Here is a 56995-nt window from a genome sequence, read left to right as displayed (position 1 = left end):
GTCCAGTATTCTGCATGAGACTTTTGATTCCAATCATGAAAGTCACTAAGATGGTTTTTATAGTGCTCCTGGAGCTGTTTTCCATCTAACTGGAAGAAAAGACCTAATAGATGAGCACTAATGGGATAATTATCCAAATATCCCCTTTAAAAAAAGCCCGAACTCTGTAGTCATTCGAGCCCCTTCACGCACCAAGTTCCAATCTCTAGTAATGATTTTCCCATCAGCTAGAACTGTCCAACGTCGGCGTTTAATATGAAGTGTAACTTTCTGAGTGCGAATAGGAAAATCCTTAATTTCAGCGGATGGCATAAAACCTTTTGATTCTAATTTAGCATTTTCATAACCTGAAGGGGCTATGTTCTTTTCATCGAGATAAATATGAAGTTCGTTGTCTTTTGAGACAACATCCATGATATCAAAATATTCTAATAGCCCTTCGGGCATCAATAAAGTCAGAAGTTTACGTTCGGCGTCTTGCAAAGTATATCTATTTAAAACGCTAAACTAACAATAATTAAATTTACCCCCCAAGAATTCCGTATGATCCAATGTTATTGGCTGGAGGCCAAAAAATTCAAAAGTACAAAAATGGAAAAAGCCTCATCTTTCGATGAGGCTTTTATTCCGTACCTAGGGCGGGAATCGAACCCGCACTCCCTTAACGGGAACAGGATTTTAAGTCCTGCGTGTCTACCAGTTCCACCACCTAGGCAACTGAGCGAAAGACGAGATTCGAACTCGCGACCCCAACCTTGGCAAGGTTGTGCTCTACCAACTGAGCTACTTTCGCTTGACGTGCTGCAAATATAGAGAGAAAATTCAATGTCTAAAATTATTTTTTGTTTTTTTTAGCTGTTTAACGCTAAATACCTATGAATGTGGTTTATATTTTTTTCCTAATTTGATAAATCCTGACTTTTGCACCTAATTGGTCTAATAATTGCTTATTTTTGTCGACAGTCAATAGTTGTTTATGAAGCATTTTTTTTCTCATTTCGTTTTCGTTTGTTTTTTTACACTAGTTTTTAGTAGTGCGAAAGGAGATACCTATCCCGAAGTAATATTTGATAATAGCCTTGTAAAAGGGGTATATGCGAAGAGTAAAGTACAATACGAAGGGAAGTCATGGGTCGAAAATCTCAATAAACATTTATTGGTTTCGGATACCTTGTTTTTTACACCCGGAAACTCCCTGTCTTTACGTTATCGTTCGGCGGCAGCCGGAAACTGGCGTGTAGATTTACGCTATAGCCGTCAAAAGGTAAATTATGAGGTCGATAACTCTGATTTTCTTATTATGAAAATCTATGTTCAATCTGAAAACACAAAAGAAGGTAATCTGCCGAAACTAGCTATTACACAGCGCTCCTCGCAGACGAACCTTGTCGATTTAACTCCTTTTATTGAAGATTTCGATTACAATACTTGGCTGAATGTACGTATTCCAATAGCTAGTTTTGAGGGTTTACGCTTTAAAGAAGCGATTACAGCCATTAGTTTTTTCCAAAACGAAGCTGACGGAAATAGTCACCATATATTTATCGATCAAGTAGAGTTTCTACCAAAAAACAGTTCTACGGTTAAGTTGACATCACCAGCCATACTTTCTGCTATAAAGGCTTACGATAAGCAGGTACACTTACAATGGCAACTACCATTGACACCTTCTATCCGCTACATCAAAATTTATCGTTCGGAAGATAACAAGACATTTGCGCCTGTAGCCATCCGTCCTATATTTATGCAGAGCTGCTTAGATTATGTAGAAAATTCCAATAAGACATACTATTATAAAATTGCTTGGGTAGATTATAATTATGTCGAGTCACCATTCTCGACCGTAAAGTCGGTGACCACCTCAAAGCTAGGAGAGGATAATTTGTTAGATCTAGTACAGACGGCTCATATCAATTATTTCGTCGAGAACTATGATATAAACAGTGGGATGTATATGCCTTTTCGTATGAAAGATAAGGCGCTCGTATCTGTTAAGGAAAGTGGAAATGCCGTATTAAGTTTGATAATTGGCGTAGAGAAAGGCTATGTAGCCTACAATATGGCTTTAAACCGTATTTCGCGCATCGTCTATTTTATGCTGAAAGCACAGAATCGTGATGGCTTTTTCCCGGCCTACTTTGATGGGCGTACAGGATTGCCAGAATATCGTAATGAGGAGGCTCATTATGATGTGCAGGCTACAGCATCGCTGGTCGAGGCACTTTTAGTGGCTCGTCAGTATTTTACTAAAAATACAGACCTTGAGGTTGACTTGCGCAACCGTATTAATAAGCTGTGGGAGGCCGTGAAATGGGATCAAGCACTGGCTGCCGGTAGCTCCGATGTTTTGCTAGAAAAGCTTTCGGGTAGTAATGCGGTCAATGCGTATAGCTCACTTGGAGGTATAAATGAATCCTTAAACACCTATTTTTTGGCTATGAGTGCGCCAAAATTTAAAATTCCGAAATCGGCCTACGCACATGGTGTGAAAGAGATGAAAGTGGACCGTAGTGAAGTGCAGGATTTATTTCAAGACTCAAATTTTTACATCTCCGGTATCGTACAGATACCAGCCTTTTTGTTGCGTAGCGATACGGTAAATGAAGTGGCTATGCGTAGTACAATTTTTAGAGACACCGTGATGTACGGTGAGGAGCTTCCTTTTGGAGAACAAAAGGGGAGTCTTTTAGATATGTATAAGCCATTTTTCACGATTAATCCTAGCTTGCTTCAAGATCCAGAGATAGATTATGAATCTACGATACGTAAATATATTCAAGTGCGTAAGCGTCGTGATAATGAAATTGGTGTCGGTTCTACCAATGCCGATATATGGGGCTTTTATCAGCTTAAAGATAGCGTCGGTAATTACCGTGTTAACCCCGCGATTGGGCCAGCCTCAATTTTTGTGCTCCCTACAGAAGGACGTAGATCGCTTTTTGCGCTCTATGAAAACTATGGAGACGATTTTTTTACAGAGTATGGTTTCCGTGCTTGGTTAGACCTTCGTGATAATGATGTTTCGGATGAGTATTTCGCTACTAATCAGGCTGCATTGGCCATTTCGATAGAAAACGCCCGTACTGGGCTTATCTGGAAGCTGTATGCATCGATACCAGAAATTCAGCAATTACGTGCTGAATTGTTTGAGGATAAACATAAAAACAAATAGAACATTCCATAAACAATGGAAATATGTATCTTTACGTATTCAACTAATTTAGTATTAATGAAACATAGCCGTATTTTTATATTATTTATAGCCGCTACATTGGGATTCACTTCCTGTAAGCAAAAGGCCATTATGGTTAACCCTGGCGCTGTTGTCACAAAAGACGGTACAGATGATGGATTAAAAAATGTAAAAAAGGAATTTGAAGATGCTTCACGCACAGAAGATGGTATTAAGTTCACTTTGTCTTCTGATTTACTTTTTCCAACCAATTCTTCTTACTTAACAGACAAAGCTAAAGTAGAGCTTACAAAATTGTCTAAAATTTTAAATAATGATGTAAGTAAGAAAATTCGTGTCGATGGACATACAGATGCTACAGGTGAAGCTGGCTACAACCAATGGTTATCTGACAAACGTGCTGCATCAGTAAAGAAATTCTTAGAAGACTCCGGTGTTACGGGATCTAGAATTTCCATCAAAGGTCTTGGACAAACCAAACCTGTGGCGGATAACAAAACACCTGAAGGACGTCAGAAAAATAGACGTGTAGAGGTTACTGTATTAAACTAACGTAAATTTATATACAAGTAAAAAGCGTCTTACATTTTGGTGTAAGACGCTTTTTTATGTTCAGTTCGTGCTTAATAACTCGTTTAATAGTTACAAGCTTCCTCATCAAAGGGCTCAATATGAATAAATACATTACCGATGCTTGGCAGGTTCTGTATAAGATAATCTTTCAGGGCATGCGCGATATCATGACCTTCACGAACAGTCAGCTGTGCATCAACAATAGCGTGTAAATCAATTTGAAAATGCATACCTATTTTACGGATATAGCATTTCTCAATAGCCATTACTCCATCTACATTTAAAGACTTCGTGCGTACAGCCTCTTCCAAATCGTCATAGCGGTGTTCATCCATAATTTCAGCAAGTGCCGGACGGAAGATACCGTAACAGTTGTAAAGGATAAGGCCCGATGCAAATAGGGCAGCCCAATCATCGGCACTCTCATAACCCTCACCACCAAAAAGTGCGATACCAATACCGATAAAAGCAGCTACAGAGGTAATGGCGTCGGAGCGGTGGTGCCACGCATCAGCCCTAAGCGACGTGCTATTTAACAGCTTACTTTTCTTCATGATGATACGGAAAGATATCTCTTTCCATACGATGATGGCTAGTAAGATGATAAGCGTCCATGGTTTTGGTAGTTCATGCGGCGTCTGGATATTTTTTATACTCTCTGTCGCAATAACAAAAGCCGATATAACTAATAAAATCACGACAATAAACGTAATCAAAGGCTCAATACGACCGTGACCATAAGGGTGAGTTGAATCCGCTGGCCTTTTGGCATATTTAAGGCCGAATACAACAAGCATGGACGAGAAAATATCTGCTGTAGATTCTATGGCATCCGCAATCAGTGCGTATGAATTTCCGAATATGCCTGCCAACCATTTTATAAGCGCCAACAGGAAGTTGGTGAAGATGCTATAGTAGGTCGTTTTAATGGCCGAATCCTCTTTTGACATATCTTTTTTTTACAAATATAGGGCTTTCCTTGTGCTTACAAAACTGTTACGCATGAAAACCTCGTGCATTTAATTTTTAAGGCGATGCACTTGCTGTTCTTCGAAAAATTAAACTATTGTATGCAATTGTAGTCTAAGCTATTTAACAATAAAATAGGAAGGTTATGAAAATAGTTTCTTTTCAACGTGCTCTCATCCTGTTTGAGCTGTTTCGTAAACAAAAGATAACAACGAACGATCTGAATAATGCTGGGCAGAAAGCTTCACATCTAAAAAGTAGTAAGGATGATTTCTTGCTACTGGTGCAGATGGGCAAAGATACCTTGGCAGGACGCTACAAAATGAATAAGTGGAATATGTCTATCATTGCAGCCACAATCTTATATGTGGTGTCGCCAATAGATGCGATTCCTGATTTAGTTCCGGTGTTGGGATGGTTGGACGACGTTACGATTGTGGGATACGCAATATCCAAACTGACGGCAGAAATGAAGCGCTATAAAAGCGAGATGAAAACAACACCTGCATTCGTTACCACGAAGTAGGCATAAACAAACACCTAAGAAACTAGTTTCTTAGGTGTTTTAGTTTAACAATTACTTAAGGATATTCTTGTTATAGAATCTCCTTGCTCAGTAGAGCTTCTTCCGCTGGAGCTTCATCAAGGTAGCGCTCTAGGCTATCATCGAGCTCATTCATCCAACGCGTATGGTGCTTCTCCGCTTTTGTTTTATCCATAACCGAAGTATACACCTTATCCCGATAGGTCAAAATATTCTCTTCCTTATCTTTAAGCCAGCTTTTAAACATCGTAGCGACCTTCTCAAGGTTGAAAGAAGGGTAGTCCGTGTGGTCTATCAGCTCTTGAATATAATCAGTTTGGAAGTCAATATGCTCATCGCCGGTGACTGTTGACGCTTCATAGTCCATCCATTTTTTAATATCGCTCTTTCTAGCTTCAGCGTCAGGCAGGTCGATACGACCTAACATATAGTCGCGTGCAAACCAAGCTTGTGCATCAAACATGTTAAAGGTATAGTATTGATCCTGCATCCCTAAAAATAGGAGACGCTCATTGTCTTGCGCAATTACTCCTTTATATAAACCGTCGGGGTACAGACAATTTTTTGTCTTTACACGTAGATTGTCGGGAAGGAACGGGAATTTATGCTGATAACCTGTACATAAGATAACCGCATCAAAAAAGTCTGATGTTCCATCAATAAAGAAAGCTTTATTTCCCTCAAAATGTGTAACTAGTGGTTTCTCCGTAATTCCCTGAGGCCATTTCATACCAATTGGGTTTGATCTATAGGATAGCGTTATCGACTGACTACCATGTTTGTAGCATTGGATTCCAATATCTTCGGCAGAATAGCTGCTGCCCACTAATAACAAGCGCTGATCTTTAAACTGATCGGCTCCACGGAAGTCATGTGCATGCATCACCGCTCCTGGGAAATTGTCTATACCATTGAAATATGGCATATTAGGGGTCGAGAAGTGCCCCGTGGCAACAACTAAATAATCGAAAATCTCTTCAAAAGTCTCGTTTTTCGCAAGGTTATCGAACACAACACGAAACTGTTTCGTCTCCTCATTGTAGTCTACCCAGCGGGCTACCGTATTAAATTGGATATAATCGCGTGCATTACTTTGCTTAATACGTCCTTCAATATAGTCGAATAAAACTTCACGCGGCGGATAAGAAGAGATTGGTTGACCAAAGTGCTCACTAAATGTGTAATCCGCAAACTCTAAGCATTCCTTAGGCCCGTTTGACCATAGGTATTTATACATACTTCCATGAAGAGGCTCTCCATACTGGCCCACACCAGTACGCCAGGTGTAATTCCACATACCTCCCCAGTTATCTTGTTTTTCATAGCATTTGATTTCTGGAATAGGGTTTCCCTTTTTTTGTTCTGATTCAAACGCACGTAACATAGCTAATCCACTCGGACCAGCTCCAATAATTCCAACTTTGACTGCTGTCATACATAAATTTTATGCCTGTACTAATCTGCAGGCGTTAACAAACAATTATATCGAATCGTTAATATGATTCATGGGATGTTCCAAAGAACACCATAGGAAGGAAATACATAGCTGTATTCCCCAAAAGACGACTTTCTAAGAAGCCTATTTGAATGGAAACAAATAGCCGCGGGTGCTATTTGTTATTATGATTTGATAAGGCTATCATAAGCCTTATTTTTTTCCTAATCACTCATAATACGAAAAAAAAGGGACTTTACCAAATTACGGAGGGGGCTTGGCTGCTCCTTCAGCAAGATAGGGGGGCTTCTGTTAATTTTTTGTTTTTCTTAAATTTTCCTTGTTTTTTCACGTTTATTTCGTCAGTTTTTTGTCTTAGAAAGGGTCGTTCGTCTGTCCTGTGTCATGATAAGTGTCTTAAACAGCTTTTGGCATTATTTTGTATTGTCGCTAAGTGTTTAATAATCAACGCTGATTTTTAGCATAAATATGGCTGAAAATGGCGAATTGTTAAAAAAAGTTAAATGTATTTGATTTTCTATGGCTAGCTGTAAATTTGAGCGCAAATGAAAAGGACACTTATACTTGGTTTAATGATGATCTGGACAGTTTTCTGTTCGGTATTGACCTTGTCTGCAAGTCCAAATAGCTATGTGCCTTCCTTAACACAGGATCATGTTAGCCCAAAATTCAAACCTTTCAAGATTCGTCGTGACGAACAACACTCCAAAGGTCTTGTTGATCATGTTAACTTAATTGAAGGAACAGATGACGGTGATCATGTTTCGGTTGTGCAGCGTGTAATTAATGCAGCGCCGTATTTCATTGCCTTGGCTTATGCCACATTTATCTTTATTTTCTTCTTCTTTATTCGGAGGAAGCTTCCTTTTTGCCATTTTCTTGCGTCCTATGCCCAACATAGGTACTTGAAGCTTGGTGTTCTTTTGATTTAATACTCTCCATTTTATGCTATACAGTGTTGTGCAGTTTGTGCTGTGCGAACGTGACTGTTGTAGTTTTCTTTTTGCCTTACACAATCGAGTGTAATGGCTTGTTAATCAGCTAATATTACTTATTTATTATTTCAATTTATGAAAACTAATGCACTTATCCTTTTAAGTTCAATGGTATTGACGGTAGCTTGTACACAAAAACATGTGGAAGAAGCAAAAGAAGAGAAATTCACCGTTACAAACCCATTACAGGTTGACACCAGCTTAACCAAGGAGTATGTTTCTCAAATTAAATCTCAAAAAAATATTGAGATTCGAGCACAAGAAAAAGGTTATCTACAGAATATTTATGTTGATGAAGGTCAGCAGGTTAAAGCGGGGCAGTTGTTGTTTCGTATCATGCCTCAGTTGTACCAAGGAGAGTTTGATAAAGCGCGTGCAGAGGCCGATATGGCGAGCATAGAGCTACAAAATGCAGAAACATTAGCCGCTAAAAATATCGTAGCAAATAATGAAGTTAAAATGGCCAAAGCTAAGTTTGAGCAAGCTAAAGCAGAAATGTCTATTGCCAAAACACACTTGTCATTCACAGAGATACGTGCTCCATTTGATGGAGTGATTGACCGTCTTCCGCTACGTTTGGGAAGTTTAATTGATGAAGGAGCCTTGCTTACGAGCCTTTCTGATAATAAACAGATGCAAGTATATTTTAATGTGTCGGAGCCTGAATATCTTGATTATCAAACGAATAAAGCCGGTAGAGCGGAAGATAATATTCAGCTTCTTCTAGCTAATAATAAAGTTTTGCCTTACCCAGGAAAAGTAGAGTTGATTCAGAGTGAGTTTGATAATGAGACAGGTAACATAGCGTTTCGTGCAAAATTCCCTAATCCGGATGGTCTTTTGAAAAATGGACAGACAGGTAAAGTACAAATGAAAGTACCGATGCACAATGCATTAATTATTCCACAAAAATCTACCTACGAGTTGCAAGACCGTACGTATGTATTTGTAGTAGATAAGAATGGAGTTGTTAAATCACGTTTGATTACAATAGCTGGTTCTTTACCTGATCTATATATTATAGGTTCCGGTTTAAGTGCAAATGACACCTTTCTCGTAGAGGGCGTACAGAAAGTGAAAGATGATGACAAAGTTAAAAGTGAGCTTGTTAGTCCACGGGCGGTTGTAGACAATTTACGTCTTAAAGCAGAATAATTAAATTCTAAATCAGAAAAGAAGATGTTTAGTAAATTCATTCATAGACCCGTATTGGCTATTGTAATTTCATTAGTCATACTATTTTTGGGAGGGATTGCGATTTTTTCGTTGCCTGTTACCCAATTTCCATCTATTTCACCGCCTAAAGTTAATATTACAGCAGAATATCCTGGTGCCAATGGAGAGTTGATGATCAAGTCGGTTATCATCCCGCTAGAGCGTGCATTAAATGGTGTTCCCGGTATGAAATATATGGCTTCCGATGCTGGTAATGATGGTGAAGCATCTATCCAAGTCGTCTTTAACTTGGGTACCGATCCTAACCAGGCATCGTTGAACGTACAAAACCGTGTGGCATCCGTAGTGAACAAGCTCCCGCCTATTGTTGTGCGTGAGGGGGTAAAGGTGACTCGCGAGGAATCCAACATGTTGATGTACATCAATATGTATGCTGAAGACACCACTTTAGATGGTAACTTCTTGTATAATTTTACCGACTTAAATGTGTTGTCCGAATTGAAAAGGGTAGACGGTGTTGGTATGGCGACAATCTTGGGTAACCGCGAGTATGCGATGCGTATCTGGTTGAAACCTGACCGCATGCAAGCCTATAAAATATCGGCTGAAGAAGTAATGAAAGCGCTATCTGAGCAGAGTTTAGAGGCTTCTCCAGGTAAAACGGGTGAAGCATCAGGTCAGCGCTCACAAGCTTTTCAATATGTATTAAAATACGGAGGTCGTTTTACAACCGAAGAGGGATATGCTAATATTGTGGTTCGTGCGAATCCAAATGGTGAATTGTTACGTTTGAAAGATGTGGCTGACATTAAGTTTGGTAGTGCGCTATACGATTTGTACTCTACTATAGATAATAAACCTTCTGCAGCGATTACACTTAAGCAGTCTTACGGTAGTAATGCCCAACAGGTAATTAAGGATGTGAAAACGAAAATGAAGGAGTTAGAACCTTATTTTCCAAAAGGCGTGAAGTACCAAATTTCGTATGACGTATCTAAATTTTTAGATGCTTCAATGGAAAAGGTAATACATACCTTAGTTGAGGCTTTTATCTTGGTAGGTATTGTAGTATTCTTATTCCTTGGTGACTGGCGTTCGACGTTAGTACCTACGTTAGCAGTCCCTGTATCCTTGATTGGAACGTTTGTATTCATGCAGATGTTTGGCATCACGATAAACTTAATTACGCTCTTTGCGTTGGTGTTGGCCATCGGTATTGTCGTCGATGATGCCATCGTCGTGGTCGAGGCGGTCCATGCCAAGATGGAGGAAGAACATTTGTCGCCGTTCAAGGCTACAATGAAAGCCATCCATGAGATCGCCGGTGCTATTATCGCCATTACCTTCTTGATGGCTTCAGTATTTATTCCTGTTGCCTTTATGTCTGGACCAGTAGGGGTATTTTATCGTCAGTTTTCCATCACGATGGCTACGGCGATTATCCTTTCCGGTATTGTTGCCTTGACATTGACACCTGCTTTATGTGCTATTTTACTGCGCAATAATCATGGTCAGGCACGTAAGAAATCATTGATTGACCGTTTTATCGGTAAGTTCAATCAGTTCTTTGAGGGGCAGTTGAATATGTACCAAAAGGTGTTGGCTAAAGTCGTTAATAAGCGTGCTTTAACGTTTATCCTTATCGCTATTTTTAGTGCTGGAGCTTTCTTCTTAAACAATAGTCTTCCAGGCGGTTTTATTCCGAATGAAGATCAAGGAATGATTTACGCGATTATTCAAACGCCGGCAGGTTCTTCCTTAGAGCGTACTAATAAAGTAGCTAGTACATTGCAACGAATGGCTGAAGACATGGATGGTATAGAGTCTGTTTCTTCAATTGCTGGCTACGAGATCTTGACGGAAGGTACTTCTGCCAATACAGGAACCTGTTTGATCAGCTTAAAAGAATGGTCTGAACGTAAGCATAGCGCACAAGAGATTATTGAACAACTTGAAGCGAAGGCAAAAGAGATTCCTGGTGCCGAGATTGAATTCTTCCAGCCACCAGCAGTTCCTGGTTATGGTGCGGCAGGTGGTTTTGAGCTACGCTTGCTTGATAAAGAGGGGAATAACGACTTTCAAAAGATGGAGAAAGTAACTAAAGATTTTGTGAAGGCCTTAAATAAAAGACCTGAGCTATCTTCCGTATTTACTTTTTATAGCGCTAGTTTTCCGCAGTACATGTTAAATATTGATAATGATATTGCACAGCAGAAAGGAGTTACGATTGATAATGCTATGAATACATTGTCTACGTTGATTGGTAGTAATTACGAAACTAACTTCATCAAGTTCGGTCGTCAGTATAAGGTAATGGTTCAGGCCTTGCCGCAGTACCGTGCACTCCCTGAAGATATCTTGAAGCTCTATGTGAAGAATGATAAAGATGAGATGGTTCCATTCTCAGCCTTTATGCACATGGATAAGGTATATGGTCTTTCCGAGATTACACGTCATAATATGTTCAACGCATCAGAGATTTCCGGTTCGGCAGCGCCAGGCTATAGTTCTGGTGAAGCGATTAAAGCCATTACGGAAGTTGCGGCAAGCACCTTGCCACGTGGCTATGGTATCGACTGGGCTGGTATCTCGAAAGATGAGGTGGGCCGTGGTAACCAAGCGATGTACATCTTTTTAATCTGTTTGGCCTTCGTTTACCTTGTGCTAGCCGCGCAGTATGAGAGTTTCGTTATTCCGCTAGCGGTTATCTTATCGCTTCCAGTAGGTATTTTTGGTGCTTTCTTGCTGCTGAAATTATTCGGATTGGAAAATAATATCTATGCGCAGATATCACTCGTCATGCTTATTGGTCTGCTTGGTAAGAATGCCGTTTTGATTGTCGAGTTTGCCGTACAAAAAAGACAACAAGGCGCTACGCTTATCGAGGCAGCCATGGAAGGTGCTCGCGTTCGTTTCCGTCCAATTTTGATGACATCCTTTGCCTTTATTGCAGGTTTGATTCCCCTTGTTTTTGCAACAGGCCCTGGTGCCTTGGGTAACCGTACGATTGGTACCGCAGCAGCAGGAGGGATGATCTTCGGTACCGTTATCGGGGTGTTATTGATTCCTGGTTTATACTATATTTTCGGGAAAATGGCCGACGGCAAAAAGTTGATTAAGGATGAAGAAGAGAATCCGTTAACAGAAGAAATTGATCATAATGACTAAGCTAAGAAATAAACAATGGTTGTTCTCGACAGCTGTAATCCTGTCGTTAGCAAGCTGTAAAGTGCCCGCTATTCAAGAGCACAAAGCAGATATACCGCTACCTAAAGCTTATGAAGGAGCGGCAGCAGACAGTACCTCTTGGGCTAATATCCCATGGCGTACCTTTTTTGAAGATCCTAATTTGCGGGTGCTGATTGATTCAGCCCTGCAAAATAATAAAGAGCTGAAAATTACTTTGCAAGAGATAGAGATCGCAAAGAATGATGTAGCCTACCGTAAGAGTTTTCTTTCGCCGAAAGTAGGCTTGAAAGTGGGGTCTGGCGTTGAAAAAGTTGGTCGGTACACAAGTCAAGGGGCCGGTGATGCCTCTACGGAGATTGAACCTGGACGGAAGATGCCTGATCCACTAGGTGATTTTGGCGTATCTGCTGTCAGCAATTGGGAAGTGGATATATGGCGTAAGCTTCATAATGCGCAGGATGCTGCTGTATCACGCTACTTATCTAGTGTGGAAGGTAAAAATTTCGTATTCAGCAATCTTATTGCAGAAATAGCTTCTTCGTACTACGAGTTGGTTTGTGTGGATAATCAGCTAGATATTGTACGCACGAATATTGCCTTGCAAGAACAAGCCTTAGAGGTGGTGAAAGCACAACGAGAGGTGGGCCGTGTTAATGAGTTAGCCGTGAAGAAGTTTACGGCAGAGCTTTACAAAACACAAGGCATCGAGTACAAGTTGCAACAACAGGTGACAGAGGCGGAGAACCGCATCAATTTCTTGTTGGGACGTTACCCGCAAAAGATTGTACGTACACATACGGCTTTGGCAGCAGCGGTACCTACGTCGGTACAGGTAGGTTTGCCAGCACAGTTATTGCACAATAGACCCGATATTAAACAAGCGGAATTGGATCTGCAAGCTGCGAGTCTCGATGTGAAAGTGGCGCGTGCCGAGTTTTACCCATCGCTGGATATTTCTGCATCTATCGGTTTACAGGCTTTTAAACCTTCTTACTTGATTAAAGCACCGGAGTCGATGTTATACTCTTTGGCAGGTGATCTTTTTGCCCCACTAATTAATAAAGGAGCTATTCAGGCAGAGTTTAAAACAGCCAATGCGCATCAGCTGCAAGCTTTGTATAATTACGAGCAAACCGTATTGAATGCTTATTTGGAGGTGACGAACCAACTATCGAACATGTCCAATTTAGATAAGGAAACCCATAAACAAAATAGTCAGGTGGAGGTGCTCAACAGCTCAATCGATATTTCTAAAGAATTGTTCGCTAATAATAAAGCGGAATACTTAGAGGTATTGACAACGCAACGTGATGTGTTGGAAGCGAAGCTGGATCTTCTCGATATGAAGAAAGAGCAGTTTGAAACTATGATTAAAATCTATAAAGCCTTGGGTGGCGGATGGAAATAAGTTGAACGGACTTCTTTGCATTTTAAACCTCGTTATCGAAAGATAACGAGGTTTTTTTATTATCTTACTTATAGTTTATCTTCATTTTCCATCTGCTGCAGGAACGAAGCAACGAAATCATCGTCGTTCAATTCTGGATAGTCAGCATGCACACGGTCTATTTCGGCTTGCTGTCCTGGAGATAATACTTCTTTGGGATTTAAGCACCAAATGCCTTTTAGCAGGCCTTGCTTGCGTAATACTTCATGGATTCCAGGAATGCAACCGTGAAAATGGTTCGCCGGATCAAAGAAGGCCGCATTACTGTCGGTAACATGCACACCTTTTGCTAAAAGGCTATTCAATGTTTCCACAGCAGGATTTTTACGGTATGCTTTGATTTCATCCATTAATGCTACCGCTTTGGCTGTCCAAACGGCCCAATGTCCTAATAAACCGCCTTTGAAAGTTACCGTTACAGGAGTACCATCTACCGTGAAGTTATAGTCTGTTAGCAAGTCTGCTAAGATATTGTCATCATTGCCGGTATACATGGCAATCTGGTCACGGCGGCTAGAATTGGCAACGGCGCGCATAACATCTAGTGTTTGGTAGCGATTGAAAGAAGCACATTTAATGGCTTCAACATTATCAATCTCTACAAAGGCTTGCCAAAAAGAATAACTGAAGATACGGCCTCCAACGGATGGCTGTAGGTAAAAACCAAAGACAGGCATCACCGCTGCTACCGCGCGGACGCGTGCTAATATTGCCTCCTCCGTCCAGTTTTGCAGGCCACCCATACTGAGTAGGCCGATATCATAACCTAGTGAAGAGGCTAATTCAGCTTCTTTTACAGCTTGTTCTGTAGGGCCACAGATACCCGCAATTTTAAGAAATCTATTGCCTAGCTTTGCTTTATCAATTTCTTCGGCCGCAATGCGTAATACCGGCTCCAGTAAGTTGTATTGTGGCTCCCGAATTTCAAATTGCGTCGAGTGGACCGCTACAGCAATACCTCCAGCACCACTTTGTATGTAGTAGTTGGTTAGTAGGCGCTGGCGTTGCTCATCGAGCTGTCTGTCTTCCGTGAGGGCAAGTGGATGTGCTGGCAGAACAAGGCCTTCCTGTAGTCTCTCTTTTAGTTCAGGGTGTAGTCTTTTCATTAGAATTTTCCTCCTCTCTCTTGAAAGTGTGTCGCTTTACCAAACTCTTCGCCCTCATTAAGTAACCAGGTCGCCGTAATGTCAATGACCTCACGAATGGTAACGCGTGGATAGCCGAATAGGCGGTGGCTCTCACTAGCGTTGTTCAGCAAAGCTGTACCTTGTGCTTCATGGATAAACTGTGGCTCTTTATTAAAAAGTTTGCCAAATTGTTGCGCTACCCAGCGAGTAGATAATGTTTCAGGTCCTGTGACATTGAGCATCTTAGCGGGGCTTTCGCAATGTAGCAAAGCACGTATAGCCCATTCGTTTGCATCGCCCTGCCAAATGACATTCACGTTTTCGGTACGCAGGTCTATTGCTTTTCCCGCTAAGACGGATTTAGCAACTTCTAAAATCACACCATATCTAAAATCTACCGCATAATTGAGGCGATAAATCAAGGTTGGTGTTTCGTTTTTCTTAGCAAAATATTGGAAAATACGCTCTCTGCCTAAGCACGACTGTGCGTATTCACCAATAGGCTCTGGAGTGCTGTCTTCACATACGCCTGCTTCATTTATTTTAACAAAAGGAAGCACATTTCCCGAAGAAAAAGCGACAATATTGGCGTCTTTAAACTTCTCGGCTACTCTTCCCGGCAAATAGGTGTTCATGGCCCAGGTGAAATCCTCGTTTCCTGTAGTCCCGAATTTATGGCCGGCTAAAAATATAATATTTTGTACTTGTGGTAAGGCTTGTAGGTCAGTATCATTCAGCAAATCACAAGGAATCGTAATGATCCCCAAATCTTCTAACTCTTGACGTTTCTTAGCATCCGAGAAGCGTGAAGCGCCATAAACTTTCTTCTCAATACCTGCCGCCCTGATGGCATCAACGGCTAATTTACCCATGCTAGGGCCCATTTTGCCGCCAATGCCAAGTAGCATGATATCGCCGTCTATTTTTTGTATATCTTCAATTAAAGTAGCTGATGGTTTTGTCAGCGATTGTTCAAATTCAAGTAAGTTTATCATAATCTATGCTTATAAAAAAAGTTGTTTAAAGTTTACGATAGCCAAGAAGATAACCAGTAAAAGACCTAGTATTCCAGCTATTTTTTGAAAAGTATTGTTTTTCTGTGGCCCCATAAATTCTTCGCTATTCGCAACAATAAACAAGGCAATACCAATAAAGGGAACCAAAAATATCGTTACACTTTGCGCTAAGACAATAAGTTGTAGGGGCATCTTGCCAAAAATTAAGGCGATGATAGCACCAAAGACCATGACAGCCGAGATGAACCATTTTACGTGCTTGCTATCAAGCTTGCTCGAATAGCCTAAGGAGTCGCCCAGCATGGCGCCACCAACCGTAGCATTACCAATTAAAGAAGAGAAAGATGCACCAAACAATCCGATGAAAAAGAGGGTAGTAGCCGACGAACCGAATAGGGGTTCTAGTGCTTTTCCCATATCTGATGCGGAGTTTACATGTATTCCTTTAGGGTGCAAGATTGCCGCGCCACAGATCAGTACGATGGCACTCATTAATCCTAATAAGAAAATACCAATGGTACTACTAAATTGCGCATTGTCTTGGTTTTCCCGAGTTTGGTTGAGTGATTTGCGTTTCTCTTGTACAAGGTACGCTTGGTAGAAAGCGCCTACCAGCGAAAAGCAAGAGGCAATGAAGGCAACGACAAGTCCGGTTGATGCCTCAGGAATCGATGGAATTAAGCCTTGAGCAATGCCTGCCAAATCGGGCTTCGCTAGAAAGGAGGTTGTCACAAAACAGACAAGCATCAGGATAATTAAAGCGAGCATGATGCGTTCAAGCATCTTGTAAAATTGACGGAAGAATAAAAGAGCAATACCCGCAATATTGAATAGTATGATCCAGAGCTTACCACTTGTTCCCGTAGCTTCCGCCAAAGCAATGCCTACACCTGTGGAATTTCCTGCCTGGAAGGATGTTGCCACCAAGAAGATGCCTATTCCGATAATAATGCTAGCGGTCTTTCCTAGTTTCTTGCGAATCAGCGTTAGTAAAGAGTCGTCACTAGCATAACCGATACGCGCACTCATATTGGTGAAGATGAGCATAAAGAATATAGCGACTACAATCACCCACAGTAAGCTGTACGAAAATTCAGCACCCATTTTTGTGGTGATAGTCATCTTGCTGGGGCCAAACACGAGAGCCGCCGTAATAATTCCGGGACCAAGTACCGAAATCAGTTTTAGAAAATAATTTTTCTTCATAATATGGAGTAAGAAAGGTTAGCGCTTTTGTTTGATTTGATTGGCTGTGATTGATGTGCCGCTACCAAACTGCTTGCTGATGTAGCTAAGGAGGCTGCTGAGCTCTTCATCTTTCATAAAAGCAAAGCTCGGCATCATTGTTCCATAGTTTACCCCATCAATGGCCTGCTTGCCATCAAGGCCTTTAAGCACAATGGTTAGGAGGCTATTGCTGTCTTTTACCCTTGCTGAGCCTTTTAACGGTGGGAAGGAGTTTTTCACACCAAGACCATCTTCTTTATGGCAAGAAGCACAGTAGTTTTTGTATAAAACAGCACCATCAACTTTTGCCGGGGTTGCCGGCTTATCTTCCGTTAATAAGTTGTCCTTTAAGGCTTTTTTAACAGGACGTAGGCGTATTATTCGATCGTCCGTAGGTTTCGGGAATCCCGGTTGTGGGTTCCAGTCACGATTGCTTGTTGTTAAGAAAATATCGCCATTGGGCGCTACGCACACTGCTCTAATTCTACCATAACGATTGGTGAGAAACACTTTTTCTGAAAGAATGCTTTTACGGTCGTCTGCCAAATGTAGAATGCGTAAACTTTGGTTCTTTAAGGTGCCTAATAATAAACTGTTTTTCCATTCTGGGATGATATCATGGTCGTAAAATGCTAACCCTGATGGTGCAATTGGTGGCCCCCAAGTGCGCAAAGGTGCTGTGAAGGCCGTTGTTGAACCTTTTTTCTCAGCTTCTGTGCGTGTGTCATAGCTGCCTTCAAATAATGGCCACCCATAGTTGTGTATGGGTAAAATATGGTTTACTTCGTCTTCAATGGCATCGCCATGTTCGGAGGTGAAAATATTTCCACGCTCATCGATAGTTAGTCCTTGCATATTGCGAAAACCCCAGGCATATACATAAGAGTTTGGAATAGGGTTGTCTTGCGGAATGCTGCCATCTAAGTTTATGCGTAATATCTTTCCGTTTAAGCTGGTTGAATCTTGAGCTGTAGGAAAGTCGTAGGCATCGCCCGTCGCCCAATAGATGATATCTTTTTGGGTAAGGTGTAAGCGTGTGCCATTATGTGCGGTATTTCCTCTGATTTCCAAAAGTTGTGTTGGATGGATTAAAGTGTCCGTAGCGTATTCATAACGAACTAATTTGGAGCTTATAACGCTATCTTTCTTTGTCGTGTAGTTTAGGATGACGTAGGGATGCTCAGCATCTGTTTTTTGTACGGCAATTCCTAGCAATCCTGTAGACCGTTTTTGAAATACATCCGTAAGATGGAGAAGCTGTTTAACCTTTCCGGTTTTTAAATCTAATTGTTTTACGGTACCCGCAATCTCAGTGAAGATAAGCTTGTCTTTGTGATAGGCGAGCTCCCAAGGTACCTGCAGGCTATCTGCTACGGTCGCTATTTCCAATGTTGTGCTATCCAACTGAAGGTAGTCATCCACGCTTTTGCTGTAGTCTCCTGCATTTTTACAAGCTTGCCCCATTGCCAATGCCGCTAAGGCATAGATAAACAGTTGGTTTTTCATACATACATATTAGGTTTCGGATTTGAGGTCCAAATTGTTAATCCAAATATAAGTAGAAAATAATTTGGTATACAAAAAATATTGAAAAAAGTATTCAAAATAAATTTCACTGTTTTGGGTTATCTGCTTGTCTATAACTTCACTAGGCTTTTAAGGAAAGAAAAAAAATATGTTAAATTATTTTGATTGTTTACATAATCATTTTATAATTGTATACAATAATCAATATATACCCTTCTGGATGCTTATGATACATCTAGAAAATAACGTGCTACTAAATTATGAATGTCTATGAACGTAAACAAAGATTTGTGTGGTCATTTATTCCTTAATGAAGGTTTTATCTGGCATCTGGCAGGATTGTAATAATATAATATTCCACTTTAAACCAAAAATTAATGAAATCTAATCTGAACAGGATTCGAGACATTGTCTTTTGCAACAAGGTACTATACTTAGTTCCGGTGTTGCAATTAGCGAGCATGAGTATTTCCAAAGGGGAGTCTTATCGTGTCGCTAATGCATCTGTGCTATTCGAAAAAGGGGCAGGGGGGCCTTTGCGTGTGCAGACAATGATGCTCAACAAACAAGAGCTTTTGCGGGGAAAAGTTCTTGATGCTCAAGGGCGCCCACTATCGGGGGCTGAGGTCAGCAATTTAAAAAACAAAGCAGTAGTCACCACGGGTGCAAATGGGGAGTTTGCCATCCAAGCTGCGGCTACTGATGTGTTGCGTATTCGATTAATCGGTTTTGAAAGCCGCGAGCTTCCAGCTTCCTTAGCGCAGTCTATCACGCTGAAAGAAAGCCTTACCGATTTGGATGAGGTGGTGGTAGTTGGTTATGGTACGCAAAAGAAGTCGGCCATAACTGGCGCTGTATCTACAATTAAGCTTGATGAAACGACCGCAGCGCGTGGTCTATCCAATGTGTCGCAGGCGCTATCGGGTATGATGCCCGGCCTAGAGGTTAGTCAGAAGTCGGGTATGGCGGGTAATAATGCGGCCGATGTGATGATTCGCGGCTTGGGGAGCTCGAATAATGCAGGACCTTTGATTGTCGTGGATGGTATGCCTGATGTGAATATGAATCGGGTAAATGTGAATGATATTGAGAGTGTTACGGTGTTGAAAGATGCCTCTTCAGCAGCGGTTTATGGGTCGCGTGGTGCTAATGGTGTTATTTTGATAACAACGAAGTCAGGGAAACGTAATTCGAAAGCATCGATTTCAGCAAGTGGTACATGGAGTTTAGTGAAGCCTACGAGCAATTTTGATTTCGTAAATAACTATGCGCGCGCCATGACGGCTACACAACGTGCCGAATCGGTCAATGTTATGCCTGGTTCGTTTAACTTCCGTAATGCGACCATTGATAAATGGTTGGCCATGAGTATGATTGACCCGCGCTTGTATCCAAGTACCGATTGGTGGGATGTGGTACTGCGTGATGGACAATCTGCCAACTATAATGTTTCTGCAACGGGAGGTAGTGAGAATAGCAATTATTACCTTTCTGCAGGGATGCTTGATGAAAAAGGTATTCAGATAGGTAATGATTTTAAGCGCTATAATGCGGCATTTAACTTTGATACCAATATCAATAAGAAGATTTCTACTGGATTACGTTTTTCTGGAAACTGGTCTAAGTATAAGTATAACTACGAGGATGGAATGACGGCTAACTCAACGAGTGGGTTAGATCTGTTTACTTCGCCGGCAGGTATTCTTCCTTATGATCCATTGACGGGTTGGTATGGAGGGGCGATGGCCTATAATGAAAGCGTACAGGCTAATAATATTTATGCTGACTATATGGTGCGTAACCTTAATAACATGGAGCAGAAACAAGCTCTTGTTAATGGTTATGTAGATTGGAAGCCCTTAAAAGGACTTTCTGCGCGTGCTGATTACACCATCAATTATGATACGCGTTTCCAATGGAAAGCGGATATGCCTACCGAGCTTTATAACATACAGACGGAAATGGTGACAAGAACCTTGGTTTCTAAAAATGAAGGTATCTATAATACGGATCGTGAGAATTATAAAACGCAGCTGAACTTCCGTTTGTCTTATGATACCAAATTTGGTGAAGATCATAGCTTTTCTGCTTTAGCGGTATATAGTGAAGAGTATTGGAAAAATAGAATTTTAACGGGAAGCCGATTGGATAGGCTGCATCCAAATCTACACGAAATCGATGCCGCATCCAAGGATGTGCAAACATCGGGAGGTTCATCATCAGCCGAAGGCTTGCGTTCTTATATTGGCCGTTTAAACTATAGCGCCTTTAACCGCTATATCGTGGAAGGAAGTTTTCGTGTCGACGGTTCATCTAAGTTCTTGCCAGGTGATCAGTATGGTTTCTTTCCATCAGGATCCGTAGGTTGGGTGATTTCGGAAGAGCCATTCTTTCAAAACTTAAAAGCTAAAACGGCCCTGAGTAATGCTAAAATTCGTGCTTCTTATGGTTCCTTAGGGAATAACTCTGGTGTTGGTCCTTATGAGCAACAAGAGATGTTGACGTCCAACCCTTATTATTTAGGGGCAAATGTTGTTCCTGGTCTGATTAATAGACGTCTGGTTAACTACGATTTGACTTGGGAGAAAACCACTGTTTTTAATTTAGGTTTGGACTTAGCTTTCTTTAATAATCGATTGACGACAGAATTAGAGTATTATAGACGATTAACGACGGGTTTAAATCGACCTTCTGACGTTTCTATGCACCTGACCGGATTGTTTACAGCTCCACGGAGAAATATCGGAGAGATGGAAAACAGAGGGGTAGAAGCAAATATTACGTGGAATGATAAGGCTGGCGATGTACGCTATCTTTTGAACTTCAATATTGGCTATAACAAGAATAAACTCTTGTCATGGAATGAACAGTTGCAGCGTGGCTCTCTTTTCATAGATATGCCTTACAATTTTGTCTATGCGTTTGAGGCTATAGGTATTGCACAAACGTGGGAAGATGTATACAAAGCTACGCCGCAAGGGGCTGCTCCAGGTGATATCTTATTGAAAGATGTGAATGGAGATGGCAAGATTGATGCCAATGACCGCGTCGCCTATCCTGCCTATCAGTTGGGACGTCCGAAAGTTAACTTTGGTTTCCGCGGCAATGTGGCGTGGAAAGGATTTGACCTTTCCTTTCTATTACAAGGAGCAACAGGACGCAAAGAGTTTTGGATGAACAGGTCGAATACACCTTCTTTAGGGACGGCAAATCAGGCGGTGACGGTAGATCAATGGGAGAATAGCTGGAACCTAGATAATCGTAATGCTTTATATCCTCGTTTATTACCTAGCACCTTGATGGGTAATAGTACGAATTCCTATTTAAGCACCTACTGGTTGCAAAATATGTCATACCTGCGTGTAAAGAATCTGCAATTGGGATATACCTTTCATAAAGATTTGTTGAAAGAATTGGGTATAGGTAAGTTACGTGTTTATGGCTCTATGGATAATGTAGCTGTTTTTACCAAGTTTAAAGGGCTTGATCCGGAGAAAAGTAGCTATAGTAATGATGCTTATCCTATCACGAAGAGCTTTGTGTTTGGTTTGAATGTTGAATTTTAAGAAGAGTTTTATGAAAAATACTACATATATAAAGGGGCTTTTTCTTGGGCTTTTTGGGTTGACCATGCTCGTGTCGGGCTGTCGTAAAGACCTCTTGAAGCAGGATCCTACTTCTGCGCCTAGTCCAAATACTTTTTGGGTAAGTGAAGATGATGCCAAGTCTGCTTTAATGGCTAATTATGCCAATTTTAGACCTTGTTTTGATCGCGATTATCACTTTGATGGTCATGGTGAGTTTTTGAAGATGTGGAATGTCGGTGCAGCACCGATTTCGATGACTGTAAATAGCCCGAGTAATTATGGTGGCGGTGCGTCAGCATTGTACCGTGCCCTTTACGGGTCTGTTTTTTCTTCTAATTTCGTGATTGTTAATGTGCGTGATCGTTTGCTTCCTAAGGCGAAAACAACGGCGGCACGCGCCAATTTAGAGGCTATCATTGCCGAAGCACGCTTGCTACGCGGTATCGCTTACTTCCGTCTGATCTCTTTATGGGGTGATGTTCCTTATTTTAATCAGGCTTCACCAGCAGTGATTGAGGCCGATACCGTTTCGCGAATGTCTATAGCACGGGTTAAGGATTCTATTATGGCTGATTTTACCTATGCGATAGAGAAGCTACCAAAAAAAGGAGAGATTATTGGTCGTGCAGGGCAGCCAGCAGCGTTGGCATTCCGTGGTAAGCTACAGTTATTCTGGGGGAGCTGGAAGAAAAATGGATGGCCAGAGCTGGATGGTTTTACACAGTCGACTTCTGAAGCGAAAGTAGCATTCGAAGGGGCCGCAGCCGATTTTAAACGCGCTATCAACGATTATGGCATGAAGTTATTCCGCAACGGCGACCCTGGTTCTTGGGGTGAAATGGGGGATGCCAATGTGTTGCCAAATTATTACTACATGTTTATTCCGACCACGGGCAATTTAAGTCAAGATGAAGAAATGGTGATGGTGTTGACGCACGGTGGTGTCGGTACAGGTCAAAGTGAAGAATATGTTCGCGTATGGACTGGGCCACTGGTGGCGTATGGTCAGAATCAGGCTATTCCTCGTTATGAAATGGCCGATCGTTACCAGTCGACAATCACGGGTGATTTCTTGCCAAAAATGGTGCAGATGGATCCCGGAAAAGTGCCTACAGCACGTACGGCTGCAAATTCAAGCGTCAATCCGGAGTCGTACCGTAACCGCGATTACCGTATGAAGGGAACTATGATGTGGGAATATGAGAAAATCATGGGTATGACGGCGACGGATGCGACGGGCTTCCTTGTGTTTTTATATAAAAATTGGGGTAATAAAGTTACGGTTGGCGGAAGTGTGTACACGACCTTCACAGATAACACGACAAATCTATCCGGATTACAGGCGCGTAAATTTGTCCGCAATTATGCGGGGGTGTCACGCAGTGACGGTAACTACAATTGGCCATTAATGCGCTTGGCAGATATTTATTTGATGTATGCTGAAGCAAGCAATGAGGCTTACGGCCCGCAGTTGGATGCGATAGATTTGGTCAATAAAATACGCCGTCGTGGTAACCTTCCGGCTTTGAAAGCAGATAAAACAGCGAGTAAAGATGCTTTCTTTGACGCAATCGAGCAGGAGCGTATCGTAGAGCTTTTTGGCGAAGGTCAGCGCCCGTTCGATTTACGTAGATGGCGCAAGCTGGAGACTGTCTTTGGTAAGGTGTATGGTGATGGTTTGTGGTTTAAAGATACTTTTGGCAATAACTGGGAGCGTTTCTTCTTTAATGAACCGGAGCTAACGTATCAGCGTTGTTATATCTATCAGATTCCGGAGACGGAAAGAAACAGAAATCCAAATTTGACACAAAACACGCCGTGGAAATAGTTTGATAGCCTTTATAATTTGAAAAAAATGAAAAATATAAAAATAGTAAGCTTATTTCTTATTGCGACGGTTTTACTGGTCGTAGGCTGTAAGGATAATTATCCGATGGATGATGATGGCTTGTTGATTACGAATCGTGCCGAATGCTACGTCAGTAATTTCGAGCTTTTAGGAGCCGATTTTCAAACGGTACGCACAAAGGCTGCTCTTATTGATACGGTAGCACAACGTATTGATGTCGAGGTGATGTTTGGGACCGATCTAAAGAATTTGTTTCCTCAATTTAGCTTGGTAAATGATGCTGTTTTGGACCCTAAGATTGTGGGGAGAGAAGATTTTTCTAACCTAACAACGCCGAGAACATGGACTGTTGTGTCGGGCAATCGGAAGGTGAGAAAAACGTATACTGTTTATTTAACCGTTAAAAAATAAAGTCATGAAGAACATCAAAAAATACCCTTGGACAAAAGCTCTTTTTGTGCTGCTGGTTACTTTGACCGTGGCCTCATGTAAGGATAAAGTATATGAAATTCCGGGTGCCAAATCGGGCTTGCAAACAGATGTACTGAAGCGATCCTTAGGTCCCAATGTGGTAGGAACAGCTATCGAGTTTGTCTTTGCTGCCGCAATTTTACCGGAAGAAGGTCGTATAGCTGAACTTTCCGTAGAAGCGTCTATACCTGGTGCTGCTAAAACCTATTTGGAGCACCGCACTTTTGAGCCTTCTGGTAGTGGTGAGGTGGCTACGGTGGTAGGGACGCCAGCCGTCAATGAAGTTAATAGAACGACCGTAACGCTGACGCGTGATACCGCTGCTGTAGCACTTCGTTATTACTACTTTATTCCAGAAGAAGCGCGTGGCAAAACGGTGAAATTCACCTTTCATGCGAAGACGAAAGATGGTAAAACAGCCTCTTATGAGATGGGACCATATGAAGTTCGTATGATGGATATGGCCTTGGATTTGGTGGCTACCGATGCGCAGAAATGCTATATTTCTATTGAGGATATGAAGGTTTACAATGCGGCTGAGATTGCTGCAGCACCACAAAAGGCTGACTTAGTTTATCTATACCGCGCTTTAACGAACGTTACTTTTGCGCATGCTTTGGTAGCGCCTTCGGCGGATCCAATCTACCTGCCGGGCGTAACGTTGCCAACGGGGGTCAATAATCGTACAAAAATCATTAAAGCATGGACGGTGCGCGACCAGCAATTGGCGCGACTACAGTATGGTGTTTTTGTCGATGATATTGATTTGCGGGAGCGTACTTTCGTAGACGCGCCTGATTTTGCAATTAACGTGCGTAATGAAGGTGGTGTTTGGGTGGAGACGGCGGACGGACGATACCGTGCTTATGTTTATATTAATGCAATAAACCCGACAGCAAAAACGATGACGGTAAGTATAAAAAGATTAAAGGTTAAGTAATAAGTTAGTAGAAGCTAGATTAGCCTTTGTGGCTAAACAATTTAGATATATTTAGATGAGAAGAACTTTTTTATATACGATACATTTTTTAATTACTGTTAATCTAATTCTGTTTAGTTCTGATAGAGCGCAAGCTCAAAAACACGAGACTGACAATGGGGGAAGTTTTGTGAAAACAATTTCTGCGGAGGATATGCTTATTCAACATAAGCGTATCCTGTTGCAGAAAAAGTCCAGCACAAATCCCTATGCTACACTGAGCCTGAAACCGCAGGTTTCAGCCAAAGAGGCCGAAATGGATGTGAAGTTGAAGGTCACCGTTCCTAAAGAAGGGCTTTATGTTTTTGAAACTTTCGCAGTACCCATAGCAAAAGATAGTTATGGCAAAACATTAAAAGATAAATTCTTAGCGAGTCATATTCGTATCCAACAAAAAGAGAAGCGACCTACAAATCGGGTGCTGTATGATAACTACAAAGGTAGCGTGCAGGTGCTCGGTAAGTTTGAGCTCGCTAAAGGGGAGAATGAAATAAGTTTAGGGCTGCCTGAAGGGCTGCGCTTGGCTACCGTTACGGTGCGTGCCTATGAAGCTCCGCAGCCAATTCAAGAGGCCTTAGCTTATGTGCCTACAGTTGTGCCACCAGCAGGACATCCGCGTTTATGGGTAAATCAGGAAAGTCTAAAGCTGGTGCAGAGCCGTTTGTTGGCTGCGGAAAACAAAGATGTATGGGAGAAGCTGAAAGCTGAGGCGCAAAATCCATATGCTTTTTCTTTTGATTCACAAGTCGAGATTGGTTATGACGAAGCGCTTGAATTGATAATTGAGAAAAAAGCCTTTTACTACTTGATGACGAATGATGTTAAGGTGGGTAGTGAAGTGCTACGATTGACCAAAGATTATTTAAGTGTACTGGAGTTTGGTACAGCCATGTATGGCGATATATCGCGCGAAATTGGTCGTGCTATTTATAGTGCAGCTTTAGTGTATGATTGGTGTAATCCGATATTGACGGTAGCGGATAAAGATTTTCTGCGCAAGGCAATGTTACGCTTAGCGAAGGATATGGAAATTGGATGGCCTCCATTTCATGGTCCAGAAAGTATTATTAATGGGCACGGTAATGAAGCGCAAATTTGTCGCGATTTATTAGCGATGAGCATCGCCATCTATGATGAAGATCCGGAGCCTTACAAATACACGTCGTTTACCGTTTTGGAGCAGCTCGTGCCTATGCGTCAGTTCGAATATGCGTCGCCACGCCATAATCAAGGCGTTGATTACGGGGGCTATCGCTTCGGTTGGGAAATGCATGCCGTTTGGTTTTATTATCGCATGTTAGGACGTGAGGTCTTTGATAGTAATATCAAAAACTTGCCTTATTATTGGGTGTACATGCGTACTCCTGATGGTAAAATGCTGCGTGATGGCGATATGTTCAACGTTAAGTATGCCAGTAGCGGCAATTTCTACTGGAAGAATCCACAAACGATGCTATTGAGCTATGCCTATTCGGGTGACCCTATCATCAAAGGGGAGTTCTACAAGCAAGGGGCTTTGCCTGATAATCCGGTGTTATTCTTGCTTTTGAATGATCCAAACCTTGTGGCGCAGAAAAGCCATGATGAACTACCGCTAACAATTGATTTTGGCGATGTATTGGGTGGAATGATTGCACGTACTGGCTGGAATCAGCAGCCTGAAAGTAAGGATGTTGTTGCCGAGATTAAAGGTGGTGGTTATCATTTTGGAAATCATCAACATGCCGATGCTGGAGCTATCCAGCTTTATTACCACGGTAATCAAGTGGTAGACCTTGGTTTGTACCTTTCTTATGGTCCTCCTTATGATTTTAACTTCAATAAACGTTCGGTGTCGCATAGCATGATGCTGGTGCGCGACCCTAAGGAGCCGCTACGCTTTCGTACGGAGGCTAACGATGGAGGCACACGCTTTAGTCAGTTGTTTCCGAAGACCGCAGAAGAAACTACACAAGATCCATGGTTTAATACAGGTGAGGTGAAAGCAGTAAGCTTTGGCCCTGATAAAAAGAAACCTGTATACAGTTACTTTCAGGTGGATTTAACGGCTGCATATACCAGTAAGATTAGTGATTACACGCGTAACTTCTTGTTTATTAATCTAGAAAATGATAGCATTCCTGCCTTGGTGGTTATGGCTGATCATATACGTAGCGCAAATCCTGATTTCCAGAAATATTGGCAAATAAATACATTGAATGCGCCTCTCGACTATGCTGCTGGTTGGCATCTGTATAGCGAAGTGAAAGGAATAAAAGGTAATACCTATGTAGATATGCTTTATCCATCAGCTGCCGACCGTAAAGTTGAAGTGTTATCGGGGGAGCTGGCTAATCATGTATTTGGCTTCCAGTATAAGCCTAATTCATTATGGCCTGAAGCTAAAGGTACGCGCATCATGGTGTCGCCAAAGACAGCGCAGCAGGATGACTCCTTTTTAACGGTATTTCAAATGACAGCAGATGGCGTCCTTCCTCATGCGGTAAAGCGTCGTAAGGAAGGTGATTTCTATGTGTTGGAGCTGGCCAATCAGGTAATTTGTGTGCCTGCTCGTTCGGGTTTTCTTTCGGGTGAAATTCGTCTGGATAATCTAGGTGCTAAAAACAAGCGTATTACGGTTGTAGGGCTGGAGTCAGGCTATTGGCAAGCTACCGATGGTAGTGCAGCGCCGAAGAGCGTTATTATTCAAGCGCGTAATAATGTATACAGTATAGAAACTAAAGCTGATCGATTGATTTTGAAGCCTGGTCGTTTTTACGGGTTCCCGGAATATAAAATTGATTGATAATAAAAGGCTTGTCATGTTTTCGTTATATGCGAATAAAAATGTAGATTTGATGTTTTAATGTATACAAAATGAAAGAAGATTCACTGTCCTATAAAGTATATTTAGAGGTTCGTAAGAAAATCCTTTCCAATCAATTGGTTGGTGGTGCGCGATTAGTAGAGAGCCAATGGGCAGATAAAATGAGCGTTAGTCGTGTTGCCGTTCGGGAAGCTTTTATGCGTCTTGCTGGTGAAAACTTAGTCGATTTTGGCGAAAAAGGAGGGAGCTTCGTAAAGAAAATGACCTCTGATGATGTGCATGAGATTCGTGAACTTCGTGAGCTTTTGGAAGTAGGTGCCTTGAAGTTGATCTTTGAAAAAAGAAATGACACACTAATTGATGACCTTGAGCAACTGTGTAAGGATTTTGAAATCATGGTTGATAAAGGGTACTTTGGTGGAGCTTGTGAAGCGGACATCCGTTTTCATGAAAGGCTAATCGAGGGGGCTGGAAATCAGCGCTTATTGAATATTTATAAAAATAGCAATATTCCACTTTTTCATATGAAGATTGATTCTATGCTTAATGATCTGGACGATTATGTACTCACCAAAGAAGAGCACGCCCAGATTTTAGATGGGATTAAAAGTGGTAATTATGAAAAGTCGTTGAAGGCGCTTACGGCGCATTTAGATCGTGGTGAGAAAGAGGTGCTATCCCTTGTCTTTGACTAAAGACTACGTACATTACGAAAATCGTTATACATAAAAGAGGCTTTCTGCAATGCGCAGAAAGCCTCTTTATTTTAGCTTAAAATTCCACGATAGGAGCTCTGCCTATGCCATAGCTTTCCGTTCTCAGCTTCCGTGATAACAAGTCCTAGTTTTCCTGTAGGGTCAAATGCACAGTTGGTAGGATTTTGGCCTTCCAATCTAATTTCTTCTACTAAGCTGTAGGTTTTATTGTATACATTTATTTTTCCCTCGCCATATACCGCAATATATAGGTTCTCGTCTTCATCAAAGGCTATTCCGTCAGGGCCAACGGCACCTCCTGTCGTTATAACGGCCTTTGTATTTTTCCAAGTTAAGCCTGTGGCATCCCAATCTCCACACCATATTTTTGTGCTTCCTGTTTCAGCAATATAAAGTTTTTTGCCATCTGCACTGAAGGCTAGGCCATTGGGATAGTTCATGTCTTTAGCTAAGATAGATACGCTTCCAGCAGGCGTTAGGCAGCATATATAGCCATCAAATTTATGCAGGGCATTTCCTGAGCAGGTGAATATCAGGTTGCCTTTTGTATCGAAAGCAAGGTCATTGGGGTGGTTTAAGGGTTTGTTATCTAGCTTATCTACGATAGTCTCGGCGCTGTGGTTGCTCGATGTAAAACGGCATATACTGTTGTTTCCTGCATCACAATACCAGATATTATCCTGCCTGTCTAGGGCGAGTCCATTTGGCTGACCGCCAACAAAATGTCGGATTGTCTTCCCTTCTTTATAGTGTACTAAATTGCCTGCTTCCTTCTCGACAAGCCAGATGCTTCCATCTTTTAAGCATAGTGGGCCTTCCGGAAAAGCGAGGTCGGTTATGAGCTGCTGAACAGCCAAACTATTCTTTCGCATATTTTTTTTAGATTTATTATAAAAGTATACAAAAATATACTAATTTAGTTTACAATTAAAACGACCGTTACTGTAATTATCAATAAACCTAATATAGTCTACATTTAAAAAACAAAAGCGGAATGCGCACCTTAATGGAAGGCATCCGCCCGGTGACTAAAAATACATAAACATAAATTAATAAACTATGACATCATGGGAACAATCCGCCAGTGTTTTGGCGGAGAATGAAAACTGGATACCTGGAGGCATTGTATCGTTGAATAGAAAGTCGGATCCTAATATTTGTTTCGTCCGTGGAAATGGTAGCCGTGTTACTGACCTAGAAGGAAATGAGTATATCGATTATCAGGCAGGTTTTGCGGCTTCTTTCTTAGGGCATAATGACCCCGATATTAATGCTGCTGTGCAGCAAACGCTCCAACAAAATCAGTTGTTGATGGGAGCAGGCCCTACCTTGTTGGAAGGGGAGTTTGCTAAATTGTTTTGTCAGGCTGTGCCTGCCGTAGATAGTATACAAATCACTACGACAGGCTCTGAGGCGACTTACCATGCTATTCGTATTGCACGTGCTGCAACCAAACGTGAACACATTATTGTGATGCAAGGTGGCTATAACGGCTGGCACAATGATGTTGCGTGCAACGTTATCAGTGCATTAAAAGATATAGGCCCTTACGTTAGTCCGGGTGAGTATCCCTATGATGCAGGGTCTGCAGGGGTGCCTGTAGGGCATAGTAGCCTTGTTCATATTGTTAATTATAATGACCTGGAATCTGTAGCTTACGTTGCTAAACGTTATCCTGTAGCCTGTATCGTGCTGGAGCCTATGTTGCAGAATGTCGGTATTGTAAAGCCACTACCGGGCTATTTGGAAGGCTTACGCAAACTGGCCGATGAGCTCGGTTTCTTATTAATTTTTGATGAGGTGAAAACTGGATTTCGCCATGCTTTGGGCGGTTATCAGTCTATTGCAGGTGTTGAGGCCGATTTATCGACCTATGGCAAGGCACTAGCTAATGGCTATCCGGTGGGTGTGATTGGTGGTAAGAAAAAATATATGGATTACTTCGTTAATCCTGTAAAAGAAAATAGAGTGATGATTGCGGGTACCTACAATGCGTTTCCATTGACGACCAGCGCAGCTATTGCGACGTTGAAAAAATTGGCCGATCCAAAGGTTGATGTATATGGACATGTATACAAATTAGGGGCTATTTTAGAAGACGGTTTAAAGGATATTTTTTCTAAATTAGGCCGACCGTTTTATGTTGCACGACAAGGATCGGCACTTTGCACCTATTTTATGGATCACCAGCCTATTCATTTTCATGATATTCTGGAACACCATGACTTTGATTTTGATACGAAGTATCGTAGAAAGCTAATTGAGAAAGGGATTTTCAACTTCCCAGCAGCAATTAAGCAAGGAAGTATATCTTTTGCGCATACCGAAGAAGATATCGCCATTACTTTAGAGAAAACACAAGAAGCGGTCAACGAAATCTAAAATTGATAAACAAATGAAAATTACAGCTATTGAAACCCATGTCTGTCATGCACGCATGCGGAACTGGATTTTTGTGAAGATAATCACGGATCAACCTGGTCTTTGGGGATGGGGAGAAGCAACCTTAGAATGGCATACGCAAAGTGTAGTCGGTGCTATTAAAGATATATCGCAGCTCCTTATTGGGGAAGATCCTCGTCGCATTGAGTACCTCTGGCAGATGATGTATAGACAGCACTTTTGGCATGGTAACGGTATTGTGCGCGGCACAGCGATATCTGGTATTGATATCGCCCTATGGGATATCCTTGGTAAAATTCATAATGTGCCTTGTCATGAGCTTTGGGGTGGTCGTGTGCGTGATTATATCCGCTTGTATTGCCACCTTGGCGGTGGAAAAATGGAAGATTTCTATGAGACGGCACCGAATGATGCTAAGCGCTTTGGAGAGCTGGCAGCACAGGCCGTAGATGAAGGTTTTACCGCATTCAAGTCTATGGCGGTACCAGAGACGATGTCTTTAGAAGGGCTGAAGCCCGTTAAATATGCGGAAGCCTGCGTGCGTGCCATGCGGGATGCAGTGGGGGATGAAATCGATATTATGGTCGATTGTCACGCTCGTCCTTCGCCACGTATGGGGATGCTTTTCGCTAAAGCATTGGAACCTTATGGGCTGTATTTCTTCGAAGAGCCTTGTTGGCCAGAGTCCATGGATGATATTGCTTTAATCCAACGAGCCGTACAAACACCGATTGCATCTGGCGAGCGCCTAGTGGGGGTTCATGCTTTTCGTGATATGCTCGAAAAGAGAGCCGTCAGCGTTATACAGCCTGATATTACCCACTGTGGTGGCTTGAGTGAAGCGCGCAAAATTGCCGCTCTAGCAGACGCCTACCGCGTGTCGATGGCGCCTCACAACCCGCAAGGACCAGTGAGTACTGCTGCCTCTATCGAGCTTGGCTTCGCTACACCTTCTTATATAATCTGTGAAAGTGTGCATAGTGATGTTCCTTGGCGTGAGGAGGTTGTGTCTGAAGGCTTCACTGTACAGAAAGAGGGACGTATCGTCTTGCCAAATAGCCGACCAGGACTTGGGATTGAGATCAACGAAGAGGTCGTGAAGAAGCATCCTTTTCAACAAGAAGTGCTACAACGTACTTTTTATAAAGATGGAAGTATTGGCGATTGGTAGTCGTTAAAAAAAGCAAATTAGGAGGGACGATTGGTAGTCGTTAAGGACCATATAAATGATGAATAAAGAGAGTCAAATGTTTACGAAACAGGTCGTGCTCATTACTGGAGCACTTGGTGATATTGGTTTATGTATTGCACAACAATTTGTGGCTGCGGGAGCGACAGTAGCGCTTTCCGACCGCTATACCGACGAGGAGGCCGTAGCAAAACTGCATAAGGCGGACTTTGCGCTGGATACTTATCGTTATCAGCAGGTGGATGTCACGGATTATGTCGCTGTACAAAATTGGATAGATACGGTGGTCAATGAGTTTGGTGCTCTACATATTGTGGTGGCCAACGCAGCAACTGTCACCTTAAAAGGGTACCAAGAGCTTACTGCGCAGGATTGGTCGAAAGAGTTACGCGTCAATGTCGATGGTTCCTTTTTCGTAGCCAACTATGCGGCAAACTATTTCGTAAAACAGGGGATTCGTGGCAATGTCATCTTTATGGGGAGCTGGGCTGCCCATGCGGTTCATCAAAACTTACCTGCCTACAGCGTTTCCAAAGCTGCCATTCGTATGCTTTGCCAATCTATGGCACTGGAGTTTGCTCCATATGGGATTCGTGTAAATGAATTGGCGCCTGGATTTGTAAATGCAGGACTCAGCAAAGTCGTTTGGTCTGAAAATCCAGGTCAAATCGAAGAGGCACGCCTAAAGGTACCCGTTCAGGCGATTATCGAAGCCGATGAAGTCGCCGAGCAGGTGCTTTGGATTTGTAACCCGAATAACCGACACCTCACAGGGAGCACCTTGCTGATGGATGGCGGTCTTTCCTTAGTCAGAAAGTAGCCGTTATGACCATGTTAGTAAACCATCAAGCAGCTTCGCAGGCCTATTACGGTGTTGCAGAGCAGGATATTACACCTCCATTAGCTATTTATGCGCGCAATTGGGGGGCAGCGGCTTTTGATCAGGCGCAGGCCTTACATCGTCCGATGATGATGCAAGGTCTCGTTACCTGTAACGAGGATGGCCAATTGATGCAGGTCATGCTGACAGCCGATCTCGGCTGGTGGAAGAACAGTCAAGATGAGCTTTCCCTGCGTACGCGTCTTTTAGAAACCTTCGGTTTGGAATCTTCCCAGCTTTTATTTTGTCTTTCGCATACCCATGCGGGACCGAGTATCTGTTCAAAAGATGCTGATAAGCCCGGAGGTGAATTTATTGCTCCATACCTTGATTTTCTATTTGAAACGGCCAAAGCTATTATTTATAAGGCGCAAGCTAATCGAATGCAGGCTTGCTTGGTATGGACGTATGGACGATGTGACCTAGCTACAAAGCGGGATCTTCAAATCAACGAGGAATTTTTAATAGGCTATGACCCTTTCGCTGCCGCGGATGATACCTTAGTTGTCGGTTTACTACGCTCGCGTGAAGGAATAGCCCTCGCTGTTATCGTGAACTATGCCTGCCATCCAACAACTTTTGCGCATGAAAATACCTTGCTATCGCCCGATTTTATCGGTGCTATGCGTGAAGTTATTCAAGATGCATGGGCGGTGCCTTCACTTTTCCTGCAAGGGGCTTCTGGAGATTTAGCACCCATGGAACAGTATGTTGCCGACCCACGTATTGTGGATAGTCATGGTCGTAAGCTTGGCTATGCCGTATTGGCGGCTATGGAGGGCCTCCGGGATGCCGGTCGAGACTTGGCCTTTAGCGGGGCGCTAGCTTCTGGTGCACCGCTTGCTTTATGGAAGGAGCAAGCTACTCCCGTAGCTGAACATCTTTTTACGGGCGATTTTACCGTTGATGTTCCCTACAAGCAGCTGCCTTCGGTAGCGCTTATCGAGCAGGAGCATGCTGCCGCGACAGACCGCGTGCTGAAAGATCGCCTATGGCGAAAGCTTAACACGCGTTTGGTGATTGGCGACCAGCAGGAGGCGAAACTTCCGCTATGGATCTGGCAAATGGGGGAAGCCATTCTTGTGGCGCAGCCTAATGAAACTTATTCCGATTTCCAACTGGAATTGCGTAAAGCTTTTCCAAATACCATTATCATGGTGGTCAACATTGCCAATGGCTATGTGGGCTATCTACCGCCTGCCGCCTTGTATGAAAATGATATGTATGCCGTTTGGCAAACTCCTTTTGCAGCAGGCGCATTAGAGAAATTGACTGAAACCAGCATAGCGCTAATCGCTAAACACTGTACTTATGAAACTCGAACTTATTGATATAGCGATTTTCGTGGTTTACATCCTAGGGATAGTCTTCCTCGGTTTGTATGCCGCACGAAAAGGAGCACGCTCCAAAAGGGATTATTTCCTAGCGGGCGATAAATTGCCTTGGTGGATGATTGGGGGCAGTATTATTGCGGCCAACATCAGTAGTCACCATCTTGTGGGTGCGATGGGCGCAGCCTACAGCCGTGGTTTTGTCGCTATTACGCTCGAGTGGGGCGCCATCTTGATAGGCTTTAACGCCTTGCTATGGGTGTTTTTGCCCTTTTACCTGCGTAATGGTTTCTATACCATTCCTGAATATTTGCAGCGTCGTTTCGGGGGAGCCACACGGGCGCTCTATGCTGTGCTCATCTTGCTGACCTACGTATTTGTAGAAATCGGTGCCGTATTGTTTCTGGGGGCACTTTCATTACATGCTCTGTTCGGTGTGCCTATCTTGTATAGTATCATCGGATTGGCTATCATAACGGGTATTTATACCGTTCTTGGCGGACTTAAAGCCGTGATATGGACGGAAATGGTGCAGCTTGTCGTTTTAGTAATGGGCGGTATCGTATTGACATTCGCCACCGTAAAGGCAGCAGGCGGCTTTGAGTCTGTCGTTGAGTCATCCAAAAATTGGCAAATGTTTTACCCAGCATCCGATCCTGATTTTCCTTGGACGATGTATCTTGGTGGACTGCTTTGTATTAGCGTCTTTTACTGTGCTACAAATCAGTTTATTGTACAGCGTGTATTGGCCGCAAAAAATGAATGGCATGGACGCATGGGCGTAATTTTTGGTGACTTTCTGAAGTTTTTGGTTCCTTTAATTATTACCATTCCTGCTTTAGTCGCTCCTGTTTTTATCCCGCATCTCGATAAGCCCGATTTATTATTCGCTACTTTGGTAGAAACCTTATTGCCGAAAGGCTTAGTGGGTTTGGTAATGGCGGGTTTAATATCAGCGATTATGTCGCATATATCAGGGGCGATAAACTCCTGTACAACCATCTTAACGGTGGATATCTATCAGGAACATATCAATAAAAATGCTACAGATAAACAGGCTATACGTTTCGGTAAATGGTCTGGCGTGTTTATTATCACAGTAGGGATTTTAAGCTCTATCTTATTAATCGGCTATTCCGATAAACCGGTTTTTTTATACCTTATGAACCTATACGGCTTGTTTACACCGGGGATTGCAACAATGTTCTTAATGGGAATCTTTTGGAAACGTACAACAGCCAAAGGGGCTTTGACGGCTGGTTTAATCACTATTCCGCTATCTATCCTTCTTGAATTTGTCTTCCCAGAGATGCCTTTCTTCAACCGAACAGGTATTGTGTTTTGGACCTGTATGCTTGCTTGTTTTGTGGTTAGCTTACTGACCAAGCCTGCTACTGCAGGGCAACTGGAGGGCCTTATTTGGGATAAAGAAAGTCTAAAGCTTCCCGAAGGGGAACGTAAGCAATACCGTGGATGGAAAAATCCAACCTTGTATTGGGTCTTAATTACGGCAATGGTTTTGTACTTTTATGTAAGATATTTCTAGTGATGCTAAAAGAACAGATAAATCAGTTGGTGGCGCAGGCCTTTGAAGAAGTCGTTAATCTACGTCGGCATTTGCATGCCCACCCCGAGCTATCCTTTCATGAATATGAGACGGCCCGTTTTATTCAAGATACCTTAAAGGACTGGGGCATTTCTTCTCAGCCGATGGCTGGAACGGGTGTTTTGGTCGTGCTTAAAGGTACCAAAGGGGAGAGCGCTACCTGTATCGCCCTACGGGCGGATATCGATGCGCTACCGATACAGGAGCAGAGCGATTTGCCTTTCTCCTCCACAAAAGAAGGCATCATGCATGCCTGTGGGCATGATTTCCATACGGCGAATCTGCTTGGTGTATGTAGAATTTTACATGACCTAAAGGCGGAGTTTGCGGGGACGGTGCTCTTTCTATTTCAGCCGGCGGAGGAAAAAATACCCGGCGGAGCGTTGACGGTCTTGGCCGACCCTGTTTTAATTCCTTATCTTGACCGTATAGAAGCCGTGCTAGGCCTGCATGTAAGCCCCAAAATACCAAGTGGAAAGCTCGCTGTTTGTCCGGGTAAGTTTATGGCCTCGAGTGATGAATTTTATATTCAAATAAAAGGTAAAGGTGGGCATGCGGCCGAGCCGCAGTTGGGTATCGACCCCGTGATGATTACCGCGCAGCTTTTGACGACGCTACAACAAGTGGTTAGTCGTTATGCAGACCCTAAAGTGCCATCTGTACTTAGTTTTGGTCGCGTTATTGCAAATGGAGCAGCCAATGTTATTCCCGATGAAGTTTCTATTGCGGGCACTTTTCGTACCGTAGACGAGGCTTGGCGACAAAAGGCGCTTACGCGCATTGAAGATACGATACAAGGGATTCCGGCTATTTTTGGAGCCGAAGTTGCGTTAGAAGTGCGTCGTGGTTATCCATTTCTGCACAATAATGAGCAGCTTGCGGAACGTTTTATCACGGTCGTCGCCAATGCGGAAGGGCCGGATAGTATCGAACGTACAACACTATGGATGGCGGCAGAAGATTTTGCCTATTATTCGCAACGTTTCCCTTCGCTTTTCTACCTTGTAGGTATTTACAATGAAGCTAAAAATTGTGTTTCTGGTTTACATACGTCAACTTTCCGTGTGGATGAAGATGCTTTTACAATAGCGATGCGCAGCCTATTGAATGGTGTATTTGATTTGTTAGCTAAAGATACCGTAACCATATAATTAATGATGGATAGACGTCAATTTATACGAACAAGTGTACCCTTGGGAATCTTAGCGCTGTCGGCGTCCTCTTTATTGGCGTCCACCACTAAAGGACGACGTATCGGTATTGTGGGCCTCGATAGTTCGCATGCTGCAGCTTTCACGAAGACACTCTATGCGCAGCGTGATACGGACATTTACCTCGGTTATCAGGTGGTAGCTGCTTTTCCATATGTGGAAACACCAATTGCTGCCAACAAAGCACGTATCGCTAAGTTCCAGGAAGAGGTCGAGCGCTGTGATGTGAAAATTGTCACCTCGATTGCTGAGCTTCTTGCTACTGTAGATTATGTTATGGTGCTCACGAACGATGGAAATACACGGCTCGCACAAGTGGAAGAGGTGATGAAGGCTGGAAAACCGGTGTTTATAGATAAGCCCATTGCGGCGTCCTATTCGCAAGCAGAGCAGGTCTTTGCCTTGGCAAAACGCCATGCTACGCCTTTCTTTAGTAGCAGCTCTTTACGTTTTCAAACGGATATTCAAGCACTTGATACGTCCTTGGTTCGTGGGGTAGACCTCTATACGCCCGCTACAACGGAGCCTAGTCATAGTTTACTCTATTGGTATGGCATTCATGGTGTCGAGATGCTCTATGCACTCATGGGAACAGGCTGCTTGCAGGTGCAATGCCAATCTTCGCCTACGGACGAGCTTATTGTCGCCACCTGGAAAGATGGTCGGCAGGCCTCCTTGCGCGCGATAACGACAGGTGCTGCTGATTTTGGAGGCGTTGTTTTCACCGAAGAGAAGCTTATTAACCTACAGAAATTTCAAGGCTACACCAATTTACTAGCCGCCATTGTACAGTTTTTTGAGACGAATATTGTTCCTTTTGACGCGGCGCAAACTCTAGAAATATGCCGTTTTATGGATGCTGTAGCCGCTAGCAAAAAGCGTAAAGGAAAGCTTATCAAGCTTTAGTTATTCTTTAATAAGCTTTCTTAATTGTTTATAAATTAGACTTTCATGATTTTTGATAAAACCAGCGGTAACGAAGCTAAATCATAATGGTTTTCATAGATTAGATATTTCGTTTGCCAGTCTGGATTGAACTTATCCTTAAACTCAAATAGCCCTTGGTAATGTCTAAATTGACGCAGACGTTCATAGGCAAATTTCATGGTCCACTCCGGGAAACCACTCGGACGGTCGATGCCTGCCATCGCCGCTAAACCCATGTTTAAGCTTGTTTTATCTTGGTTGCGCAATTCATCCATCAGCGCAATAATTAAGGCATCCATAGTGCCTGATGGGGCATCTGCGGGCTTACGTATTAAATCGTAGCTTCCTTCATGTGGCGCATAGTCGGGAATGATATTCAAGAATCCGACAATCTTTTCGTCGTCGTTCTCTACCGTTATAATCGTTTGCTGCTTGAGCTCTTCCCAATTAAACATCCCAGAGGAAAAGAGTATTTCCTTACGGTCCATAGATTGCAACCAGTCGTCAGAAACATGCTTTAGCTTCTGCAATAGTCCATCTTTGATTGGTGCCGGGTGGCAGACGGTTTTAAATCCTTTTTTGTTCAACGCATTCAGCGCATTACGTAATGACTTACGGTCTTTTCCTTCAAGCGTAAAGGTGGATAGGTCGACAATGGCTTCTTCACCTAGTGGCATCGCTTTCTTACCGAGCTCCTGGAAGTAGGAAAGGCGGTCTTCCGCTATTTTATAGTAAGCTGTTTTTAAGCCATTATTTAGGCAGAACGCTTCGAATTCCTTCAACATGCCATTGATGGCTTCTTCATCGTCGCTACAAACAGGTTCTCCTAAAGCTACAGCAAAACCTTGTGCCGTTTTATAAGCTATAAATCCGTCGGTAGACTCACCAAAGAAATAGGCTTTATCTGGATATACCTTAAAGTAGTCATCGGCCGAACGGCCATATTTCGTTAATAGCTCCAAGGCTCTTTCGCGATCTTCCTCTTCGGGCTTACCATGGAATACCAAAGGCTTTATAAATACATAAACCAATAACGCCATAGAAAGGCCTCCCAGCACGTTGATAGAGCTGATAAAGCCTCTAGCAAATTTGGTATGGGGCTCCGGATCAGGGTCGAGCAAAGCAAAACTCCGTACCGTGCTTTTGATGGATGCCGATAAAGAGAAGTCTACACCAAATTCACGTTTGTCCAAGAAGTAAAAGCCTATGATTCCATAGACGAGCACGGCCAGCAGCACATAGATAGCTGTTCGCGTACCAAAGGTCTGTAGACGTATATCTCCTTTGATACGGTAGTTGCTGCGCGTGTACAAAAGCACTAACAACGTAACGAAGGCTAAAATTGCTTCTTCATAGTCGAAGCCTTTAAACATATTCCCGAATAGGGATAGACTACTCAAAAGAATAGCAATCCACCATGCATTCCGTAGTCCGCGGATTAAAAAGGCTGCACAGCATACTAATAATATCCCGGTGAGTAACACGGCAATATTTGAGAAGTGTATCAAATCTAAGGGGAGGAGTCGCTCGATGAAATGAAGGCGTGACACCAATGGCGGTGTAAGTACAGACATGATGTTGACCACACCTAATACGGCGAGCAGTACACCCGGTAGAAAGCGTAAAATAATATTTCCTCGCATAAAGAAGAAGGCGCCTATGCCCGCAACTAGTGGTAACCAGAATTCGAAAACGCGGTATAAAATCGTCACAGAAAAAGCATCTACCTTGGCAATACCGTAGGATTGCAGGACGTAAACTAAAGATAGCTCTACCGCGCCTAAACCCCTTAAAAAAGGAGAGATAGCGAAAAATAAAGTCGCTGTAATATATCCTGCGGCACTTACTTCCAAACTAGGCTCAACGCCTAATGCTAACATCGCGATATATAAATGGGCGATACCACAAACCTCAACGCCTATGGAGGCTAAAAGGGTGAGTAGCATCTTAGGCAGTGAAAACTTCCCGGCGCTGATTTCTTCCGCTAATGGTTCTACCTGCGGACTTATGCGGTAAAGCATACGATATACCCATCCGCGCTTTAAAAAGGAACGCATAGCGATGATGAGCAGCCCTACAAGGACTGAAATGCTGAGCAAGGCTGTCCACGTGTCGGCTGAAGCTCCTTTGACTAGTGCTAAGTAGATGATAACAGGAACCGCTACCAAAGCTAAGGAGGCAAAACCAGCTACACCAAATATATAAGAAGCAAAGCCAATCTTGCTTTTGCTGACTCCTTTACGCTCAATCTCCTCAGAGAAAAACACAAGGGAGGTGATGCCTCCTCCGGGGAGGAATACGCTCACGAGGTTTCTTTTTAGGAATAGGCGTGTCGCTTCTCCCAATGTGACGCTACTATGGACACTGCGGAAAGCAAAGATGTACATATACGCCTGTAGGAGTATATAGGCAATGGTGAGTAGCAAGCCTATGCCTACATATATCAGATTGGCGTCGCGCAGCACGACACGAGCCTGCTGTATTTCACCGTGCTGCTTGCGTAAGAAATAAATAGCAAGTAATAAGAATAGAAAACCTAGAATCTCTTTGAAGTAGTAGTTATTAGCTTTTAAATGAGGTATCATATTGCCTATTGGGTGTTTAATATCGTATGAACAAGTGCGTTGTAGTCGTTGTTGTAATGGTGTCCTCCAGGTAATACTTCTACTTGTGTGCCTGATTGTTTAAAGGTTTGTGTGAGCTCTTTATCTTCGGTATCTCCAAAAATGCAAAGCTTTTTCAAGCCTGTAGTACGTTTTAGCTCAGCTATCACGTCGTAAGGCTGATCTCGGCTACCGAAGCTAAGCATGTCGGCAACATGGATTTCGAAATCACCCTTCTTATCAGGGGATAGTAGGATTAAATCTTTTACTGCGCTCTTGGTGCTAGCCGGCAGTTTGTTGTGTATAAAAGGAAGAACACAAGCACCGAATGAAAAGCCCATCAACGAAATTGAAACAGATGGGTCATTCTTGATGAAATGTGCTAAGATTTGGTTGATCGCATTGGCTGCTTCTTCTGGCTTTTTCTCCTTCCAGAAGTATTTCTGCGCATCAAGACCGATAACCGTCACATCTTTCTTGGTGAAGGCCGTGGCTAGCCCTTGGTCAAAACTTGTCCATCCGCCATCGCCCGAAATCATAAAAAGTAGCTTGTGGCTGTCTGGATTTTGTGCTGGATATACCTTTATCGGCATCGTTGTCTGTACCGTTGGTGGTAGGTGGTGGCCTGTCTCAAGGTGGTCTACAGGAGTTTTAAGCTCGTCATAGGCAATTTTAAACTGAGGTAGCCAATTGTCGGCAATGGAAAAACCGTGACCTACTTTTGGTAAACTCACCAGCTGTGCCTGCTTCATGCCTTTGAAGAAGCTCAAAGCCGTCTTATAGTCACTCGACTGGTCAATCATACCGTTTAGCGCAATCAACGGTGCTGGAAGCTCCGCAACAGGGTTCATGAAATATCCTTTCTTACCTTTCACGGTATGGTAGGTTAAGCCACTTCCTGCACATAAAGAGGCTGGAAGCTCAATATCGGGCGCAAAGCCTAAGGAGATGCCGCCACGGAAGGTGCCTGCTGGCGCTTGTGCTAGCATCGCATATATTAAGGTTGCCCCATAGGAGTAACCCGCTAAAATGGGCTTGTGGTAGTCCGTGAAATGATACTTCTTTTGTAGCATCATGCTCAGTTGCTCGAAATCTGCCGCAGGATATAGGCATCCTGTTTTTTGATGAGCTAAGTTCGCTCGGTATTGCTTGGAATCGATGCCGACTACCAAGGCACCTTGCTCGGCTAGAAAGCGCGCCATGTTCACCACACCATATTCCCAGCCACCATCGCCCGATACAAAGAGAACAAGATTGTTTGCTGCAATGGGAGGTTGGTAGATGGTTAGTTTTCCGAAACGACCATAGCTAAGGGCTTCCTGTGCAAAACTGCAGCAGGTAAAAAAGGTGATTGCAAGAGCTAAGGTTAATTTGTGAATTTTAGCTATTCTCATGGGGCAATGCTTTATAGTACGAATATAGTAAATTCTACCATGCATAAGCTGTGCCAAAATATTTGTTAATCAAGACTTAATAATAGTGGGCTAATATTGGTGTTGAAAAATCTGTTTAATTCAATTCTCAATCTTTTCTTCGACATTAAAAAGGACCTCACAATCACAATAGCCTCCTTAGTTATTCAACCAACTTACTACTTGGTCGATATTTGGAATTTCATGTTCTACTAAAAAGGTTTTCGTCACGATGAGCGTATTTGCGCAAATTTCTTCGCCGAGTTGTTTATCTAGGTAGTCAAATAAATGGTCAAAGGATTTGCGAGATATCGGTAAGCTATCTTCGAATTTCTGTATTTCATTTTCGCGTAGCGCTTTTTCTATATCTTTTATATTTAGCGTGCTGTTGGTCACGAACCTATCGTTTCGTTGATTAACGAATATAATAATTCCTTTTTTCAGTTGTCACCTTAAATACTTGATTAGGATAGTATTAGTAATGTCTTAATATGTTGGTTTTGTGTCTTTTATTGGTTTTTGTGCTTTAGTTTTTTGTAGATATTAGAGTAAACCAATTAAGGTCTGCGAAAAAAGAAATATTTATTAACTAAAACACTATTAATTATGAAAAAAGTATGCAATCTAATTTTATCATTTGCCGTAATCACGGTAATGATGTTTTGTTCTTTTAGCCTTTTTGCTTCCAATGATATCGATGATATGGATGGCGGTGTCTTTACATGCTACTCAACTTATGAAGATGGTAGCACTAATTTTACTAACTGTAGAGAATGCTCTTCTGCAAGAGGTTCCAATTTACGTGATCCAGGGCAATGTGATAATTAAAGGATAATTAACACGACTTTCTTACAGATAGTATTTGGCGTAAGAGAGTCGTGTCTATTTTCAGGACTAAGTAATCAGGGGTTATGAAGTATAAAAGCATTTTTCAACATGTAATTTTATCAATTAGTTTTTTTTGCCTACATGCTTGTTTCGATAGAGTGGAAATCGAAAATATGTATTTAAGAAGTTACGCGGATAAAGAAATTGATTATAAAGAGTTAGTTAAACGTGATTCATTTCAGGGGTTTGACAACTTAGTGAATAAAAAAGTTCTTTTTATAGTAGACGCTAATTGTTCAGAATGTGTCCATAGATTAGATAATTGGAAGGAATTTCAATTAAGGTATCTTTCAAAAGAACAAGCTTTTCCTTCAGTGCTTTGTATTGTTCAAGGAGGTGAAACTGCATTATTTAAGCGTTATGTACTTGAAAATCCAGATTTAAAGATATTGTTTTATTTAGATCCAGATTACAACTTTGTTTTTTACAATAATTTATACAAAGTTGATCGAAAGATTTTTTTCTTAGGACCAACCAATAAAATTGCTCATATCAGTGAATCGCTAGATGCCCAGTCTTTTAAAAAAGTGTTTGAAACCTTCTTCTTTTAATTGTTATGCTGAAAAAAAGAGGACTTATAGGTTATGTTTTAATTGTTACTATGATTTCTTGCTATAGGTCTCCTGTAGTCAAGATAATAAAAGAGGATTATATTACATATCAACCTCTATTACAAGGAGAAGGGGTAAAGATGGATTCATTAAAAAGTCCCGTTTCACTTGGTTTAGTCGATACATTCTTAGTTCTTATTAATAAATATGATAAATCAAGGTTTCAAATTTATGATGCATATAATTCCGAACTCGTATTTGAATATAAAGATACTTTAGATATTAAAAATCCATTTTACTTCAATAGGTTTTATAGAAATAATGGGGATTTAATGTTTGAGATTGTTGACTTTTCCAATAACATTCTATACACATTTGTTGAAACTAAATCTGATAGTCAGGTTGCTATGTTTGTAATTAATAGTACGGATTTTATCCCAATGAAATTAGTAAATAGATTCTATAGATATTTCAGTTTGGATTTAAACAGAACGATCTATTTTGGAGCTTATTTGGGAAGGGAAAAATCTGCGGGTAGGTACTTTTATCATAAAAGTAAAACACCTTCTGAAATTGAATGGATTTCATTTGAAAATTCCCCCCATAATAGTACAAATATATTAATAAGTGATCTTCCTTATATTAATTATTCATACTTGAGTTTTAATGAAGATAAAAAAATATTAGGTGCTGGATTCAAATTTTTTAAAAGTTTGGAATTCATGAATATAAAAGGAGAGGTTTTTAAAAAAAGCCAATTTGTAGGTTCTGGAAATTTTGAGTACAAAGCCAATATTCTGACTGTAGAAGAGATGCCTATATTTTACAATGCTTCTTTCGCTACTAAAGAATATTTATACCTATTATGTGTTAATTCAACTCAGAAAAGATATAATGATAACAAAGGAAATATTGAGTTACACGTATTCTCATGGGATGGTGAGTTAAAATTTGCTGCCAAACTAGATAGAATGAAAGTTGGTGAATTCGTCGTCAATGAATCTACAAATGAATTGTTTTTATTGTCCTACATAGAATCAGACAAGAATAATCCAATCATAAAATATGATATAAGTAAAATATTTACAAATAACTAAAGTTTGAAATGAAGAAGTATATGTTGGTTTTAAAGTACGTTCTTGTAGGCATTGGTTTATTGCTATTACTCTTTCAATTTGAAAAAATACAAGAACTTAGAGAGCTTGTTAAAATCAAAACTTTAGAGAATAATGAATTATTAGAACAAGATCAAGCTTTGATTGCAGTAACTAAAAATAATATTAAAGGGACCTATATTGGTTTAGAAAAATCAGTTTTGCTATTTCATGATTTACCAATGAAGCAAAGTAAATTCGAGAAGGATACCATATTATATTTAAGAATTAATAAGGCTGACTGTAATGATTGTGTAAGACAAGCTTTTTCTGTTCTTAATAAGAATTCAATAATAAATGTCAGTATTTTAACTAATTATCCATCCGTACAAGAGTTTTTATCTGATTTTAAGGAGTTTTCTGGAAATAAAGTGTTTATAGTGGATTCTTTAGCTTTAGATATTTGGGGTGTAACAACTCCATACGCTTTTTATTATTCCCATCTTGAACAGAAATTTTTAGGCTTATGTTACTTGAATTATCTACATATCGATTTATTCGACTTTTTTTTAAAGAATAAGAATCCTAGGCAAATAGGTAATTCTTAATTTCTGTACTTTATTAAGATAACCTAACATGCGTAAAAAAACGATTTTAACCTGTTTCATACTCTTATCGTTTTCACAATGTATTTCCTATTGTTTTGGGCAGGAGGAAGCAAAAGTGGTGAAAGGTAATGTAATCAGTTATTCAACAAAACAGTCCGTGCCTTATACAAATATTACTATACATGAAGAAGGTAAGGTCAAAGAAGCTTATGCAAATGCAGATGGCTATTTCGATATTCTTGTAACAAAGGGGGCGAAGCTTGTATTTTCTGCTGTAGGATTTCAAAAGGATAGTTTTATTTACGATGGTATTTCTACACAATTAACCATCAGTTTACATACTTTGAGTAAACAGATCGATGAAATTTCAGTCGTGGGGAAGTTGCCTGTAAAGCAGGAGGTTGACCGTTTAATTTATGAGGTTCATCTTGATGCAGATGTTGCTGGTGTATCTGCTGCTCAATTCTTAAATAAAGTGCCTTTACTGCACATTGGTGACAATAAACTTAGAATATCTGGACGTTCATCGGTTTTAGTTCTATTGAATGGTAAACGTAACGTGGTGGCAGAACTAAATCCTGTCCTTTACCTTGAAAGTATTCCTGCAGATCGGATTCATAATGTAGAGGTAATTTCCTTTATTCCTGAACAGTATCAGAATCAAGGTTTTGATAGTGCTATTAATATAGTATTGAAAAAGGAGGGAAGAACAGGCTATGAGGGATCCTTAACAACATCGATTTCTCTTCCCGGAAATTATAAAGGAACTGGTCTTATGGATTGGAAATATAAAAAAGCGTCATTTACAGTCTTTGCAAATTATTCGCACAATGATTCACCAACAATTTATCGCTTGCTAGATAGAGAGGGGCTCGCTGATGGGGCATCCATTTTGTCGCAAAAAACGTCAATAAATCGGGGTATGAAAACCATTAAGCTTGGGGGTACAGCTAGTTATAATTTTTCAGATCAACAGGCACTTACGATTGATGTGTATGGGCAAAAACTAAGAGGTCGGGAATATAAAGATATGCGTACTTTTAATTTTATCGAGCGTGACACGTTGGGGTATATGCAATTTAATAAAGAGGAATTTCCGGAGTCTAGTATTGATATGCGTCTAAATTATCAATTATTTTTTAAAAGTGATAAAAAACGGAAGATTGAGCTTTTCTACCGGTTTATTAAAAATAATTACGAGCAAGATAATATCGCATCAATAGCATCTGATGGTAGTGATTTCGTTAAAACAATCGAGCAATCCAACATGATGCGATTTTTGCGTCATGCAGTACAATTAGACTATGCACATCCTACTATAATCCCTAATCTAAATTTTAACAGCGGAATAAAAGCACATGTTGATTTGAATAGGAATTTAGCCTTATATAGCATCGATGGGCAAAATTTAAGCTTAGATTCTACGGAAAACCGACAAACAAACTTCGTTTGGTATGGAGCGATTGGCTTTCGAGAAGAAAAATGGACAGCAAAAGGAGCTTTGAGCCTAGAGCATACGCGCATATCAACAACCTATATTGATGACAACAATCTCTTAACTGTCCAGCGTAATAATTACTTTAGTTGGTTGCCTACTTTCTTGTTCCAATATAAAGTTAATACACAAAAGAGTCTTAATTTTTCATTTGAGAAAAATGTCCTTCGCCCGAATGTTTTGCAGCTCAATAACTTCGTGGATAGACAAAACTCGTTTAATCTACAAGTCGGAAATCCACTATTAAAGCCGACGACGACTTATAAATATGGCGCTAATTATCAAGTCTTGAAAAAAAATAGCTACCGCATCAGTTATGAATATCAATATACCGGCAATGCTGTTCAGTTAGTTATTAGGTCTTTAGAAAATGATGTGTTAGAAAGGTCATTTGTTAATACAGGAAAAATTATCGAACATACAGCCTCCTTTTACACGAATATACCTCTCTTTGAAAAGAAAGTTAATATTGCTATAACAACACGTGGGGTATATCAAGTATTACAAGGAATCGTTGACAGTAGCATGCGTACAAGGGAAGGATGGACAGGAGGAATACTATCGAATGGTAGTTATACTTTTCGGAAGGATTGGCGTATGAGCTATTTTTTAAACCTGTCATTACCGCGCATTGGTTTGCAGCAGAAAAATAACCTCTTCCATAGCAGTTCTATTGATGTTTCGCGCAATTTCCCGAAAAAGAAACTCCGGGTTACAGCATCTGTTACTAATCCTTTCACTAGTACCCAATACCTGCGCACTGTGAATGAAACCTTAGCCGTAAGACAAACAAATGAGGGACGCTTCCCGTATCGCTTTTATGGTGTTTCTATTAATTATCGTTTTGGAAAGCTTAAAACTGGTGTCAAGCATATCGATAGCAAAATCAAAGAAGACAACCTAATGTCTGATCAGTTGAGGAATTAAGTAGTAAAGACTTTGACATCAATGGATCAGGTAATTGCTATTAACTATTTCTCCAAGTTCATTTATTAGTAAACATCTAGGAATTGAGGTTATGCTATTTTTTATCGCAAATGGAGATTTTGAACCTCCGACTAAGAAGTAATTATTTGCAGGATTTAATTTATGCTCATCCATGACGGGTTTCCATGCATTAATATCGGAATCGATAGAAAGAATGATGTACTGAATGTTCATTTTTTTACTATGTGCTACAAGTTTTGGTATTCCATCGATGCAGGGAGCACACCAACTAGCGGATAGATCATAGATAAGTTTTTGCTCTGGGTATAGAAACCGAAGGCTATCCAATGATATTAGTTTTAGGTCACTATAACGTATTAACATAGACAGATCTTTTTCTGGAACGATTATGCTCGAATACATATTAAAAAGATAGCTAGCATAGCGTTCACTTTTGACCTGGCCTTTAAACAAGGGGTAGTTAATCTTAAAACTATCTTTTTGATTTACTATTAACCGTTTTAGTGCATTGAAAAGTAACACTTCGTGATATTTTTCAGGATAGTTTTGAATAATGAAATTAAAAATACTAATTGACTGATCTGACTTATTTTGATAGGCATAGAATGCAGACTTAGTAAGGGTGGCATTATGAAGATCATTGTGTACGTTCGGCTTTTCATCCATTAAAAATGGTTGAAAAGAATTAACCAGATTTCTATCTTGTAGATGTAAAAGCTCTTGCCTTGTAAGTTGATTATATATTACAAGATAAGCTAAAGACTCTTTTAAGAGGGGAAGATCATCCAATTTACCTTGATTATTTAGGTTTTGTTTTATATAATAATCAATATGGGTGTCGTGTTTATTGTCGGTAGTGGTATCTGCTAAAAGCGTTTTATTAATAATGTAACTTTTGTGGGAGGATGACTTGACTTTGTTTAATTTTATGTCTTGTAAATACAAATTATCAGATCCTAAACATAAAATTTGCATTTCCTTGCTGCTCGATGCTGCGGAGTTTATAACGGTGCTTCCCTCAAAATATAGCGTATGCTTACGTGCAGGCTTCAATTCGAAGGATACAAAGTTACCATAGCCGTCTTGATAATTATAGTATTGTGAGTTATTTGTTGATGTATTATATAGTACAAGGGAGTCTTGTTTTTCAGCTGAAGAACTGTAAAGGGCAGCAAGGGATAGTAGAAGAAGTAAAATATATTTCATTTTAAAATTTATTGTTTGCTTCCTCATGTATCACTACGTTTTACAAATAAGGAAAATTGAAGTTTGGTTGTGTGTTAAAGCATTAATTTTAGTTTCAATTTCAGGGCTTATGAAACATTGTAACTTGCTTGAGACTAAGATAGTGATTTATTCATTTACTCGGTTATAAATCAGGTGAATGGGTGGTGAATAATGTTGACGCTACCTTTTTCTGTCTTTAACATACACTATCCTTGGTATAGATTTTGCAAAGTCAGGGTAGACTGGCTGAAATTAGAAATATTAAGCAACATCCTATGTTAAAGAAATTATTCGCCTTAGAAACAAAAGCAAATCTTATCCCTTACACCGTAAGTCGCATAGCGATTGGTGCATTTTTTTTAATTACAGGGTTTAATAAGCTTTTCAACCCGACCTTCCAAGCGAGTATGCTTAAAACCATTACTAGTATTGGTTTCCCATATCCACAGTTCACCGCTAATTTTGCAGCCGCTAATGAGGCTATTTTTGGATTACTGCTCGCCGTGGGGCTTTTCACACGTTTCAGCGCTTTCGTATTAAATATTGTGCTCTTTGTAGCCCTGTTTACCTTTGATCTTCAGCATCTACCGACAGGTTTAGACCCATTTACATGGTATAGCTATTTCGCCTATCTACCACAAGTTTTATACCTGTTGTTTCTTTTTAACGCTTGGGCAATAGGTGGAGGGCCTTTAAGCATAGATGCTTTTTTGGTTAGAAGAAAGCGGAGAATCGGATAGCATTTTTTTTTAAAATATTGACCTCTATTTTTGTTAAAATTCCTTCATTCGGCGCCGCCGAGAATGAAAAGCCAAATGTGAAAAAACCTTAAAATTTCAATAACGGCACAATAATTGGTCGTTTCTGTCGTAATAAATGCGTTGATTGTAACAGGTGTGTTACAAAAAGATGTTTACATATTACAGATTAGACTATGATCATATTACAAAAGCGAATTCAAAAAGCCCTACAATTAACAGTCCTATTTTTAACCGTTTTTGCACTCTCAAATTGTTCTTCTGGTATCTCAAAAGACCAGGATACGAAGGCCAAGCCTTTAGCATTGCCTATATATAAAGTGACGCGAAACGATGCCGTAACGGTTAAAGATTATATTGGTACGATAGAAGGGAAAGTAAACGTCGAGATACGTCCGCAGGTTGAAGGTTTGTTGCAAGAGATTTACGTCGATGAGGGTGCGTATGTACAAAAAGGGCAGAAGCTCTTTAAAATCGATGCATCGACTTATCAAGAAAGCCTAAATAATACCCTAGCGACGGAGCAAGTGGCTAAAGCGAAGCTAAGGAATGCTAAGTTGGAAATAGACCGTCTAAAACCATTGGTGGAGAATGATGTTATATCCAGTGTACGTCTAGCATCGGCGGAGTCGGACTATCAAGTAGCGAAAGCAACCCTTGATCAAGCTGCTGCTGCGGTACGTAGCGCACAGATTAGTAAAGATTTTACCATTATTACAGCGCCTGTAAGTGGCTATATCGGTCGTCTTCCTAAGCGTATAGGTAATTTAGTGAGTAAGGCTGATAAAGAACCATTAACCTTTCTATCCGATATTCAAGATGTTTATGTCTATTTCGCGATGAATGAATCGGACTACCTATACTTCTCTAAGGCGCAAGCTAAGCAAGATAGCTTAGATGGCAAGGTTTATAGTCAACATAATAAGCTTACCTTTCCAGAGGTTACTCTTGTCCTTGCCGATGGAGAGGCTTACGCAAAGAAAGGTATTGTCGATGCTGTAAATGGTCAGGTTGACCGCACAACAGGAGCTATTTCGCTGCGTGCTACTTTCCAGAATAGAGATAATATACTTCGTTCCGGAAGTAGTGGTACACTCAAGGTGACTGAGATAAAAAAGAATGTTATCCAAGTTCCTCAAGTGGCAACCAATGAGCTTCAAGATCGTGTATTTGTATACACACTTGATAAAAACAACAAAGTACAACGTAAAAATATCCTTATCATAGGAAAAAGTCAGGCAAATTATATTGTTGGTGAAGGTTTAGAAGAGGGCGATCGTGTTGTAACGACTGGCTTCGATAAACTCACGGACGGCTCTATTGTCAATCCTATTTAATTAAACAATGCTGTTTTCAAAGTTTTGCTGCGTTCCAAAGGACGTGGCAGGCTACTATATTGTCCACAAACCGTAAATAAATATGCTTAAAACCTTTATACAAAAGCCCGTACTAGCCACTGTGATATCCATATTATTGGTGTTGTTAGGTATAGTAGGACTTAAGATGTTGCCCGTAACGAGGTTTCCAGAAATTGCTCCACCCAGCGTGATTGTATCGTTGAGTTATCCAGGAGCTACGGCAGAAACAGTAGCTAAATCTGTCTTACTACCGATAGAGGAAGCTATCAATGGAGTCGAAAACATGACCTATATTAGATCGTCGGCCAGTAACTCTGGTTCTGGATCGGTACAGGTTTTCTTTAAGACAGGCACCAATCCGGAGATTGCGTCTGTAAACGTACAAACGCGTATATCTAAAGCGATAAGCTCGATTCCGGCAGAGGTAAATGAAGCCGGTGTAACCGTTATGCCTCGACAAAGTGGGGTTATCATGACGATAAACCTCTATTCAGACCATAAGGATAGCGCTTATGATGAGACCTTCTTACAAGCCTATGCCCAAATCAATCTTATGCGCCCATTACTGCGTGTAGACGGGGTGGCTCAGGTCTCTAGGCTAGGAGCAAGGGATTATGCGATGCGTTTATGGCTTAACCCCGAAAAACTGGCGCTTTATAATCTGGTGCCCAAAGATGTACTTGATGCCATTAAGGATCAGAATTTCGAAATTGCCCCAGGTAAGTTTGGCGAAACATCCGATGAAGCCTTTGAGACGGTAATCAAGCATAAGGGGCGCCTTAGCGAACCCGAAGCTTTCCAAAATATAGTTATCAAAACCAATAAGGATGGTTCTGTATTGTACCTACGCGATATTGCTCGTGTAGAATTTGGTGCGACCAACTTGAGTAGCGATAATAAAGTGAATGGATTTCCAGGACTTACGTTAAACTTGACGCAAACAAGTGGATCCAACGCCCATGATATCGATATCGGTGTGCGGAAGGTCTTGGAAGAACAGGCTAAGACGTTTCCTAAAGGTATTCATTATGAAGTGACCTACTCGGTAAGAGATCAGATTGATGAATCCATTAGTCAGGTGAAGCATACCTTGTTTGAGGCCTTTATTTTGGTGTTTATCATTGTTTTTATTTTCTTACAAGACTTTAGGTCTACGCTCATTCCGGCCATCGCCATTCCTGTATCCTTAGTAGGTACCTTTTTCTTCCTACAGCTCTTTGGTTTCTCGCTGAATGTCTTAACCATGTTTGCCCTGGTACTCGCCATCGGTATTGTGGTCGATGATGCTATCGTCGTAGTAGAGGCTATCCATCAAAAGATGCATGAAACAGGAATGAAAGCCAAAGCGGCTACCGTATCTACCATGTCGGAAATTACAGGTGCAATTTTATCCATTACCATGGTTATGGCTGCGGTATTCTTACCTGTAGGGTTTATGGAAGGCCCTGCGGGGATATTTTATCGACAGTTTGCCTATACCTTGGCTACGGCCATCTTTATATCGGCTATCAATGCCTTGACGCTGAGTCCAGCCCTTTGTGCGCTGTTGCTAAAAGCACCAACAATCAGTAAAGATGATAGCCAGAAGAATCGATTTACACGATTTAAAGAACGCTTTTTTGCGCATTTCAATGCTTCGTTTGATAGGCTAACTGATCGATATATTTCGGTTGTGCGTGTTTTAATACAACGTAAAGCCTACGCTTGGACGGGTTTAATTGTCTTAACCGCTATCGGCGTGTTATTGATGGTTAAATCGCCTAAGAGTTTTATTACTACGGAAGATGACGGCTTTGTCACCTATGCTTTAGCGATGCCTCCAGGTGCTTCCCTGGCGAGAACGACCGAAGTATTACATCGTGCAGATAGTATTCTTAAAGGGAGAGCCGATATCATGGGGATGACTACGGTTTCGGGGTATAATGCTTTGGATGGTGGCTCGAGCCCTGCTTTTGCTGCGGGCTATATCAACCTCTATCCGCATGCGGAACGTAAAAAGATTAAAGATATACAGGTTTTTATGGATACAATCCGTAAGGACCTAGGGCAGATCAATGAAGCACGATTTACCGTGTTTCCACGCCCAACCGTACAAGGATTTGGTGACTTTGCTGGTATAGAAATGGTGCTTCAAGATCGTCTTGGTGGTGATATACGTGACTTTAATACCATTGCCGATACCTTTATCAACGAGCTTAATCGCCTTCCGGAAATAGAAAATGCTTACACCTCCTTCAAAGCTAATTTTCCGCAGTATGAAGTAAATATTGATGTGGTGAAAGCTAAGTCCTTAGGCTTAAGCATTAATGTGCTGATGTCTACCATTCGTTCCTACTTTGCACGGGTACAAGCGGGGGATTTTAGTCGCTTTGGCCGGCAGTATCGGGTGTATGTTCAGTCGGATTTCGACTTCCGTAAGGATCCTGACTCGTTCAACTCCATCTTTGTACGGAACAATGAAGGCAAGATGGTACCGATCAATACGGTGCTGACCTTAGAAAAAGCGGTAGGTCCTGAAACCATCACGCGTTACAATTTGTACAATGCGATTGCCATAAATGTGACTCCTGCAAAAGGGTATAGCACGGGCGACGCTATGCAGGCTATTCAGCTCCATGCGGAAGAGAAACTACCCGGAAATTATGGTTTTGAATGGACGGGGATGAGCTTTGAGGAAAGTCAGTCGGGATCACAGACGGCATTGATATTCGTGCTCAGTATCTTGTTCGTCTACTTCTTATTGGCTGCTCAATACGAAAGCTATATCCTTCCATGGGCGATTTTATTATCTGTACCTGTAGGATTGGTGGGTGTGTTTTTAACCATCGCATTGGTCGGATTGCAGAATAATATATATGTGCAGGTAGGACTTATTATGCTAATCGGATTGTTGGCTAAAAATGCTATCCTGATTGTGGAGTTTGCCTTGCAAGAGCGACAAAAAGGAGCTAGTCTTGTCGATGCGGCGGTCAATGGTGCACGTTTGCGTCTACGCCCGATTCTAATGACTAGTCTAGCCTTTATCGCTGGTTTAGTCCCTTTGATGTGGACAGTAGGGCCTTCAGCTATTGGTAACCACTCTATCAGCTTCTCCGCTGCCGGCGGGATGCTATTCGGGGTACTATTCGGTATTTTTATTATTCCTGTATTATTTATTGTGTTTAAAGGACTGGATGAGAAGATTAAAGAAAAACTAAGAGAGGAGGAAGTTTAAGGTATGAAAAGAACGAACAGACAGCTATATTTTTTTGGAATACTCGGTGTATTATGCTTGATGCAAGCGTGTAAAGTTGGTCAGAAATATAAACAGCCTGATTTGCAGATGCCCAACCATTTTAGGGGAGACAGTACATTGAGCCCCGTTGCGGATAGTTTGAGCATCGCCGAAATTAAATGGAGAGACTTCTTTCACGATAGTACGCTTAACGCTCTTATCGATACAGCCTTGCGTCTTAATTACGATGTGAAGACGGCTTTGCTCAATATTGAAATTGCCAATAGACAACTGCTGCAAAATAAAGCTAATTACTTGCCAACGCTGAGTGCCGATATTGCAACAATGAATAAGCAATGGCGCTCCGCTAATTTTAATAGTGGGCCATCGACGCGTTGGTATGACAAAAAAGGAGAGGAGGCGCCCAAAAACATGTATTCCTATGTTTCGCAGTTTGGTACGCAGCTTAACTTCAGCTGGGAGATTGATATTTGGGGGAAAATTGGCAATAACAATGACAAGCTGCGTGCGCAATATCTAAGCACGCATGAAGCACGTAAAGCTATTCAAACCCAGCTGATATCGGATGTTGCCACTGGCTATTTCAACCTCCTGATGTTGGATGCTAAGATTGAAGTAGCACGTCGTAATGTGCGTTTGAATGATAGTACGCTGCACATGATAAAGCTGCAGTATACATCGGGTGAGATTAGTGCCCTCGCTATTCAACAAACGGAATCCCAACGTTTATTGGCCGAATCTTTAGTGCCTGAATTGGAAAAGCAGATTCTCATTCAAGAAAACTCCTTACGCCTATTAACAGGACGATTGCCAGATTCCGTAGAACGTAGCAAGAATGTCGAAGGTATATTTGGTAACAAAGAACACTTAGGTATTTCTTTAGGCGCTCCATTAGATATCGTTCGTAATAGACCTGATATCCGTACCGCTGAGCTGTCACTTATCGCAGCCAATGCAGATATGAACATTAATCAAGCCATGCGATACCCAACTTTGGCCCTAGGTGGAGCCTTGGGGGTAAACTCCATGCTACCACAAAACTGGTTTAATATTCCGGGTGCGCTATTGGGAAATGTTACGGGAAGTCTGTCGGCACCCATATTTAAAAATAGAACCTTGAAAACTAACTATGAAGTTTCCAAGCTACGCCGTGAGCAGGCTGAAATAGGCTTTCAGCGTACGGTGCTGAGTGCCGTCAATGAGGTGTCGAATGCAATTATTACAGTGAGTAAACAGGATCAGCAATTGGATTATGCCAAAAGGAGGGTTGCTAACTCACAGTTAGCTGTGCGTAATGCGAGTTTATTGTTCCGTAGCGGTTATGCCACCTACTTAGAGGTTATCACAGCGCAGAGCAATGCTTTGACGAGCGATTTGGCCTTGGTAGAGCTCGAGCAAAAGCAACTCGATGCTTACGTAAATTTGTATCGCTCCTTAGGAGGTGGGTGGAAGTAGATAAAAGAGGAGTTCAATCCCTCGCTTCCTGTGAATAAATACAATGGATGGAGTTTAATCTAAAACTCCTATAAATGGAAAAAGCCTCATCTTTCGATGAGGCTTTTATTCCGTACCTAGGGCGGGAATCGAACCCGCACTCCCTTAACGGGAACAGGATTTTAAGTCCTGCGTGTCTACCAGTTCCACCACCTAGGCAACTGAGCGAAAGACGAGATTCGAACTCGCGACCCCAACCTTGGCAAGGTTGTGCTCTACCAACTGAGCTACTTTCGCTTGACGTGCCACAAAGATAGAATTAATTTCCTTCCCTCCAAAATAAATTTGCGTTTAAATGCTTTTAAAGCCTGTTTTTAGGGATCATACGGAATTCTTGGGGGGTAAATTTAATTATTGTTAGTTTAGCGTTTTAAATAGATATACTTTGCAAGACGCCGAACGTAAACTTCTGACTTTATTGATGCCCGAAGGGCTATTAGAATATTTTGATATCATGGATGTTGTCTCAAAAGACAACGAACTTCATATTTATCTCGATGAAAAGAACATAGCCCCTTCAGGTTATGAAAATGCTAAATTAGAATCAAAAGGTTTTATGCCATCCGCTGAAATTAAGGATTTTCCTATTCGCACTCAGAAAGTTACACTTCATATTAAACGCCGACGTTGGACAGTTCTAGCTGATGGGAAAATCATTACTAGAGATTGGAACTTGGTGCGTGAAGGGGCTCGAATGACTACAGAGTTCGGGCTTTTTTTAAAGGGGATATTTGGATAATTATCCCATTAGTGCTCATCTATTAGGTCTTTTCTTCCAGTTAGATGGAAAACAGCTCCAGGAGCACTATAAAAACCATCTTAGTGACTTTCATGATTGGAATCAAAAGTCTCATGCAGAATACTGGACTGTTTTCCCTGAGAACACAACAGAAAAGTTAAGTATTGACGAAACGAGCTTCAGTAACGGTG

42 protein-coding genes, 4 tRNA genes and 1 pseudogene are annotated in these 56995 nt (G+C 41.4%); 31 read left to right on the top strand and 16 right to left on the bottom strand.

The window, feature by feature from the left end; all coding sequences use genetic code 11:
* Positions 1-129 precede the first annotated feature (129 nt).
* The 3 genes from WH223_RS07655 to WH223_RS07645 form a co-directional block, all read right to left on the bottom strand.
* Positions 130-483 carry an ISAon1 family transposase N-terminal region protein gene (locus tag WH223_RS07655; protein WP_340046147.1) on the bottom strand — a complete coding sequence of 118 codons (354 nt, stop codon included), beginning with the start codon at positions 481-483 and terminating at the stop codon, positions 130-132.
* A 147-nt stretch (positions 484-630) separates the two neighbouring features.
* A tRNA-Leu gene (locus WH223_RS07650) sits at positions 631-715 on the bottom strand.
* A gap of 5 nt (positions 716-720) precedes the next feature.
* A tRNA-Gly gene (locus WH223_RS07645) sits at positions 721-793 on the bottom strand.
* A gap of 183 nt (positions 794-976) precedes the next feature.
* On the opposite strand from WH223_RS07645, the gene WH223_RS07640 reads away from it, so the two are divergent.
* Positions 977-3172: a glucoamylase family protein gene (locus tag WH223_RS07640; protein WP_340046963.1), complete on the top strand. Its 2196-nt coding sequence runs from the start codon at positions 977-979 to the stop codon at positions 3170-3172.
* 57 nt (positions 3173-3229) lie between these two features.
* Positions 3230-3745, top strand: coding sequence for an OmpA family protein (locus WH223_RS07635; protein ID WP_340046962.1), 516 nt, complete (start codon positions 3230-3232; stop codon positions 3743-3745).
* An 83-nt stretch (positions 3746-3828) separates the two neighbouring features.
* Here WH223_RS07635 and WH223_RS07630 read toward each other — a convergent pair whose 3' ends face one another.
* On the bottom strand, positions 3829-4716 hold the full coding sequence (locus WH223_RS07630; RefSeq protein WP_340046961.1) for a cation diffusion facilitator family transporter: 888 nt from the start codon (positions 4714-4716) through the stop codon (positions 3829-3831).
* Between the two features lie 164 nt (positions 4717-4880).
* Between WH223_RS07630 and WH223_RS07625 the strand changes: the two genes are divergently transcribed.
* A complete protein-coding gene (locus WH223_RS07625) occupies positions 4881-5261 on the top strand; it encodes a YkvA family protein (protein WP_340046959.1) in 381 nt (126 codons plus the stop codon).
* A gap of 70 nt (positions 5262-5331) precedes the next feature.
* On the opposite strand, the gene WH223_RS07620 is transcribed toward WH223_RS07625, so the two are convergent.
* Entirely contained in the window at positions 5332-6714 is a 1383-nt protein-coding gene (locus WH223_RS07620; RefSeq protein WP_340046958.1) for an NAD(P)/FAD-dependent oxidoreductase, read from the bottom strand.
* 566 nt (positions 6715-7280) lie between these two features.
* Here WH223_RS07620 and WH223_RS07615 point away from each other — a divergent pair.
* The 4 genes from WH223_RS07615 to WH223_RS07600 all read left to right on the top strand — a co-directional run bounded on the left by WH223_RS07615 (position 7281) and on the right by WH223_RS07600 (position 13503).
* A complete protein-coding gene (locus tag WH223_RS07615) occupies positions 7281-7667 on the top strand; it encodes a hypothetical protein (RefSeq protein ID WP_340046957.1) in 387 nt (128 codons plus the stop codon).
* Between the two features lie 138 nt (positions 7668-7805).
* The gene (locus WH223_RS07610; RefSeq protein WP_340046956.1) at positions 7806-8885 is read left to right on the top strand and encodes an efflux RND transporter periplasmic adaptor subunit; all 1080 of its coding nucleotides are present in this window, start codon (positions 7806-7808) and stop codon (positions 8883-8885) included.
* Positions 8886-8909: 24 nt separating this feature from the next.
* Positions 8910-12074 carry an efflux RND transporter permease subunit gene (locus WH223_RS07605; RefSeq protein WP_340046955.1) on the top strand — a complete coding sequence of 1055 codons (3165 nt, stop codon included), beginning with the start codon at positions 8910-8912 and terminating at the stop codon, positions 12072-12074.
* The gene (locus WH223_RS07600) at positions 12067-13503 is read left to right on the top strand and encodes a TolC family protein (protein WP_340046954.1); all 1437 of its coding nucleotides are present in this window, start codon (positions 12067-12069) and stop codon (positions 13501-13503) included. Before WH223_RS07605 ends, WH223_RS07600 begins: the two co-directional genes overlap by 8 nt.
* Positions 13504-13571: 68 nt before the next feature.
* Here WH223_RS07600 and WH223_RS07595 read toward each other — a convergent pair whose 3' ends face one another.
* From WH223_RS07595 to WH223_RS07580, 4 genes are read right to left on the bottom strand one after another with little or no spacing between them, the layout of a single operon-like run.
* A complete protein-coding gene (locus WH223_RS07595; RefSeq protein ID WP_340046952.1) occupies positions 13572-14648 on the bottom strand; it encodes a dihydrodipicolinate synthase family protein in 1077 nt (358 codons plus the stop codon).
* On the bottom strand, positions 14648-15664 hold the full coding sequence (locus tag WH223_RS07590; RefSeq protein ID WP_340046950.1) for an NAD-dependent epimerase/dehydratase family protein: 1017 nt from the start codon (positions 15662-15664) through the stop codon (positions 14648-14650). The genes WH223_RS07595 and WH223_RS07590 overlap by 1 nt, the downstream gene beginning before the upstream one ends.
* 9 nt (positions 15665-15673) lie before the next feature.
* Entirely contained in the window at positions 15674-16891 is a 1218-nt protein-coding gene (locus WH223_RS07585) for an Nramp family divalent metal transporter (protein ID WP_340046949.1), read from the bottom strand.
* Between the two features lie 18 nt (positions 16892-16909).
* Positions 16910-18418, bottom strand: a complete 1509-nt coding sequence (locus WH223_RS07580) for a PQQ-dependent sugar dehydrogenase (RefSeq protein ID WP_340046948.1) — start codon at positions 18416-18418, stop codon at positions 16910-16912.
* A 398-nt stretch (positions 18419-18816) separates the two neighbouring features.
* Between WH223_RS07580 and WH223_RS07575 the strand changes: the two genes are divergently transcribed.
* From WH223_RS07575 to WH223_RS07550, 6 genes are all read left to right on the top strand, one after another.
* Positions 18817-22005 carry a SusC/RagA family TonB-linked outer membrane protein gene (locus tag WH223_RS07575; protein ID WP_340046947.1) on the top strand — a complete coding sequence of 1063 codons (3189 nt, stop codon included), beginning with the start codon at positions 18817-18819 and terminating at the stop codon, positions 22003-22005.
* A 10-nt stretch (positions 22006-22015) separates the two neighbouring features.
* Positions 22016-23854: a RagB/SusD family nutrient uptake outer membrane protein gene (locus WH223_RS07570; RefSeq protein WP_340046945.1), complete on the top strand. Its 1839-nt coding sequence runs from the start codon at positions 22016-22018 to the stop codon at positions 23852-23854.
* 27 nt (positions 23855-23881) lie between these two features.
* Complete coding sequence (locus WH223_RS07565) at positions 23882-24286, top strand: hypothetical protein (RefSeq protein ID WP_340046944.1); 405 nt, start codon at positions 23882-23884, stop codon at positions 24284-24286.
* 4 nt (positions 24287-24290) lie between these two features.
* The gene (locus WH223_RS07560) at positions 24291-25286 is read left to right on the top strand and encodes a DUF4466 family protein (protein WP_340046943.1); all 996 of its coding nucleotides are present in this window, start codon (positions 24291-24293) and stop codon (positions 25284-25286) included.
* A gap of 55 nt (positions 25287-25341) precedes the next feature.
* A complete protein-coding gene (locus WH223_RS07555) occupies positions 25342-28110 on the top strand; it encodes a hypothetical protein (protein WP_340046942.1) in 2769 nt (922 codons plus the stop codon).
* Between the two features lie 71 nt (positions 28111-28181).
* On the top strand, positions 28182-28826 hold the full coding sequence (locus WH223_RS07550; RefSeq protein WP_340046941.1) for a GntR family transcriptional regulator: 645 nt from the start codon (positions 28182-28184) through the stop codon (positions 28824-28826).
* A gap of 71 nt (positions 28827-28897) precedes the next feature.
* Here WH223_RS07550 and WH223_RS07545 read toward each other — a convergent pair whose 3' ends face one another.
* Complete coding sequence (locus WH223_RS07545; protein ID WP_340046940.1) at positions 28898-29719, bottom strand: SMP-30/gluconolactonase/LRE family protein; 822 nt, start codon at positions 29717-29719, stop codon at positions 28898-28900.
* Positions 29720-29906: 187 nt separating this feature from the next.
* On the opposite strand from WH223_RS07545, the gene WH223_RS07540 reads away from it, so the two are divergent.
* From WH223_RS07540 to WH223_RS07510, 7 genes are read left to right on the top strand one after another with little or no spacing between them, the layout of a single operon-like run.
* Positions 29907-31229, top strand: a complete 1323-nt coding sequence (locus WH223_RS07540; protein ID WP_340046939.1) for an aspartate aminotransferase family protein — start codon at positions 29907-29909, stop codon at positions 31227-31229.
* 13 nt (positions 31230-31242) lie between these two features.
* Positions 31243-32421 carry a galactonate dehydratase gene (gene dgoD / locus WH223_RS07535; protein WP_340046938.1) on the top strand — a complete coding sequence of 393 codons (1179 nt, stop codon included), beginning with the start codon at positions 31243-31245 and terminating at the stop codon, positions 32419-32421.
* 55 nt (positions 32422-32476) lie between these two features.
* Positions 32477-33259: an SDR family NAD(P)-dependent oxidoreductase gene (locus WH223_RS07530; RefSeq protein WP_340046937.1), complete on the top strand. Its 783-nt coding sequence runs from the start codon at positions 32477-32479 to the stop codon at positions 33257-33259.
* Positions 33260-33264: 5 nt separating this feature from the next.
* Positions 33265-34650: a hypothetical protein gene (locus WH223_RS07525; protein WP_340046936.1), complete on the top strand. Its 1386-nt coding sequence runs from the start codon at positions 33265-33267 to the stop codon at positions 34648-34650.
* Complete coding sequence (locus WH223_RS07520; protein ID WP_340046935.1) at positions 34631-36196, top strand: SLC5 family protein; 1566 nt, start codon at positions 34631-34633, stop codon at positions 36194-36196. Before WH223_RS07525 ends, WH223_RS07520 begins: the two co-directional genes overlap by 20 nt.
* On the top strand, positions 36124-37407 hold the full coding sequence (locus WH223_RS07515; protein WP_340046934.1) for a M20 metallopeptidase family protein: 1284 nt from the start codon (positions 36124-36126) through the stop codon (positions 37405-37407). The genes WH223_RS07520 and WH223_RS07515 overlap by 73 nt, the downstream gene beginning before the upstream one ends.
* A gap of 3 nt (positions 37408-37410) precedes the next feature.
* Positions 37411-38373: a Gfo/Idh/MocA family protein gene (locus WH223_RS07510; protein WP_340046933.1), complete on the top strand. Its 963-nt coding sequence runs from the start codon at positions 37411-37413 to the stop codon at positions 38371-38373.
* A 35-nt stretch (positions 38374-38408) separates the two neighbouring features.
* Here WH223_RS07510 and WH223_RS07505 read toward each other — a convergent pair whose 3' ends face one another.
* The 3 genes from WH223_RS07505 to WH223_RS07495 form a co-directional block, all read right to left on the bottom strand.
* A complete protein-coding gene (locus WH223_RS07505) occupies positions 38409-40979 on the bottom strand; it encodes a phosphatidylglycerol lysyltransferase domain-containing protein (RefSeq protein ID WP_340046932.1) in 2571 nt (856 codons plus the stop codon).
* A 5-nt stretch (positions 40980-40984) separates the two neighbouring features.
* On the bottom strand, positions 40985-42391 hold the full coding sequence (locus WH223_RS07500; RefSeq protein WP_340046931.1) for an AcvB/VirJ family lysyl-phosphatidylglycerol hydrolase: 1407 nt from the start codon (positions 42389-42391) through the stop codon (positions 40985-40987).
* 177 nt (positions 42392-42568) lie between these two features.
* A complete protein-coding gene (locus WH223_RS07495) occupies positions 42569-42805 on the bottom strand; it encodes a hypothetical protein (protein ID WP_340046930.1) in 237 nt (78 codons plus the stop codon).
* 210 nt (positions 42806-43015) lie between these two features.
* Here WH223_RS07495 and WH223_RS07490 point away from each other — a divergent pair, with 210 nt between their 5' ends.
* The 5 genes from WH223_RS07490 to WH223_RS07470 all read left to right on the top strand — a co-directional run bounded on the left by WH223_RS07490 (position 43016) and on the right by WH223_RS07470 (position 47972).
* A complete protein-coding gene (locus WH223_RS07490; protein ID WP_340046928.1) occupies positions 43016-43237 on the top strand; it encodes a hypothetical protein in 222 nt (73 codons plus the stop codon).
* A gap of 83 nt (positions 43238-43320) precedes the next feature.
* Positions 43321-43848, top strand: a complete 528-nt coding sequence (locus WH223_RS07485; protein WP_340046927.1) for a hypothetical protein — start codon at positions 43321-43323, stop codon at positions 43846-43848.
* Between the two features lie 5 nt (positions 43849-43853).
* On the top strand, positions 43854-44945 hold the full coding sequence (locus WH223_RS07480) for a hypothetical protein (RefSeq protein ID WP_340046925.1): 1092 nt from the start codon (positions 43854-43856) through the stop codon (positions 44943-44945).
* A gap of 8 nt (positions 44946-44953) precedes the next feature.
* A complete protein-coding gene (locus tag WH223_RS07475; protein WP_340046923.1) occupies positions 44954-45550 on the top strand; it encodes a hypothetical protein in 597 nt (198 codons plus the stop codon).
* 28 nt (positions 45551-45578) lie between these two features.
* Positions 45579-47972 carry an outer membrane beta-barrel family protein gene (locus WH223_RS07470; RefSeq protein ID WP_340046922.1) on the top strand — a complete coding sequence of 798 codons (2394 nt, stop codon included), beginning with the start codon at positions 45579-45581 and terminating at the stop codon, positions 47970-47972.
* Positions 47973-47990: 18 nt separating this feature from the next.
* Here the strand turns inward: WH223_RS07470 and WH223_RS07465 are convergent, their stop codons facing one another.
* Complete coding sequence (locus WH223_RS07465; protein WP_340046921.1) at positions 47991-49226, bottom strand: TlpA family protein disulfide reductase; 1236 nt, start codon at positions 49224-49226, stop codon at positions 47991-47993.
* Positions 49227-49495: 269 nt separating this feature from the next.
* On the opposite strand from WH223_RS07465, the gene WH223_RS07460 reads away from it, so the two are divergent.
* The 4 genes from WH223_RS07460 to WH223_RS07445 all read left to right on the top strand — a co-directional run bounded on the left by WH223_RS07460 (position 49496) and on the right by WH223_RS07445 (position 56026).
* Positions 49496-49960 (top strand): DoxX family protein, encoded by a 465-nt coding sequence (locus WH223_RS07460; RefSeq protein WP_340046920.1) that lies wholly within the window; start codon positions 49496-49498, stop codon positions 49958-49960.
* A gap of 194 nt (positions 49961-50154) precedes the next feature.
* Entirely contained in the window at positions 50155-51315 is a 1161-nt protein-coding gene (locus WH223_RS07455; RefSeq protein ID WP_340046919.1) for an efflux RND transporter periplasmic adaptor subunit, read from the top strand.
* Between the two features lie 82 nt (positions 51316-51397).
* Positions 51398-54550 carry an efflux RND transporter permease subunit gene (locus WH223_RS07450; protein ID WP_340046917.1) on the top strand — a complete coding sequence of 1051 codons (3153 nt, stop codon included), beginning with the start codon at positions 51398-51400 and terminating at the stop codon, positions 54548-54550.
* 3 nt (positions 54551-54553) lie between these two features.
* Positions 54554-56026: an efflux transporter outer membrane subunit gene (locus WH223_RS07445; RefSeq protein ID WP_340046915.1), complete on the top strand. Its 1473-nt coding sequence runs from the start codon at positions 54554-54556 to the stop codon at positions 56024-56026.
* Between the two features lie 113 nt (positions 56027-56139).
* On the opposite strand, the gene WH223_RS07440 is transcribed toward WH223_RS07445, so the two are convergent.
* Both WH223_RS07440 and WH223_RS07435 read right to left on the bottom strand, forming a co-directional pair.
* Positions 56140-56224, bottom strand: a tRNA-Leu gene (locus tag WH223_RS07440).
* Positions 56225-56229: 5 nt separating this feature from the next.
* Positions 56230-56302, bottom strand: a tRNA-Gly gene (locus WH223_RS07435).
* Between the two features lie 148 nt (positions 56303-56450).
* On the opposite strand from WH223_RS07435, the gene WH223_RS07430 reads away from it, so the two are divergent.
* Both WH223_RS07430 and WH223_RS07425 read left to right on the top strand, forming a co-directional pair.
* Positions 56451-56804: an ISAon1 family transposase N-terminal region protein gene (locus tag WH223_RS07430; protein WP_340046147.1), complete on the top strand. Its 354-nt coding sequence runs from the start codon at positions 56451-56453 to the stop codon at positions 56802-56804.
* Positions 56797-56995: pseudogene (locus WH223_RS07425) on the top strand (ISAon1 family transposase); the annotation flags it as partial. The gene WH223_RS07430 and the pseudogene WH223_RS07425, both read left to right, overlap by 8 nt.

The sequence above is a fragment of the Sphingobacterium sp. MYb382 genome, assembly GCF_037572665.1.
Classification (GTDB): domain Bacteria; phylum Bacteroidota; class Bacteroidia; order Sphingobacteriales; family Sphingobacteriaceae; genus Sphingobacterium.
The sequence above is the reverse complement of the archived record's forward strand: the minus strand, read 5'-3'. Positions and strand labels throughout refer to the sequence as shown.

Excerpts from the sequence above, each read along its gene's own strand:
- WH223_RS07640 (WP_340046963.1), top strand. The coding sequence starts at position 977 with ATGAAGCATTTTTTTTCTCATTTCGTTTTCGTTTGTTTTTTTACACTA.
- WH223_RS07635 (WP_340046962.1), top strand. The coding sequence starts at position 3,230 with ATGAAACATAGCCGTATTTTTATATTATTTATAGCCGCTACATTGGGA.
- WH223_RS07630 (WP_340046961.1), bottom strand. The coding sequence starts at position 4,716 with ATGTCAAAAGAGGATTCGGCCATTAAAACGACCTACTATAGCATCTTC.
- WH223_RS07625 (WP_340046959.1), top strand. The coding sequence starts at position 4,881 with ATGAAAATAGTTTCTTTTCAACGTGCTCTCATCCTGTTTGAGCTGTTT.
- WH223_RS07620 (WP_340046958.1), bottom strand. The coding sequence starts at position 6,714 with ATGACAGCAGTCAAAGTTGGAATTATTGGAGCTGGTCCGAGTGGATTA.
- WH223_RS07615 (WP_340046957.1), top strand. The coding sequence starts at position 7,281 with ATGAAAAGGACACTTATACTTGGTTTAATGATGATCTGGACAGTTTTC.
- WH223_RS07610 (WP_340046956.1), top strand. The coding sequence starts at position 7,806 with ATGAAAACTAATGCACTTATCCTTTTAAGTTCAATGGTATTGACGGTA.
- WH223_RS07605 (WP_340046955.1), top strand. The coding sequence starts at position 8,910 with ATGTTTAGTAAATTCATTCATAGACCCGTATTGGCTATTGTAATTTCA.
- WH223_RS07600 (WP_340046954.1), top strand. The coding sequence starts at position 12,067 with ATGACTAAGCTAAGAAATAAACAATGGTTGTTCTCGACAGCTGTAATC.
- WH223_RS07595 (WP_340046952.1), bottom strand. The coding sequence starts at position 14,648 with ATGAAAAGACTACACCCTGAACTAAAAGAGAGACTACAGGAAGGCCTT.
- WH223_RS07590 (WP_340046950.1), bottom strand. The coding sequence starts at position 15,664 with ATGATAAACTTACTTGAATTTGAACAATCGCTGACAAAACCATCAGCT.
- WH223_RS07585 (WP_340046949.1), bottom strand. The coding sequence starts at position 16,891 with ATGAAGAAAAATTATTTTCTAAAACTGATTTCGGTACTTGGTCCCGGA.
- WH223_RS07580 (WP_340046948.1), bottom strand. The coding sequence starts at position 18,418 with ATGAAAAACCAACTGTTTATCTATGCCTTAGCGGCATTGGCAATGGGG.
- WH223_RS07575 (WP_340046947.1), top strand. The coding sequence starts at position 18,817 with ATGAAATCTAATCTGAACAGGATTCGAGACATTGTCTTTTGCAACAAG.
- WH223_RS07570 (WP_340046945.1), top strand. The coding sequence starts at position 22,016 with ATGAAAAATACTACATATATAAAGGGGCTTTTTCTTGGGCTTTTTGGG.
- WH223_RS07565 (WP_340046944.1), top strand. The coding sequence starts at position 23,882 with ATGAAAAATATAAAAATAGTAAGCTTATTTCTTATTGCGACGGTTTTA.
- WH223_RS07560 (WP_340046943.1), top strand. The coding sequence starts at position 24,291 with ATGAAGAACATCAAAAAATACCCTTGGACAAAAGCTCTTTTTGTGCTG.
- WH223_RS07555 (WP_340046942.1), top strand. The coding sequence starts at position 25,342 with ATGAGAAGAACTTTTTTATATACGATACATTTTTTAATTACTGTTAAT.
- WH223_RS07550 (WP_340046941.1), top strand. The coding sequence starts at position 28,182 with ATGAAAGAAGATTCACTGTCCTATAAAGTATATTTAGAGGTTCGTAAG.
- WH223_RS07545 (WP_340046940.1), bottom strand. The coding sequence starts at position 29,719 with ATGCGAAAGAATAGTTTGGCTGTTCAGCAGCTCATAACCGACCTCGCT.
- WH223_RS07540 (WP_340046939.1), top strand. The coding sequence starts at position 29,907 with ATGACATCATGGGAACAATCCGCCAGTGTTTTGGCGGAGAATGAAAAC.
- dgoD (WP_340046938.1), top strand. The coding sequence starts at position 31,243 with ATGAAAATTACAGCTATTGAAACCCATGTCTGTCATGCACGCATGCGG.
- WH223_RS07530 (WP_340046937.1), top strand. The coding sequence starts at position 32,477 with ATGATGAATAAAGAGAGTCAAATGTTTACGAAACAGGTCGTGCTCATT.
- WH223_RS07525 (WP_340046936.1), top strand. The coding sequence starts at position 33,265 with ATGACCATGTTAGTAAACCATCAAGCAGCTTCGCAGGCCTATTACGGT.
- WH223_RS07520 (WP_340046935.1), top strand. The coding sequence starts at position 34,631 with ATGAAACTCGAACTTATTGATATAGCGATTTTCGTGGTTTACATCCTA.
- WH223_RS07515 (WP_340046934.1), top strand. The coding sequence starts at position 36,124 with ATGGAAAAATCCAACCTTGTATTGGGTCTTAATTACGGCAATGGTTTT.
- WH223_RS07510 (WP_340046933.1), top strand. The coding sequence starts at position 37,411 with ATGATGGATAGACGTCAATTTATACGAACAAGTGTACCCTTGGGAATC.
- WH223_RS07505 (WP_340046932.1), bottom strand. The coding sequence starts at position 40,979 with ATGATACCTCATTTAAAAGCTAATAACTACTACTTCAAAGAGATTCTA.
- WH223_RS07500 (WP_340046931.1), bottom strand. The coding sequence starts at position 42,391 with ATGAGAATAGCTAAAATTCACAAATTAACCTTAGCTCTTGCAATCACC.
- WH223_RS07490 (WP_340046928.1), top strand. The coding sequence starts at position 43,016 with ATGAAAAAAGTATGCAATCTAATTTTATCATTTGCCGTAATCACGGTA.
- WH223_RS07485 (WP_340046927.1), top strand. The coding sequence starts at position 43,321 with ATGAAGTATAAAAGCATTTTTCAACATGTAATTTTATCAATTAGTTTT.
- WH223_RS07480 (WP_340046925.1), top strand. The coding sequence starts at position 43,854 with ATGCTGAAAAAAAGAGGACTTATAGGTTATGTTTTAATTGTTACTATG.
- WH223_RS07475 (WP_340046923.1), top strand. The coding sequence starts at position 44,954 with ATGAAGAAGTATATGTTGGTTTTAAAGTACGTTCTTGTAGGCATTGGT.
- WH223_RS07470 (WP_340046922.1), top strand. The coding sequence starts at position 45,579 with ATGCGTAAAAAAACGATTTTAACCTGTTTCATACTCTTATCGTTTTCA.
- WH223_RS07465 (WP_340046921.1), bottom strand. The coding sequence starts at position 49,226 with ATGAGGAAGCAAACAATAAATTTTAAAATGAAATATATTTTACTTCTT.
- WH223_RS07460 (WP_340046920.1), top strand. The coding sequence starts at position 49,496 with ATGTTAAAGAAATTATTCGCCTTAGAAACAAAAGCAAATCTTATCCCT.
- WH223_RS07455 (WP_340046919.1), top strand. The coding sequence starts at position 50,155 with ATGATCATATTACAAAAGCGAATTCAAAAAGCCCTACAATTAACAGTC.
- WH223_RS07450 (WP_340046917.1), top strand. The coding sequence starts at position 51,398 with ATGCTTAAAACCTTTATACAAAAGCCCGTACTAGCCACTGTGATATCC.
- WH223_RS07445 (WP_340046915.1), top strand. The coding sequence starts at position 54,554 with ATGAAAAGAACGAACAGACAGCTATATTTTTTTGGAATACTCGGTGTA.